Below are 56,677 nucleotides of genomic sequence, written 5' to 3'. Positions count from 1 at the left end.
ACCAAGTTTGCCTGTCGACAATGCATTATCAAACTGATCTTTATATTGCTCAAAAGAAGCAATATCTGAGGCTAAAAAGACACTCTTATTATAGTCAAGAGACTCAATATAACGTTCGAAAACTTTTTCAGATAAGCTATCGTTAAAACGTATTGGTTTATAGTGTGCACGAGTAAATAAGTTTGTCACCCGTTTGCTTGCTGTACTATGCTGACTTTCTTGCTTGAGTACTGGCAAATCATCTTCAGTTAAATTATCTGCAGCGGCCAATAATGAGCCTGAAAACAGGGCAGCGACTAACGGAATGAGCGTAAACTTTTTACTCATACACAACTCCTTTCTTTTTACAGCTATTAAATGATATACAGGCTGTCTGCTTTGGTCTTAACTTGCATCCCTGTTACTAACTCAACATGAACTTCATCTTTGTTCACTTCTGTTATAACAGCATTTACAAGGGCTTGGCCAAGTTTAACTTTCACTTTGCTATTAACCTTGACCTCAGAGGCAGGTAAAGGTTCAACTTTTCCTGAACGTTTAGCAGGTGCAGCTTTTGCAGGCTTATTACCTACTCTAGCGCCTTTATCAGCAGATTTGGCATTTTGAGCAGCGTTCTTTTTGTAAGATTTTGTGTCTGAATCTTTACGAGGGCGTTGCTGCTTTTTACGCTTAGCCATTTTGGCGCGGCTTTCTTCAAGTGCTTTTTGGGCGTGCTCAATGTGTTCTTGTTCCACTTTTTCATCTTGATTACCATCAAGATCGATACGAAACTCAGACTTAGTCACTGCCTCTAAATAGCGCCAATTTGAGGTATACTTTCTAAGTGCTTGACGAACCTGAGTTTTACTTACTTTCTCAGAACCTTCAATGCGCTCAGCGATATCTTTAAAGATACCGACTTTAAGCGGCTGAATGCCGTCTTTTTGTTTAAAACATTGCGGAAATTCTTGGTATAAGAAATCCAGTACTTCATTAATATCTTTTAGCTTGTTTGTGGTTTCCATGTTAGAACCTTTTATTACATCTTTTCATCAAGTGATGAATCGACATAGTGTGTTACCCAGTCGGTCAACTCTTCGAATTCGGCCTCTAAAAGTGCAAGCTCCCCTCGAAGGTGTTCCCAAATACCATTTATAATTTCATCAATCGATTCGCAGTCGAGGTCGTCAGGGAGACGATCCCAAGCAATATGAATCAACTCATTGAGCCTTTCGGCTACAACTTCTTCTTCTCCTTCCCAATCACCAACATCTTGAATGGAAAAAAGGTAATCTTGCACGTTTAGCAGATCTTTCATTACAGGTTTGCCTCAAAGCATTTTACAAGTGCTTCTAGGCCTGTGCGGTCTTCTATATCGAAACGCCCAACACTTGGACTATCAATATCAAGTACAGCAAAAACTTTACCATCTTTGAAAATGGGCACCACAATTTCAGAGTTAGATGCAGCATCACAAGCTATATGACCGGCAAATGCATGAACATCTTCCACTAATTGTGTTTCTTGTGTCTTAGCAGCCGTACCACATACCCCTTTGCCTACAGGAATACGAATACAGGCTGGATTGCCTTGAAACGGACCAAGTACTAACTCATCTGGCGAATCCATTAAATAGAAACCCGCCCAGTTTATATCCTCTAACGAGGTAAATAAAAGCGCACTAATATTTGCCATATTCGCTATAACATTTGACTCACCATTAATTAGCGATTCAGTTTGTTTAACTAACGACTGGTAAAATTTTTGCTTCGACATACCAAACTACTTCTTATTAAACATACAGTAGCTAAAGGTACTCTTTGTGGGCAATAAATGAAACCTTTTAAAGGCAAAAAAAAACATTTTGCCCTCAATTTCAGTCAGCTTGATTAAATATTCTGCTATTGATGGGGAGTTTGAACTGCTAAGCCCTGTCTTAATCCAAATAAGAATAAACCTGCAGCTAATGCAGACATAAGAGCATTCACAATAAATGCCGTGCCAGCGGTGGCACTAAGCAAGTAACTAAAAATAGCACCTCCCAATAAACCCAGAGTTAAAACACCTGAATAGTTCACTTTCGCGTACTTATACATAAGTAAGTAACCGGGTACGACAAAGGCCGCCATTGTTAAGCCAACAATGTGGGCATTGGAGATGGCGCTCACTAAAAGGTTCAGGAAAATACTCAAGCCATTTCCTTCTAAGGTAAACGCATAATACAGGCCTAAGATACAACCAATGATCACAGGCGATAATAAAGATAGTCCTACACTCTTTGCTATACGATGTTTCATTAAATTTCCTACTTTAACAAAGATAATACGAGAAGTAATAAGCATGGACTAACTAGAGAAAATCCGAAATATCGACAATAGTCGTACTAAAGATGAGAAAGGATTAGACACAAAAAAGCCGCTGAAATATTCAGCGGCTTTAATGATGGTGGAGAGATAGGGATTTGAACCCTAGAGGGGCTACAAACCCCTGCCGGTTTTCAAGACCGGTGCATTCGACCACTCTGCCATCTCTCCGAATGCGAAATAGCTACTCGCTAATGCAAGTAACTTAGTAATAATGGTGGAGAGATAGGGATTTGAACCCTAGAGGGGCTACAAACCCCTGCCGGTTTTCAAGACCGGTGCATTCGACCACTCTGCCATCTCTCCGACGGCGTGCATAATAGATAAGCCAATGCGCTTTGTGAAGCTTTTTTTCAAAAAAAATGCTTAAGTGATTAAAAAACAATTAATTTGCTCAGCATTAGTACAGCAACGTTTAGATTATGCACAACATTGAACTTTTCAATTATTTATCGTGTCTATTGAACTACAAAGGTTTGCCCAAATATATAACTCTTGGTAGTCTTAGTTTTAGTTTAATAATTGGAACTAACGAACTAAATAGTTCATTTAAAGGAGCTCTACAATGGCGTTTAATCACTCGTACAATACCGCTAAACCGGTTATGTCGACCATTGAAACTAACAAAGTACTTAAAAATACTTATTTCTTACTGGCCATGACATTAGCATTCAGTGCAGTGACAGCCGGTATTTCAATGGCGATGAATTTACCTTACTTCATGGGTCTGGTATTCAGCCTTATTGCATTTGGTGTACTTTTTGTAGTCAACAAAAAAGCTGACTCAGCCTCTGGTGTCGCTTGGGTATTCGTATTTACAGGGCTTATGGGCGCAGGCCTTGGTCCTATTTTAAATTACTATGCTGCAATGCCAAACGGCCCATTACTTATTATGCAGGCTCTTGGTTCAACCGCGTTGATTTTCTTTGGTCTATCAGCCTATGCACTGACGACTAAAAAAGACTTCTCATTCATGGGTGGCTTTTTAACAGTTGGTCTAATCGTTGTTATCATTGCCAGTTTAGTAAACCTATTCATCGGTAGCTCTGTTACCTTTATGGTTATCAATGCTGCTGTGGTATTAATTATGTCTGGCTTAATCCTCTTTGACACAAGCCGCATTATTAACGGTGGCGAGACTAACTACATTCGCGCAACTGTTGCCCTTTACTTAAATGTATATAACTTATTTACATCACTTCTACACCTACTTGGCGCAAGTGATGACTAAATAGATATTTATCTGATAAAATAGCCCCTTTCTAGGGGCTTTTTTATTGGATGCGTTTTGGCACAATTTGTACTATCTCTTCATACCGCACCGACTGATCATGATACAACACAGCGCTTAATTAAGTTTGCTGAAGCTTGTATTGCAGGCGGCCACACCATTTCAGCTATTTTCTTATATCAAGCAGGGATTTTCCATGCGAGCAATCATTTAGAGCTTGCCAGCGATGAACTACCTGTAAAGCAACTTTGGCAAGAGTTATCGGCAAAAGAAATTCCTCTATTGTTATGCGTTACAGCAGCCGAAAAACGCGGTTTAGACACACAAGACACGGGTGTTTTTACCGTTGCGGGGCTTGCTGAGTTTGCAATGCTAGCCAGTGAAGCAGATAAATGGGTGCAATTTAAATGAAAAATGTTTTAGTTATAAGTCAACATGCTCCATTTGACGACCAACACATTCGGGAATCGCTCGACATGGCACTTATCTTCGCCGCTATTGATCAGAATATCAGTTGGCTATTGAGTGCGGATGCTGTGCTGGCACTTAAAAAAAACCAACAACCTGAACTGTTAGGTATTAAAAATTATTTTAAAATGATAAAAACGCTTGAATTATATGATGTTGAAAACATATATGTGTGCGAGAAGTCGCTTATGGATTTTAATTTAACTAAGGAAAATCTCATTATTGACGTTAAAGTTGCTAACTTTGAACAGCAGCGTGCTCTAATAGCTCAACAGCATCAAGTGGTGACTCTATGAGTACCTTACATATTTTTTCAAAACCTTTATCGCATTACTGCATTAATACACTTGAGAATTTGATTGATAGCAACCACGCTGTACTTTTGGTTGGTGATGCTTGTTATAACATCAACCAATTTAAACAATTTTCTGCTACCCTGCACTTATTGGAAGAAGATGCCATTGCACGCGCCATCTCACTAAACGAAAGTGATATTCACATTAGCTATGCTGAATTTGTAGGACTCACATTATCAGCTCAAAACACGATTACTTGGTAAATCATGCTTGAATTTAATAACAAACAAATAGAAACGGATAAACAAGGTTATTTGCTTGATACAAATGATTGGAGCGAAGAACTTGCGCCTATTATTGCCGAGCAAGAAAACATTACTTTAAGTGAACAGCACTGGGAAGTGGTGCATTTTGTGCGTGATTTTTATCTGGAATACAACACCAGCCCCGCTATTCGTATGCTGGTAAAAGCAATGGCTCAAAAGCTAGGTGAAGAAAAAGGTAACAGTATGTATTTATACAAACTGTTTCCAAAAGGCCCTGCAAAGCAAGCAACTAAAATTGCAGGTTTACCTAAACCGGCTAGGTGCATTTAATGGTAAATAAACCAAAAAATAAACCGCGTCGCAGCAGTGGCCGAACATACTCGAGACCTACACAAAAACGAGAAGTAAAAAAAGCAATTAGCCCAGAGCAACGCAAAGTGGTGCTGTTTAACAAACCATTTGATGTACTTTGCCAATTTACTGATGACCAAAACCGCAAAACACTTGCCGACTTTATTAATATTAAAGACGTGTATGCAGCAGGACGCCTAGACAGAGACAGCGAAGGACTCTTACTTCTTACTAACTGCGGTAAGTTACAACACACACTTACTGAACCCAATAAAAAAACAGCTAAAACATATTGGGTGCAAGTAGAAGGTGATGTGAGTGATGAGGCACTCTTTGCCCTTAACAAAGGCGTAGAACTTAAAGATGGCATGACCAAGCCCGCCAAGGTCAAACGTATTGACGAGCCGTCAATTTGGCCGCGTACACCACCCGTTCGCGAGCGCAAAAATATTCCAACCAGTTGGTTAGAAATCTCTATCACTGAAGGACGTAATCGCCAAGTTCGCCGGATGACTGCGCATGTTGGCTTCCCCACTTTGCGATTAATTCGTTACAGCATAGGTAAATATACCCTTGATAATTTAGATACGGGCCAGTTTAAAGTAGTGAACAACCCTGATGCATAAACCAAATGTCACTGTTGCGGCTATCGTGACTTACCAAGACAAATTTTTACTTGTTAAAGAACGTGATAAATACACCGGCCAAATTTGTTATAACCAACCTGCTGGTCATTTAGAGGCTAATGAAACCCTAGCTGAAGCTGCTCGTCGTGAACTTATTGAAGAAACGGGCATTAAGGTTAATGCCAGCCACCTTGTTGGCATTTATAATTTACATGCCGCTAATGGCGTTCACTATATGCGTTTTAGCTTTGCTTTTATTTGCCCAGAGCTATTTGTACCCTCCCCCCAAGATGATGACATCATCAGCGCAGATTGGTTTAGCATTGAACAAATTAAAAGCCTACCGCTTAGAAGCCCGCTTGTTTTAAAATGCATAGAAGATCATTTAGCTGGCAACGCCTACCCACTGAGTTTGATTTACCAATAACGGCTGTGATTTTGGCTGGTTTGGGCGTCTAAAAGCATGCTATAATGCCGGCCTTTCCATAGCAGTTAAAAAATGACAGCGAATATTATGAGCGAAAATAGTCACATTAAAGTCATCGTGGGTATGTCCGGCGGTGTGGATTCTTCTGTATCAGCATATTTATTAAAGCAACAAGGCTATCAAGTTGAAGGCCTGTTCATGAAAAACTGGGAAGAAGACGATAATGATGAATATTGCGCTGCGGCTGAAGACCTTAAAGACGCACAAGCTGTGTGCGACAAGCTTGATATTGAGCTTCACACTGTAAATTTTGCAGCCGAATACTGGGATAATGTATTTGAGTACTTTTTAGCAGAGTATAAAGCAGGCCGTACGCCAAACCCAGACATCATGTGTAATAAAGAAATCAAATTCAAAGCTTTCTTAGAATTTGCAGCAGAGGCTTTGGGTGCTGATTACATTGCCACAGGTCACTATGTACGCCGCGAAAAACGTGACGATAAATATGTCATGTGTCGTGGTCTTGATGACAACAAAGATCAAAGTTATTTCTTATACACGTTAAGCCATGAACATATTGCGCAAACACTGTTCCCTGTTGGCGATATTGCCAAACCTGAAGTTCGCCGCATAGCTGAAGAACAAGATTTAATTACGCACGATAAAAAAGACAGTACCGGTATTTGTTTTATCGGTGAGCGTAAGTTTAAAGACTTCTTACAAAAATTCTTACCAGCACAGCCAGGTAAAATTGAAGATACCGATGGCAATGAAGTGGGTGATCACGAAGGCTTGATGTACCACACCCTTGGTCAACGTAAAGGTCTATTAATTGGCGGCATGAAAGAAGGTTCGGGTGAACCTTGGTACGTGGTTGATAAAGACGTTGATCGTAACGTATTAGTGGTTGGTCAAGGTAAAGACCACCCTCGCCTATACAGCAATGGCTTAAATGCAAATCAACTTCACTGGGTCGACCGCGAAGGCCCTAAAGGCACCACACGCTGTACTGTTAAAACCCGTTATCGCCAAGAAGACATCAACTGTACTTTACTCGTTGGTGAAGATGGTATGGCACGCGTATTATTTGATGAGCCACAAAAAGCAGTTACACCAGGTCAATCAGCCGTATTTTACGCTGACGAGGTCTGTTTAGGTGGTGGTATCATTGATTCGGTGATCAAATAATGACAGAACACCAAGTCATGGCTTTAGCCGCCATGTGCCAAGTTGCCAAACAAGTACAAAAAGTTGCGCAATATGGCCAAGGCAGTGATCACGAATTAGAAAAATTACTAAACTGTATTGTTGAGACATCACCTAATAGCCCTGAAGATGTATATCAGGGTAAACATAATTTACGTGACGGTTACCGTGTTTTAATCGCCCAGCTTTCAGCTGGCTCTGACAAAGACGTTGAAATCGTAAAATATGTGGGTGGCTTAATGCAGTTAGAGCGCGCATTAAGTTCAAAACAAAACAGTTTAAATGAATTAGGTCGTCGCATTGATGATGTTAAGCGTCGCCTCGACCATTTTGCTATCACAGATGATACTGTGGTCGCAGCGCTTGCCGATATTTACTCATCGGTGCTAAGCCCCCTTGGGCATCGTATTCAAGTGTACGGCAAGCCAGAGTTATTAAAGCAGCAACTCACGCAAAACAAAATCCGCGCTTTACTTTTAGCCGGAATTCGTAGTGCCGTGTTATGGCGACAAATGGGCGGTAAACGCCGTCACTTTTTCTTTTCGAAGAGAAAAATTCTCGCTATTGCTAAACAGTATATTTAATTATCGTTCAAACTAAACAATTTAGGAGTCATTATGGAGCTTTCAGCGTTAACCGCTATCTCTCCGGTAGATGGTCGCTACGGCAGCAAGACCACGGAACTACGCAGCATTTTCAGCGAATTTGGTTTAATCAAATACCGTGTAACTGTTGAAGTTCGTTGGTTACAAGCTTTATCTGCAGCTAGCGCAATCAAAGAAGTACCGGCATTTAGCGACGAGGCTAATGCTTTACTTAATGCCATTGTTGATAACTTTAGTGAAGCTGATGCAGCACGCGTTAAAGAGATCGAGCGCACAACGAACCATGACGTAAAAGCGATTGAATACCTACTTAAAGAAAAAGTAGCAGACAACGCAGAGCTTAACGCAGTAAACGAATTCATTCACTTTGCATGTACTTCAGAAGATATCAATAACCTGTCTCACGGTTTAATGCTGACAGAAGCGCGTGACAAAGTATTACTTCCATACTGTGACCAACTTCTAAATGCACTAAAAGAAAAAGCGGTTGAATACAAGTCAGTTGCAATGATGACTCGCACACATGGTCAGCCAGCTACTCCTTCTACAATGGGTAAAGAGTTTGCAAACGTCTACATGCGCTTAAAGCGTCAACGTGACCAAATTGCTAATGTAGAAATGTTAGGTAAAATCAACGGTGCTGTAGGTAACTACAACGCTCACCTTAGCGCGTACCCAGATTACGATTGGCACAGCCACGCTGAGCAATTCGTAACAAGCCTAGGTTTAACATTTAACCCGTTCACAACACAAATCGAGCCACACGATTACATTGCAGAGTTATTCGATGCAGTTGCACGTTTTAATACTGTATTACTTGATTTTGACCGTGACGTTTGGGGCTATATTGCACTTAACCACTTCAAACAAAAAACAATCGCAGGTGAGATTGGTTCATCAACCATGCCTCACAAAGTAAACCCGATTGATTTTGAAAACTCTGAAGGTAACTTAGGTATTGCTAACGCTATCTTTACTCATCTTGCGCAAAAACTACCGGTATCTCGCTGGCAGCGTGACTTAACTGACTCAACAGTGTTACGTAACCTAGGTGTGGGTATGGGCTACACACTTATCGCTTACCAAGCGACATTAAAAGGTGTGAGCAAGCTTGAAGTAAACGAAGCGCGTTTACTAGAAGAGCTAGATCAAAACTGGGAATTACTCGCAGAGCCTATCCAAACGGTAATGCGTAAATATGGTATCGAAAAGCCATATGAAAAACTTAAAGATCTTACTCGTGGTAAACGCGTAAACCAAGAAATCATGGCTGATTTCATCGATGGTCTTGAGTTACCTGAAGAAGCAAAAGTAGAAATGAAAAAATTAACACCGGCTAATTACATTGGTCGTGCTGTTGAGTTCATCGACAACTTAGCTTAAATTCAAATTAAGAGTTAAAAAAGCGAAAGGCCTTCCTTTCGCTTTTTTTATATCAATTCGCTTAGGTCATGTTATGTATCAATTAACCATCAATTCATTAACCCAAGAGCAATTTTTAGCTGAGTATTGGCAAAAAAAACCATTACTTATTAAGCAAGGCTTCAAAGATTTTGCTGATCCTATAGAGCCCGAAGAATTGGCCGGTCTAGCCATGGAAGAAAGCATTGAATCACGTATTGTGACCAATCACTCAGATGATTGGCAAGCATATCATGGCCCATTCGAAGACTTTAGCTTGCTAACTGAAAAGCACTCAACATTACTCGTGCAAGCAGTTGACCACTGGCATAACGATGCTGCGCAGCTACTGGAACCATTTCGCTTTATTCCAAATTGGCGTATCGATGACTTGATGATCAGCTACTCAACCCCAGGTGGTGGTGTAGGCCCACATTTAGATCAATACGATGTGTTTATTATACAGGGTGAAGGTAAACGCCACTGGCGAGTTGGTATGCCTGATGCGAATTTAAAACAATTTGCGCAAAATAAAAGTCTGTTGCAAGTTGAGCAATTTCCTGCGGTTATCGATTGCGTGTTAGAGCCCGGTGATATTCTGTATATCCCGCCGGGTTGCCCACATGAAGGCTATGCAGTTGATAATGCACTTAATTACTCTGTTGGTTTTAGAGCACCTAATCAGCGTGATTTATTATCACAATTTGCTGATCACTTGATTGACACTGAACTTGGCAATCAACGATACGGTGATGCAGAGCTTAAATTACGCTCATCAAAAGGTGAACTTGACCAAACTGAAGCTGAAAAAGTAAAGCAATTAATGATTGCTGCGATTAATGATGACGCAGTATTTAAGACCTGGCTTGGCAACAGTATGAGCCAGCCAAAGCATGAAATGGATTTAGCACCATTAGAGGAGCCTTATACATTAGATGATGTACTTACGCTTCTAAGTGATGACGACGTTATTTTTGAGCGTTTAGGCGGCACTCGTGCAATTTACCAAATAATTGATGAACAAGTTCTATTAAGCATCAATGGTGTTAACTATATGCATGATATAGAAGAACTTGAACTTATCAAAAAGCTTACCGATCACACTTGCCTGACAGCTACTGACATAAATAGTTCAAAAAATAATCACATTTTCTTGAAAACCTTTACTACACTTTTAAATGAGGGTATTTGGTTTTGTTAGGAGCGTGTGTTTATGGGCTATCATATCGATGAAGTTGAATGGAGTATCGACAAGGAACTCTTACAACAAATCAGGGAACGTGTGTTTGTATATGAATTACACATTCCGAAACACATAGAGTTTGATCATCTTGATCAAACAGCACACCACGTATTGGTTACAAAAGATGGTAAATGCCCTGTTGCTACAGGGCGTTTATGTAACGATGGTCTCATAGGCCGTATTGCTGTCTTGCCTGAGCATCGTAATCGTTCTGTCTATAAATCACTATTAACTTACTTAGTTAAAATGGCTGAAAAACAAGGGTGCGACTGTGTCAGTATCAATTGCATTTTGAACGAAGTAGACAGGTTTAAACAAAATGGTTTTGCTGCAGATGGCTTAGTGTTCATGGAAGCTGGTATTCCAAGACAGCGAATGCTTTGCCCTATCAAACAATTTGATACGCGGCCATTCACCTTGGTGCATTAACGATACAAAATAAAAAGCTGAATAATTATATTCAGCTTTTTACAGTAAACTCAGTTTATGCTGGCTCATTTTGCCACATATCATCTTTTTCAAATAATTCATACAAACCGTGTGCACGATTTATCAACAGGTTTGCAAAATCAACTTTTGTTTTATCAACTGCGCCTGATTGCATAAGTTGGTCTGCTTTAAGCTGCCATTGCATCGAAAAAAAGCGTAAAGCTTCACGTGCATCTTTCGCTGCGCTCGCTTCGGCGTGATCCGTTGGTAAACGACCCGTCACCACCCAGTAGCTTTTACCATTTTGAGCTTTGAATTTCCAAACAGCAACTAGTGGCGCAATAAAGCGGCTTTCTTTTTCAATGACTGTTTGCGGGATCACACCTTTTTCAGCTAAATGCTTTTGCGCGTTCTGGAAACATTCTCGTTGCCACATAATACTTTGCTTGTGTGCTTGTGCTTGCTCTTCTTCTGTCAGTGGCTTAGCTTGTTTTTGTTCCATATTGGTTACTCTTTTACTACATTTAGGACACTTTAAGGCTTAATATACTGGGGTGCAAGTGTTTGCGAGCATTTAAGCTTGATTCACACTTTTAGTTACCTAACACCTTTGCAGGGTCAATTCTCGTTGCCTGCCATGCTGGATAAAGTGTTGCTAGTATAGCCAAAATAAAAGTAACAAAAACTGTAACAACAATATCTTGCCAAACTAACTTACTCGGTAGAAACTCAACAAAATAAACACCTTGTAACGGGTTATCATCTGCTAGGTTGCTTAACCAAGTAAACAGCTCACTTATATTAAGGGCCACCATAACACCAATAACAGTACCTAACAGCACTCCAATTAAGGCTTGAGTAAAGCCTTGCATAACAAAAGTGGCCAAAATTGTACTATCTTGTGCCCCCATGGTTTTCAAGATAGCAATGTTTGCCTGTTTCTCGCGTACTTCCATCACCAAAGATGAAACAATATTAAAGCTGGCAACAGCAATAATTAGAAACACCACGATATAAACAATCGTGCGGACCATTTGAATATCCTGATACAAACTGCCTTGGGTTCTAAACCAACTAGACACATACACATAGTCGGGGATAACTTGCCCGACCCGCATCGCCGTTTGATGTGCTGCAAAAACATCATCCACTTTTAACCTGAGCCCCGTTACTTGGTTTTTAGTAAAACCCAGCACAGCTTGTGCTTTATCTAATCTTATATAAGCAGCTGTTTCATCAATAGGCCCGTCCATGTTAACAATACCCACGAGCTTTAAACTCACCCGCTTTGGTGAGAGTAACTTACTCGTTTGTTGATTTATTTGTGGGATCAATAACGTGACGGGGTCGCCAATTTCTAGACCAAGCTTATTGACGATTTGTTGACCTAAGATGACATCTTCTTGCTGTAGTTGGCTTACTAAACGGCCATGAGTAAACTGATTAAGCGCAGAAACTTGGTTCTCTAAATCGGCTTCAACGCCGCGTACCTCAACCGCTTTCAGTTCATTTTTAAACTGTGCCATACCACTTACACTAATAAAAGGCGCTGCGCCAGCAACGCCATTTTGTTCATGTAGTAATTTGACCTTATTTTGCCAATCATTGATCGGTTTATTAGGAGCAACATATTCAACTTGTGGCACAACAGACAACAATCTGTGCACTAATTGCTGCTCAAAGCCATTAATAACCGATAGCGCAACAATAAGCACAGCAACACCTAATAGAATACCTATAGTCGAAGCCTTTGCTATGAAACTTACAAAACCATTTTGGCCATCCTTTCGACCACTGTGTGCGCGAAAACGTTTTGAAATAAAGGCACTAAGCAACATAATGAGACTCTTTAATTGCAAGCTTACCATCATCTAAATAAGCAATTTTTCCGAGTTTATCTGCAAGCTCTAAATCATGAGTTACCACGACAAAGCTTGTTTTGAGACTGCTATTTAACTCTTTAATTAAGTCGTAAATCTTAATTGCATTTTGTTTGTCTAAGTTACCCGTTGGTTCATCAGCAAGTACCAAAGCAGGCTCAGTAACTAAGGCTCTTGCAATGGCAACACGTTGACGCTCACCGCCTGATAACGCTGAAGGTTTATGTTCACTGCGGTGAGAAAGGCCTACTTTATCAAGCATAATTAATGCTTTTTTGTTCGCTTCAACTGCACTTAAGCCTTTTATAAGCAATGGCATAGCAACATTTTCAATCGCAGTGAATTCCATTAGCAAATGATGGAATTGGTAAATAAAGCCAAGATTTTCGTTGCGAAAGTTAGCTTGTTGTTTACGGTTTAGCTTTCCAACTTGCTTTCCTTTAATTTCGACTGTGCCGTTTGTTGCATTATCGAGGGTTCCTAAAATGTGCAATAAAGTACTTTTACCAGAGCCAGAGCTGCCAACAATGGCCAACATTTCACCCTGTTTAAGCGCCAGCTCAACCCCTTTTAATACCTCGACTTGGTTATCGCCATCTTGATAAACTTTGTTCAGCTGCTGACAATTGATGACTAAATCACTCATAACGTAATACCTCTGCTGGATTCACTTTTGCAGCTTTTCGGGCAGGATACAAAGTGGCTAAAAAGCTCATCGCAATACTCCCTGCGGCAATTAGGCTCAAACTCATAACATCAAATTTAACGGGTAAGCTTACACCGGCTAATAAATTGATGCCTAACATATTCAATAACTCATTGATATTGCTACTTAACAACACCCCAAGTAAAGCACCGATACTGGTACCGATAAAACCGTTATACAAGCCTTGTATCATAAATACATGTTGTACTTGCTTGGGCGTTAAACCGAGTGTTTGTAAAATTGCGACTTCACTTTGCTTTTCGCTCACCATCATGGTCAACGCTGAGACAATATTAAATACGGCAACTAAAACAATCAGTCCCAATAGCATTGACATGATTCTTTTTTCCATTGCAACAGCGGCAAAAAGGGTTCCTTGCGTGTCTCGCCAATCTGAATACTTAAACCCAGCTAACATCTGACCGTGTGATTGTAAAACATCCTCAACAGCAAAAGGCTCATACAAGGATACACTTAAATTAGGTGCTGCTGATGATGCTATTTTTAAAACTCGTTGTAATGAGTAACCACTGGTGAAGGCTAAAGAGGTATCTATTTCAGATTGCGTTTCGTATAAAGCTGCGACCGTAAATAAGCGTTGACTTGGCACCCTGCCCAAGGGGGTATACGCGCTTGCATTTGGCATAATAACTCGTACTTTATCACCAATGGAGATACCCAGCTTGCGACTTAAATAACGACTTATAGCAATATGGTACTGTTTATCCATCACCAATGACCAATCACCCACGACAATTTTATCTTTAATCTGATAAAGTGAGTTTCCATCATCATAAAGCCCTTGTAACAACACACCATGTAAGTCTTTATTTGTTTGTAAAATGGCTTCACCATGACGGTATAGGTTGACTTGTTTTACATCTTGAGAGTTTGTTAGCTGAGTTTTAAGGGTCGCCATTGCCTCTTTTGAATGCGAATCCCCTTCGACTTCAATATGAGGAATTAGCCCTAGCATATTGGTTTTTAGATTATTCTCGAAACCATTCATTACCGAGCTAACGGTAAAAAGAGCCATCAGGCCAATAGCGATGCCTGCAATAGAAAAAAATGAAATAAATGAGATAAAGGCATTACCCTTTGAAGAGCGACTATATCTCAGCCCTATAAAAAGGCTAACAGGTTGAAACATAATAATTTATGGGTAATCCATGGGCTAAATATGCGCTCATGTTAGCATATATTTAGCCATGATGGGATGCGAGAAATTGTAAAAAATAATTATAAATCCGATACTTGAACACTCTCAACAAGATGATCAAGTAATGCTTTTACATTCGTTGCAATAAACTGTCTTGGTGGATACACCCCCCATACACCTTCAGGTGCAGGCGCAACATTCGATAACACAGCAACGAGGTTCCCCGTATTTAAGTGCTCATTTACATAATAGTCTGGCAGTTGCACAATACCTAACCCTTTAATTGCAGCATCGACCAATGCCCAACCACTGTTACATTGTAAGCGCCCTGCTACTTTTATGTGTTTATCTTGGTTTTGTTCTTTTACCCGCCAATAGCTGTTATTACCAATTAAACAATGATGATGATGTAACTCACTCACACTGTGTGGTTGCCCATAGTTGTTTATATATTCAGGGCTACAGCAAATAACTAGCCTGCGCTGATTAATGCGCCTTGCTTTTAGTGATGAATCTTTTAAATGACCAAGCCGAATAGCGAGATCATACCCCTCTTCGAGTAGATTCACTTGCTCATTACTTAAATGGCTGATCACTTCAATATCAGGGTGCTTTTGCATAAACGAATGCACCGCAGGCATAATATAGCTTTCTCCATACATTACAGGAGCAGTGAGCTTTATAGTGCCTTTAGGTGTCAATTGCTGCTCAGCAAGCAGTGCCGTTGCATCATCCATTGCATGCTGAAGCTGTTTTGTTTGGTGAGCAAATATTTCACCTTCTTTGGTTAACACAACTTTGCGGGTCGTTCTCGTCAACAGCTGTGTATTTAAACGCTCCTCTAATTGACTTACATACCGACTCACGTGTGCTACCGACATACCGAGCATTTTACTTGCCCTAGTAAAACTACCCGTTTCTGCTACCGCTAAAAACTCATCGATTCCATGCCAACGATTCATTATTACCATATTGTAAAAGTGTTTTAATAAAACTGAGATTATCATTCATTGTGAAATAAATAAAATAGACTAGGTTTATTACTTACTTCCAACAACTATAAGGGAACGTTATGACTGATTTTATTAAATCAAAAGCGGCTATCGCTTGGGGTCCAAATCAACCACTATCAATCGAAGAAGTGGATGTAATGATGCCAAAAAAAGGCGAAGTGCTTGTAAAAATTGTTGCTACTGGTGTTTGCCACACAGATGCATTTACTTTATCTGGTGAAGACCCTGAAGGTATTTTCCCAGCAATCCTTGGCCATGAAGGTGGCGGTATTGTTGAAGCTGTGGGTGAAGGTGTGACACATGTAGAAGTAGGCGATCACGTAATTCCTCTTTACACTGCCGAGTGTGGTGAATGTAAGATGTGTAAATCAGGTAAAACCAACCTATGCTCTGCAGTGCGTGAAACACAAGGTAAAGGTTTAATGCCAGACGGCACCACTCGTTTCTATAAAGATGGTCAACCGATTTATCATTATATGGGTTGCTCTACCTTCTCTGAGTACACAGTATTACCTGAGATTTCACTTGCTAAAGTAAGCAAAGAAGCGCCACTTGAAGAGATTTGTTTACTTGGCTGTGGTGTTACCACAGGCATGGGTGCTGTAACGAAAACAGCTAAAGTACAAAAAGGCGACACTGTGGCTATTTTTGGCCTAGGTGGTATTGGTTTATCAGCGATTATTGGTGCGAAAATGGCAGGCGCAAGCCGTATTATTGGTATCGATATCAATACTAGCAAATTTGATTTGGCAACAAAACTGGGGGCAACAGACCTAGTAAACCCGAAAGATTTCGACAAACCAATTCAAGAAGTCATTGTTGAAATGACTGACGGTGGTGTTGATTTCTCATTTGAGTGTATTGGTAACGTTGATGTTATGCGTTCTGCACTTGAATGTTGTCACAAAGGCTGGGGCGAATCAGTCATCATTGGTGTAGCTGGTGCTGGCCAAGAAATCTCAACGCGTCCATTCCAACTTGTAACAGGCCGTGTATGGCGTGGTAGTGCATTTGGGGGCGTTAAAGGCCGTTCTGAGTTACCTGAAATTGTTGAGCGTTATATGAATGGTGAGTTTGCGTTAAACGACTTCATCACTCACACCATGAAACTTGAAGATATCAATGAAGCCTTTGACTTAATGCACGAAGGTAAGAGCATCCGCTCAGTCATTCATTATTAATCTATAAACCTGACGCTTGGTTAACCTCAAGCGTCTTCGTTTCAAGGATGTGGTTATGCTAGAAAACATAAGCTCAACAAAAGTCAGCGGTGGCTGGCATAAACAATACACACACCAAGCAAGCAGTACCCATTGTGCTATGCGTTTTGCAATATTTTTACCGCCTGGTGCCAGTGAAACTAACAAAGTACCCGTCATGTATTGGTTATCAGGTTTAACCTGTACTGATGAAAACTTTATGCAAAAAGCAGGTGCCTTCAAAAAAGCGGCTGAGCTAGGTATTGCAATCGTTGCACCAGATACGAGCCCTCGTGGTGATAATGTGCCTGATGATGAAAACTACGACTTTGGCCAAGGCGCAGGTTTTTATGTGAACGCTACAGAGGCCCCTTATAACGTGCATTACAATATGTACGATTATGTTGTTTCTGAGTTACCAGCACTTATTGAGGCGCACTTCCCCGTCAGTGATAAAAAAGCCATTGCAGGTCACTCAATGGGTGGTCACGGCGCATTGATGATTGCCCTTAGAAACCCTGAGCAATATGTGAGTGCCAGTGCCTTTAGCCCAATCGTAAACCCTGTTAACTGCCCATGGGGTGAAAAGGCGTTTACTAACTATTTAGGTAGTAACAAAAGCAGTTGGCTTAAATACGATACCTGTGAACTAATGAAGCAGGCAGAAGCTGATAATTACCTTCCAATACGCGTTGATCAAGGCGAAGCTGATAACTTTTTAACAGAGCAGCTTAAAACAGAAAACTTATTTGCAGTAGTGAATGAAAGAGATTACCCCGCTGAGATAAATATGCACGCAGGCTATGATCACAGTTACTTTTTTATTAGTAGCTTTATCGATGAGCACTTAGTGTTCCATAAGCAATATCTTTAATTGCTCTTTGGTGAGTGTGGGGATTCAATTTCCTCACACTCTTTAATAGTCCTTGTTATTTGTCTGCATTTTAGCTTAGGCTTTTTCTCTGCAGTATCAATAATAAAATTTATAATTGATTTATCTATTTGCTCGCCAAGTTCTCCAAAAGATTTTGCCTCTGAATCTTTAACAAACACACCTGAACCGGCCGTATTTTTAGTACCGTTTGAGCGAGAATTATTAGCTTGACCATCCAATATTACCCCTGCAAGGGTGCAACCTGTGAGTTGAAAAATTAACACAATCAGAACTATGTATGTTATTCGACTAACCATTATTACGGCTCTCCCTTTCAATAGATTGGACTTTAGGTGTTACCGTTAGCTCCACGTACTCTTCCACAACTCGACTTATTTTGCGACATTCAAGTTTAACTTTTTTATCTTTACTTCCTTTTTCAAGTGCCCCTATAATCGCCTTATCTATTTCATAGCCTAACATAGTCATTGTTAAACCATAGTTCACGCGATGATTTGACCTAACCTCGGAATAAGCACTTGCCGATTGTGCTTGATTATTTCTACCTGCAACACCATCCGCAACAAAGCCGATCGCTGTACAGCCGCTAAGCACTACGATGGCTAAAATTAATGTAATAAGTTTAGACATCCTTTTCTTCTCACTCATAATGATGCTTTAAGTATATTGCTCTGCTTATATTTTACTGTAAAAAAATGTTCAAATTATGCACACAAGTCACGAACAAACTCTTTTAAAAACCCTGCTAATTGCAAAATAAATACAGCTAAAAATGGCAAAGCCCCTAAAATCGCTATACTTCGATTTAAAGGCTCATCTTGTTGTAAAAGCAATGCAAAACTGCACATAAATAACGCCAAACACCATGCATATAGTGTGCTCTCATTTTTAAACTGATTTTGAACAAGCTGCCTAATCACTAAAATAGCGGAGTCCGCCGAGGTCGCAACAAACACCAAAAGCAATAACAAGCTACTCCATATCAAAACGCCTCCTTGCCAGCCTAACTGATTAAAAAATACAAACAGCCCTTGAGTGTAGTCATACTTAATCGCTGATAAAATGCCGGCTTGGTTTAGTTTGTCCCACTCAATTGCAGCACCAGAGAATACAGAAAACCATATAATCGTGACACATGTAGGAATACCGACAACCGCCAAAATAAATTGCCATACCTTTCTACCTTGACTAATGTTGGCTAGAAATACGCCTACAAATGGCCCCCAAGCTAACCACCAAAAATAATAGTTATATGTCCAGTGCGTTGCCCAAGTGGATGTGTTTAATTGACTATCAAACTGCCATGTTCCTGTAGCTAGTAATTGTAAATAATAACCAGTTCCATCTAGTGCAATCTTCACAATAGGTGCGACAGGCACGATAAATAACAGCCAAATCAATAATGAAAATGCTAAAAGGACATTAAAGATACTTAACGATTGCACCCCTCTTCTGAGGCCTAGCCTCGCTGATAAAGTATAAATAACAAATAATACACTTACGATTACTGTGCCTATCAATAAAGGTGATGTAATACCCAGTTCAACCTCAACGCCCTTACTAATAAGTAACGTTGAGTTTGCTATTGTTCCAACAACGCCGAAGAACACAGCAAAAACAGCAATTAGTTTAATCGCAAAAGCCATTGCTCGTTTTTTATGCAGGCTAAGTTTATTTCCGAACGCACTCATAACAGGTGCACATATATCTCCAGAGTTACCACTGTATTGCGTCAACCCACCTAGCACTAAGCCAAAAACGGCATACAAGGCCCAAGCATGAGCTCCCCAATTAACAAGGGTTAATGCAAGGCTACTTGCTAACCTGTCAGGGTATAGACTTTGCTTTAAAGGAGGGTTCATAAAATGCATTGCAGGCTCTGCAACTCCCCAAAAGATCAGCCCTGACCCCATTCCGGCTGCGAATAACATGGCAAACCAGCCAAAGTTGGAATATTCAATTTTTGCATGCTCACCGCCTATTTTTCGGCCCCCCAAGGGGCTAAATGAAAGAATGATAACGGCAAATAATAAGAAGTTCACGAACAGGAAAAAGCCACTTCCTAGAACGCAGAGGACGTCTTGAACCATAGGCTGTATATGTAACGTCATCAGCTCAGGCTGTGCCGCAGCAATGAGTGCGATAAAAATACAAATAGTCAGTGCTGTTTTTTCTAGCATGGTGATTGAATGTTTCAAATTATAGCCTACATATTAAACACTTTTAAAAGTGCATGACGGTGTACAAATAAACTCAGTCTGAAAATTTGACACGTTACTGGGTAAAATTCGCAAAATTATAGCAATTAAGATCCGCTAAAACTCGGCTAGATGTCCTAATTACCTTATTTTTCTATAAATATTGACTAGGTATTAAACTTGCTATGTAAACAGAGTGTATATTTAAGGAATTGATAAATGGACTTTAATTTAGACTGGCAAGAAGTCATTGATAATTTAATTCACCTAGGTATTGCCTATTTACTTGCCTTACCTATGGCCTTTGATCGAGAAAAGACCAGTAACGGAGCTGGCTTAAGAACTTTTCCACTGGTTGCAGTGGCATCCTGTGGCTATGCATTAGTTGGCATGTCAGTTTTAACAAGCTCAGAGGCTGAATCAAAAGTACTTGAAGGAATTATCACCGGTATAGGCTTTATTGGTGGTGGCGCAATTCTAAAGAATAAAAATTCAACCTATGGTACGGCTACTGCAGCCAGTATTTGGAACATGGGTTTAATTGGCATTGCCGTTGCGTTTAGCCGCTATGAAATAGCTTTTTTAATGGCGTTGATCAATTTTGTAACCTTACGATATGTTAAACGCTTTAAATAAGAAAAAAGGCGCTATAGAAGCGCCTTGCTGTCAAGAATGTGCTTAAACATGTCTTGATCTTAAAACATATCCTGATACGGGTTCGATTTTGATAACGCAATTGATTTATCAAAACCTGGGATTGTCATTGAGTCAGCACTCATTACAATCTCGTTTTCATCAATCAAACCATCACCAAAACGGTAAATTAGCTCATAATGACCTAAATCAGCTTGTTGTTGATAGTCAGCTTGTGCTTGTGCAACCTGAGTATGACGGTCTTGATATTGTGCCATGGCCGCATCACCATGACGCTTTGCTAACATTTTTAATGTAACCGCAGGTGAAAGCACTGTCGCTGTCGCATTATTACCACCAAACCCTTTTGAGTTAATAAAGGCGACATCCATTGCACCACACTGGTAATGCTCAGTGCGGATATCTAAATGATCGCTATACACATCATCAGCGACTTTATCAATTGTCGTGATACCTGGCATAATATTGTGACTAAACACGCCCAATGCCATAGCCAACTGGTCACCACTAGCAGGAGCAATCGTATGGCCAACATAGGCTTTAGGCGCAGCAACCTTCCAGTTATCTATTGCGAAAGTCTCTGCGACCTTATGATAGATAAGTGATTCTGTAACTCGGTTTTGTGGCGTACTTGAGCCATGCGCCAAAATAAAGCTACGTTTTTGCACCGCTTCTTGGCCAACAATACTACTAGCCAGCGCGACGGATTTAGCCATCGTAATATAATTACCAGGACCTGGTGCGGTGATTGATTTTTTAATACCATCTGCATTAACAAATACATCAGCAACGGAACCTTGAATGTCTGCACCGAGTTCTAAAGCAAGGGCATCATCCATCAAAATAACAACCTGTGCTCCCTCACCAATTGTGAAGCCACAGTTCTCGCCAAATGGACGGCTTGTACGGCGGTGATCAACCACCTCTGTGTTATCTAAACGCTTGAGTCCTTCTTCATTAGCAAGCGCACTCATATTGCCAAAACCTTCAACAATTTCAGGTGTAATTGCACACTCAACCGATGCCACAATCGCGACACGAGTACGACCCGCTTGAATATCATTTACCGCAGCACGTAGGTTATATAAAAATGTCGCACACGCACCTGATGTGGTAAACGTTGTACCGACATTACCCGTCACATACGCGTTAATGAAGTCAGTCGACATAGTATTTAAGCCAAGTGCTAATTGCTTAGTACTTACACGGTCGCCCTGCTGACGTGAGCGGATTAAACCACCTAACCCTTCGTCATCTACTTGTCCAACAACAGAGGCTGAATAAGTGCCAATTTGATCAGGTTCAACGCTATTCATAACATGCCGCCAATCAAGCCCTGTTGAGCGAATTGCATCTGTTGCGGCAAAAATAGTTGCTTGAAGGCCTCTAGGTTGATAACGACTGTTGTACATATTTGCAGGTTCAAAACCTGTTGGTAACTGGCCAGCTGCTTTAATAGGATTATCACGTGTGCTGTCATGTTTGACTGCAATATCAGCACTAATTGTTACTTTTACTTTTTTATCGCTGAGATCTTCTACCTGCCAACTTGCAGGCACTGGCGTTGGTAAATCACGACGACGAGTTTCAAACACAATTTGCTGCTCATCTGATGCGGTTAGCGTCATTTTTTGTTGCCAAGGTGTGGCGTCAACGTCAAAATGATTTTTTTCAATTTTACGAATAAGCGTACCAGCTAAAACCTGCTCACCGAATCGAGCTTCAATATCAGCTTCATTAACAGTGTTTCCATCTACATCTTTTAAAACACCGTCAGTCAGCGTGACTAAATTCATGAGTGTCGCTAAACCTAAAAATGTTTCTTGGCGGGCTTTAGCGTCCAAGCTGTCTAACACGATACGACGATAACCTTGATGAAAAGAAGTGCGGCCAGCGGCATTAATACCACCCATACCAACAATAACGGGTAATGCTGTCATAATTAACCTTGAGAAAACGTGTTACGAGAATTAAGTCAAGTTTAAATGGATTAACCCGCACAGTTTATGCTTAAATAGCCAAATAACCTGCATAATGAGCCAAAATCAACTGGTCGGAGCAATTTGAGTGACGAGTCTTCAACAAGCAAAAGCGATAGAAATTAGTATATTGGTTTATCCTCACTTGCTAATAACCAGTTTAACTCTGCCTATCGAAATGCTCAGAGCGGGCGAAGCTTTTGCTAAAAGCCATTCGCAATCAGAAGAATTCAGGCCGTTAAACATTAACTTGGTAGCAAGTAACTTAAATGCCATCCCCAATCGTACAGGCCTTGCTATTGTGCCTGACTGCGAAGCTGTCACAGCCCCCACCAGTGACTTGATTATTGTGCCTGGTATTTGGCGTAACCCGCGTCCAGTAGTGAGCAAACAACAGAAATTAATACACTGGCTTAGTGATTCTTGGCAGCAAGGAAGCCATATTGTTGGTGTGGGGACCGGCAACTGCTTAGTTGCTGAGGCTGGGTTATTGGACGGTCATCCTGCGACGACTCATTGGCATTATGCAGAACAATTTAAGCGGGATTACCCAAATGTGCAGCTTAAACCTGACTTTTTCATCACACAATCTGAGCGCATGTATACAGTTGCTAGTTTAAATGCCCTTGCAGACGTGATAGTTCATATTATCAGCCAATATTATGGCCGAGAAGCGGCACAACATGTTGAGCGCAACTTTTCCCATGAAATTCGTAAGCCCTATGAAGATCAACGTTATCTAGAAGGCGCAGTTGATAAACACCCTGATGAACTTATCGCGCAGATCCAGTTTTGGTTAAAAAACAATTTAACCTCTGAGCTAACTCTGCATGAAGTTGCGGCACAATTTAGCTTAAGTTATCGCACCTTCACTCGGCGATTTCGCCAAGCCACCAGCCAAACGCCCGTTGAGTATTGGCAGCAGCTACGCGTACAAGCAGCTAAAGAATTACTTGCTTCATCAAACTTATCGATTCAAGAAGTGGCACTGGAAGTTGGCTATAATGACCAAGGTCATTTAACCCGAGTTTTTAAAAAAGTGTTATCACAAACGCCCAGTGAGTACCGTACTGTGGTGAGACGAAAACTCTTTGGCTAAAGTGCCTGTGTTAATTAATTGAAAAACTAACACCAATACTGCCTTTTTAAGTTGCTGATTTAGAAATTATTACTAAGCTTTTAAATAGTTGTATCTCACTATTTTGAGCCAATAAATGTATCAACCTGATTATGATGAGTTAGTGCAGAGTTGGAATAAAACGCTTGAAGTTTTAGCCCTGTTTGCCAATGTTCCTGTTGCGTTAGTAATGAAAGTCGAAAACAACATTATTAGCGTATTTTCGAAAAATGACTATCAAGAAAATCCCTATAAGATTGGTGACAGCGAAGAATTAGAAGATTCAGGCCTTTATTGCGAACATGTTATAAAGACCCAAACACTGCTTAATATTCCAAATGCACTGATTGATGATGACTGGAAGGAAAATCCTGACATAAAACTTAATATGATTTCGTATTTAGGCTTGCCAATTAGTGCTGGAGATACGACTCCATTTGGCACTATTTGTATTCTCGATAGCAAACCGCACGAATATAACGAGCCTGTGATCAAGCTTCTTGAAACAATAAAGCAAAGTTTTGAAACACAGCTCAAGTTGCTGTATCAGCAAAAACAAGCGTTTGCACAACAGCAATTTGCAGAACTTGCTACCTTAATTAGAGGGATTGCTCATGAAGTTAATACCCCACTTGGTAATTGCATCACTGCAGTAGACGTAACAGAGCTGGCTGTAAAAGAGACTCAAACCAAACTGCTGCATAAAAGATTAAGTGAACTCGCATTACAAAACACATTAAGCACAATAATAAACACCAGTGAATTGTTAAATCGAAACTTATCAACGTGTGCGTACAAAATCCGCATTTTGCAGGACTTGCTTTACCCTAATCCACAATCAAACAAAGCGATTATGTCCTTAGCTGAACTCGCTGAATCACTCACTGAGCATTTAGAAGAAAAAATAAAGCATCAGAATATTAAACTTACAGTGAAATATCAGGATCCACATAGCGAATGTGAAGTAGCGACTGATTTACTTAAACAAATACTGTTTATATTGCTGCAAAACTCCATTGAACATGCATTTAGCACAATCGATAACCCAGCAATTGAGATTGATATTTTTGATTTTGATGAAGTATTAAAAATTCACTATATAGATAACGGCATCGGCATTAACAGCAGCGAAAAACACTCCATTTTTACCCCGTTTTATAAAGGCAAAAATAATCAATCGGGTATGGGACTTGGTCTGAGCATCGCGAAAAAAATAGTGAGCCAACAATTGCAAGGTGATATTTGTGTACAAGAAAGTGATGTAGGTGCACATTTTGTAATTAGCTTGCCAAAATAACTTAATTAGATGCAATCTCTTTGCTAAATAAAGTTTTACTAATGTGCGGGTTACCCTTCTGTTCATAACCCGCAATGATATAGCCGTTTTTTATCAGCATACTTAGCATTGCAGGAAAACGGTTCATTAATTTCACATTAATAGCATCATAATCATGTTCTTTACCTCACGCTTCTTGCGCTTTCAATAATGCCTGTGCAATCCCCTTCCCTAGCAATTTTGGCACCACTGCACCAAGCCAGCTATAGAAATTTTATTCTCTAATCTGTAACCAAGCTTATAGGCCACAGGCTTATTATTTGTAGGCACCTAACTAAGGTGTTCACAATTAACTAACTGTGCTTGTAATTTATCGAAGCTATTCCGGCTATCAAACTCAGGAATTTGGTAATCAACCAGCAATAAACCTTGTAAACTTTATTGCGTAACAAGGTGCCATTAATTTTATTTCCCATTTAGTGTTGTTTTATGGCTAACTTTTGATCATTTTTCTTTACGATAATACAACTTTGAATAGCGTTTTACCTGTGCGTGCACGCCACGCCCTAAGCTTTTAAACTTGGCTTCAAGCACATCAACACCATATAAAATAACAACGACTAACACTGAGAGCTTTATCGCGGCGAGTAAGTTATCAGTGGCAATCACAACGCCAATAGATGCCAGTACCCAAATGGTCGCCGCAGACGTAACACCAACCACTGCGCCATCTTTCGCTAACATAACACCGGCACCTAGAAAGCCAATGCCGGTAATTATTTGCCCAACCACACGGGAATGATCAATCACATCACCATGTAACATAAAAGCCGTTGCTAAAAACAAATAAGTCCCTAATACAATTAATGCGGAGGTTCGAATACCCACCGGCTTACCGCGTAATTGACGCTCCATACCAATAATTGCGCCGCAAAATGCGGCACTACCAATTGCTGACCAAGAATAAGGGGCAATATCAAATAAACTACTCAGTGTCACTGTATTTCCAAATCAAATTAACAATTCAAATTATAAATAAAAGGCCATCGCAGTGCTGAGTCTTGATGAACCAAAGCTGGCCATTTTAGTAAAATCAGCTTTCGCTATCGGTACATGCTGACAATCAATTGCCAATTGCTTTTCATTTTCACAAAACGGGTCGTGCACATATAAACAATGCTCATCAATATGGGTTACACACACCCAATGCGGTGACTTTTTACCATCAAATCGATAGGTGCTGATCAATAACACCACCGCTTTACCCTCAGCAAGCCAATCTTCAATAGATGCCAAGGTTAACTCTTGATACCGCACCGGCAGTTTTGCAGCTATTGCTTCAGCCACGAACTGATTGTGTACTGTATGCAAAATTGCTTTCTTCTTTTCGCTTCTTACGCCATCGATAAACAACGAATCTCGAGTATTTAAAACAACATCAGCTTTAAAACCACGTTTCATTGCCGCTAGTGCCAGACCTAATGGATGGCAGCCACCATGCCCTGATGTCATAAAAATAGTGGTCGCTTCCCGCCAAATATCCAGCTCTTTTAGTTGGCTCATAGGTGTGTCGTTTAATGACGACATCGCCATTAATAATGCCGCGGGGCCACAGGTAAACTCGGTTGTTTGCTGGTACCAAGGTGTGTGCTTATCGGCATTAAATTCGGTATTACGACGAATATTTTTTTGCATTCGATGTGCATCACTATGGTCGTCATAATAGTCACTATAATGACCAAACACCTGGTAACCTTGCTTCTCATACAAGCGAATTGCCGATTGGTTATTCACCGCAACTTCTAATCGCATGTATAAACGGCCGCGTTTCGCCGTTTCATTTTCAAGCGCAAGCAGTAGCTTTGAAGCAATACCTTTGCCTTGCAGAGATTGCAAAACTGCCAGTGAATATAGCCGAGCAAGGCGTGTACCTTTGTGACACCACACTAAACCATAACCCACTAGTTGATTATCTACCTCAGCCACCATCAGTAAGCCGTGCGCTGCGCTGATCCAACGCTTTAAACTACGGCTACTTAACCTATCTTGGCTAAAGCTTTGCTCTTCAATGGCGACAAGGGCCGCCAAATCCGTGGCCTGTGCAAAACGGATTTGACAAACAGATGCATTCATTAACCACGGCCTCGCGCTTCAAGGCGTTGTTTGAACTCATCCATAATGATCATATAAAGCTCATCACCTAAATAGGCATCTTCGACTTTATGGTCAATACTAGGGTTGTCATTCACTTCTAACACGTATGCCTTGCCTTGGTGTTCTTTAACATCAACACCATACAAACCTTTACCCACCGTCTTACAGGCTTTTAACGCGGCATCAAGTACCACTTTTGGTAGTTCAAATGTTGGCAAGGTTTCAAAGCCACCTGAGAAGAAACGTTTTGCATCATGGTTGTAAATTTGCCAGTGATTACGCGCCATTAAATAACGACACGCGTAAATTGCACGGCCATTCAACACCCCTACTCGCCAATCGTATTCGGTGTACATGTACTCTTGTGCAAGCACAAGCGCACTGAACTCAAACAGCTCAGTTAACTTAGCAACTAATTCATCTCGGTTAGCGACTTTAAATACGCCTTTCGAAAAAGACCCTTCTGGCATTTTTAATACCAGTGGGTAGCTGAAGTTTGCTTCTAAACTTTCAATTGTCTCTTCACTTGTATCAGCCACAACGTGAGTTTTTAAACTCGGCACTTTTTGATAATTAAAGGCATCGTGCAAATACACTTTATTACAACAGCGCAGTATTGATTCTGCATCATCAATTACCACTAAGCCTAAACTTTGTGCTTTACTTGCTAAGCGATAGGTTGGATGGTCGATAGCCGTTGTTTGGCGAATAAATAACGCATCAAACTGTGCGATGCTGGTAATTTCATCAAATGTCAGTGCTTGGGCATAAATACCATGTTTAGCAGCTGCTTTAATAAATTTAGCAATAGCATCTTTATCACTTGGCGGCACTTTTTCTTGGTGATCAACCAAAATAGCCATATCCCAACGATAACGACGTTTTTTATCGTTTATACGCCACACGGATTCTGTAAAGCTACTGAGTTGTTCCACAAACTCTGTAAAGGCGGTGTCGTTTAATGAGGCAATCGTACCTTGCTTTACAACCCCTTGCTCATCGCACACTAAAATAGGCGCAGGGTATTGCGAGAATAGCGCTTTGGTTGCTTTGCTTTGCTGCTCTTGATCTGTGTGACCAAAAAATACTGTGCCACCAGCAAGCTCTTTATGACGCGTGCTGTGCTCATCGCTACGCAGCGCATTAATTGTTTTTACACTCGGTAATACCTGATGCTTTCTTGCTTCAGCAAGTAAAGAGCAATAATAACCTTTACTTAAATACTGCCCTGTATCACACAAGTTTAAAATGCGTGTTTTTGGCTCATTATGTTTTGGGTAATCACGTAAGTAAGTGTCAAAGGTAATGACATTTTCGAAATTTTGAGCAATACGTTGCTCATTGTTATCAACCACAATCAAGGTTTTAAACACGACTTTTCCTAAATTAAGCCATAGATAAAATGAAAAACACCCAACCAATTAAGTGAACACATGAGGCTAAACTTCACTTAACTAGATGGGTGCTTATAAGCATTATGCTTGAAGTGATTTATAGAGGTTTTTTTGCTTTGTTACCAACGAGATATTTTTTACCTTAAGATGAAATTTATTGATTAATAAATTTTCTACATCAAACTATTTCTGTAATGCTGTAACACTGTGTATTTCCTGCAATAGTCAGTGTTAATTCATCATCAATTTGCTTGCCAATCAGTTGTTTACCTAACGGTGCTTCTCGGGTTACAACAAAAATAGGTTGCTCTTTTATGGTCACAACTAAGCCACCTGCACTTGGGCCCATAAAAAACCACTTTGAATTATTTTGCTCATCGATAAGACACACTAATGCACCTTCACGAACCTTATTAAATTCGCTTTCTTTAAACACCGTATTGAATGCTTGAATGTCACGGTAGCACTCGTTAACTCGCTCAGCTTGCCCTTGAGCTAAGTACGCTGCTTCTAAACCCAACGTATCGTATTGGGTTTCAGCAACACTCTCTTCGTGAGTTGCCGCATCATGGGCCGCTTTTGCCGCTTCTTTGGCATTTTGCAGTTGTGCCTCGAGCGCAAAGCGTAAATGTTCAATTACATGTGTTTTATTCATAGTTTAATAGCAGCAAGAAAAATATGCATTTTACCCTGATTTGCTATGTTTGTAACTGAACTGGCGATAGTGATTCATAGATTGTCCCTGCTGCTTCACAAAAGCTTTGCGAAGAGCGCTTTCATCTACAAATTGTAATTGACTACTTATTTCAATGATTGATAAATCTGTATGTACTAATAACCAACAAGCCTTTTCTATACGAACTAAATTAATATATTGCTTCGGTGAGAGGCCAAGTGAATGTTTGAACCGTCGATTAAGGGTTCTTTCAGTTACAGCGCACTCATCAGCCAATAACTTTACGGTAAAAACGGGATTTTTCTGCTGAGTAACTAACAATTTGGCTTTATCGACGACTCTATCTGGCTGAGAAATCATTTCTGAAGAGTGCATAAAGCGCCCTTGAGAGTTCTGTTGATAATCAACAGTCATACAACGAGCAATACGCGCAGCAAATTCATAACTAAATATGTTTTCAATAATTGTCAGTGCCACCAGCAGGCTTGAGTTTGTAGCAGCGCTAGTGATGAACTTACTTGACTGACATAACAGCCGATTTACTTGGACATTGACTTCCAGAAAGTGAGTTTTCATAAATCGGTTAAGCCACCAACTTGTGGTCGCAATATGGCCATCAAGTTGCCCCGTACTCGCTAGCAAACTGACGCCTGTACACTGCGCCCCCACATATTTGGCGTGGTTGCATAGTTCATTAAGTACATCATTTTGCTTATTTTTATTAAGTGTTACCAACAGTTTTTTATCATTTTGATAATGCTGTGCCGCAAAATATAAGCAATCGAGAGACTCCATTATTTGATTGAGTTTTTGAGTCTCAAAACTCACTCCTTGACTACTTACTTGTGGGCCGCCTTCCAATGACACAAGCTGCCAGTCAAAATGCAATGCTTCATCCACGCCTTGATAAGTCAAAAATTGGTTTGCTATAGCTAAAGTGTCTAAAAAGCCTGTAACACTACTTGCTAACGGATTCTCTGGAACGAAGACCATCACATGAATCATGTCTTGTTTTTACTCTTATTTGTCTTTTAAGACACTCTAACAAGCTCCTTAAATAAAATAAACTGCTTGTTATGCAAACAATATAACGAAGGATTACCATGACACCATTCATTTATAGCCTACCAAGTGCTGTACTTATTGTGCTGATCTTTATTTTGTTATTCAGTACATTTTATTGCCGTTTTAAGCTTGTTAGAACCCGTCAAATCACTATTGCACAGCTTGTGAATAAGGATTTTAGCAATGCTTCACATTATGTAACTTTACTTGGCTATAGCTACGATAACCAATTTCAACAACCTGTTTTGTTTATGCTTCTCAATGCATTGGTTTTAATGTTTGGTTTAGAAAGTTACGCTTCATTGATATTGAGTTGGATGTTTGTTGCTGCTCGTTATTGGCATAGCTATGAGCATGTAATCAACAAAAGTATATTACGGCGTACTATTGCGTTTGGCCTAGGCTCTATAACTCACTTGATGATTTGGGGATTGTTTTTTAATGAACTAGCTCAATTTTAGGCTGGTGCAGGGTTAAGCTTATTAACCCTGCACCATTCATTTACGGCATATCCATATAGGCTTTGGTTTTATCATCCAGTGTTTGGGTGTAATTTTCTGAACTTAACCCCAATAACTGCGGCAAGGTGGCGGCGATACAAATCGATGAGAAGGTTCCCACCACAATGCCAGCAAATAACGCGATGGCAAAGCCCGTTAATGCAGCCCCTGCAAGTAGCCAAATACAGGCAATGGTGGCAAGTGTTGTGCCCGAGGTGATCAATGTACGCGTTAGGGTAGAACCAATTGCATCGTTAATCACAACATGGGTGTTAATGCGTTGATTATCTGGCTGAATACGTAAAAGCTCTCTGACTCTGTCGCCAACAATAATTGAGTCATTTAATGAATAACCAATAATCGCCAATAAACTTGCCAGCACGGTTAAATTAAATTCAAGCCCTAATAAAGAAAACAAGCCAAGCACTAAAATTAAATCATGTAATAGTGCAACCACTGAACCTACTGCGAGTCGCCATTCAAAGCGCACAGCTAAATAAACCATAATGGCAATCAGCGCCGCAAATAAAGCTAAACAACCTTGTTCAAAAAGCTCATCACCCACTTGTGAGCCTAAAAATGAGCTCGAAAGTACTGTATATTCTACGCCTTGCTCATTCAGCTCTGCTTGCCAAGTACTGGCTTTGCTCACCTCTGGCGCTTCTCTTAAAACAAAGTGATATTCGCCCGCTTTACTGATGGTTAATTTGCTTGCAACCTCAGGGCTTAACTTTGCTTTTAAATCAGAGATTGCCGTGACTGACGTTGTGTTAATTTCAGTGATGTAGCCACCTGTAAAATCAAGGCCAAAGTTTAGCCCTTTGACAGATAAAACAGCTAAGCTTGCAATGACTAACACACAACTTAGCAATAACCCTAAAACGCGCGCTTTACTCGCCGCAGTTAATGTTGACCAACTCATGCTTTAGCCCCCGTTAGATTGGTTAGTTTAATGTAGAGTGTTTGGCTAAGCGCTTTTGAAATATAAACGCCAGTAAAGACACTGGTTAATAGCCCAAGCGCTAACGTGATTGCAAAGCCTTTCACCGGCCCATAACCAATGGCGTATAAAATAATTGCCGTGATCATCGTAGTCACATTAGCATCAAAAATGGTCGTAAATGCTTGGTTATAACCTTGTTCAATTGCTTGATAAGTAGGCCGTCCTTTACGCTTCTCTTCTTTTATTCGCTCAAAGATAATCACATTTGTATCAACGGCCATACCTATTGTCAGTACTAACCCTGCAATACCCGGTAAGGTCAGCACAACACCCGGTAATAGCGACATTAAACCAACTAAAGCCGTTAAATTAAGCAGTAAAGCAATATTGGCAATCAGTCCTAAGCGACGATACCAAAGCGCCATAAAGGCAAGGGTAATACCGATACCCAGCATTAACGCAGCTAAGCCATGTTCAATATTTTCACTGCCTAAGCTTGGGCCTATGGTTTGTTCTTGAACGATTGTCACTGGCGCTGTGAGCGACCCTGCGCGCAGTAAAAGCGCTAAATCGTAGGCTGCTTGTGGGCTTTTCATATTAGTAATGCTAAAACGTGAGCTTAAGTGCTGTGCAATGTTTGCAACATTGATCACTTCGCTTTTTTTCACAACTTCGCCATTTGCATCCCGTGAGTATTCAGAATACACCGTGGCCATTGGCTTACCTATGTTGTGCTTCGAAAAAGCAGACATCGCATCACCACCTTGCGAATCTAAACTAAGCTGAACTAAAGGCTTGCCCCATTCATCTTTACCAACACTGGCGTTATTAATGTGATCACCTGAAAAAATCGCAACAGGGTTTAAATTAACAACGCCACCGCCTTGCACATTAAACGCTTTACCACCTACTTCGACAACTTGATAAAAATCAAGGGTCGCAGTTGCACCAATAATGCGTTTAGCTTCTGATGGGTCTTGCACACCAGGTAACTCGATGCGAATGCGCTGTTTACCTTGTCTTTGCGTTACCGCTTCTGTAATACCAAGCTCTTCAATACGACCGCGCAGGGTTGTTAAGCTTTGCGCCATGACTTGTTTATTGAATTCGCTTTGGCTTTGCTCATTAAAATGCAGTAATACCGTGGTTAAGTTATTAGTCGTTGATTTAGTTTGCAGCAGGCCTTTGAATTGACCTTGTAACGTTGAAATGAGTCCTGCAAGTTGCTCTTCACCGCTTGGTAATATTTGTAGCTCAACCCCTTCTTTTACAACACTTGCCCGAATACCACGAATTTTATCTTTACGAAGCGTCAATTTAGTTTGTTGATACACACTGTTTAAGTGCTCTTGCATTGCTTTATCTAGGTCAACATCAAGCACAAATAGCACCCCACCATTTAAGTCGAGCCCCAACTTAATCGGTGAAAGGCCAAGCTGCTGAAGCCACTGCGGGCTTGTTGCATGCTCAACAATTTTAGCTTCCAGCTGTGGGTATTGTGTTTTGATAAAGCTCAGTGCATTAGCACTTTGAGTCGACTCAGTTAATAAAATAGCCAGTTGATCTTGGCTATCTTTGGCTTCAGTCACTTCAAAACCATGTTGATTGAGTGAAGATGTCACACTTTGCAGCGTCACAGTTTGATCTGGCAAGCTAATGTGCAACCAAGACTTATTAGGGTAAAGGTTAGGTAGTGCGCTAACCGCTAATAAAATACACGCCGCTATCATAGCGACATAACTCATTTTTAGACGACGCCATAGCGCCGGCTTTGATTTATGTGACATACATGACTTCCTTCCGGCATTGTCGGCCGGTAAAAATTAATTCCAAATATAAAAAAGTAACGAAGGAAGTCGTTTAGCTATGGTAGGTCGTATTCGCTTTGTACAAGAGATTAGCGTCTTTCCAGCCACTAATGCGGGATTTACGTTGAGTGGCTAACGCAAACCATGGGATCTCACGCACAGCACCTGGCGGCGCTAAAAAGTGCTCTTTCCCCCAATCTTCAGCAAAGAATTCAATTAATAGCTCGTAATCAGGATCAACCTGACTATGATAAAGAAACAATGATGAATTACTGGCAGTTAAACGCGGCACGAGGGTATCAAACCCCGATGGTTTTACCGGCTTAGGATGTTCGACTGCATGAGTTTGGGAAATAACTGGGAGTTTAGTCAACTCAACTTGGAACAATTTAGTCGCAGCAAAGTGTGACTGAGTGTCAGGCATAGCCATGCTCTGTGCACTAAAGAACACAGTAAATAGCAAGATAATGACTGAGAAAAACCGTAACAAAAACTGACCAATAAATTAAGCGGATAACATGACTATAATGAGGGTAAAAAAATAAAACACAAGGCATTACTTAAACAAATAGTGACAAAATAAAAGTAACTAAAATAAAGCGAGCCTAATTAGACCCGCTGATTAATTTAACTTTGTTAGACGAGTTAAACTTCTAATGATGACATGTCGATAACAAAGCGTGAGGCCATATCACCTTGCTTTAATTTATCGAAAGCGTCATTAATCTCTTCCATTTTGATCATTTCAACTTCAGGCAAAATATTATGTAACGCACAGAAATCGAGAATCTCTTGGGTTTGCGCAATACCGCCAATCAATGAGCCAGCAACACGGCGACGCCCCATTAATAACGGCACTGAGTTAGACTCAGCAAGCTCACCTACTTGACCAACTAATACTTGAGTTCCATCAATATCTAAAAGCGGAATATACGGCGTAAAGTCGTGTTTTACCGGAATAGTGTTAATGATCACATCAAATTGATTAGCATGCGCTTGCATGGCTGCTTCATCGCTCGATACCAATAAATCTTTTGCGCCATAAGATAAAACCTGCTGCTTTTTCTTATCACTACGGCTAATTGCCGTAACATGTGCGCCCATTGCAGCTGCGATTTTAATCGCCATATGACCTAAACCACCTAAACCAATCACACCAACACGGCTACCAGGCCCCACATTCCATGTCCGTAATGGCGAATATGTTGTGATACCCGCACATAGAATTGGCGCACATTTAGCAAGGTCTAAACCTTCTGGTACGCTTAATACAAACTCTTCACGCACCACAATGTGTTTTGAATAACCACCTTGAGTGAGTTCACCACTGATACGGTCTTGGCCTGAATAGGTCCCTACCATGCCTTCGCGACAAAACTGTTCTTCACCGAGATGACATTGGTCACAGCTTAAACAGCTATCAACCATACACCCTACTGCAACATTATCGCCCACTTTGTATTTAGTAACGCCGCTGCCGACTTCAAGAACGCGGCCAACAATTTCATGGCCAGGCACCACTGGGTATTGAGTCCAGCCCCAATCGTTTTCTGCTGTGTGTAAGTCTGAATGGCACACACCGCAATAAAGAATTTCAATGGATACATCTTCATCACGAAGTGCACGGCGTTCAAAATGATACGGCTCTAATGGTTTTTCAGAATCATGTGCTGCATAACCGACAGTTTTCATGCTTACTCCTTAATTTTCTTCGTGTTTAACTTATACATTAACTAATTTGCTAATGCATTGGTGTATAATGCATTCAGTATAGAGGTAAATCTGCAAACTACACTTGCCTAAAACACGAAAGCTTTTGCCTATTTTTATCAAATTGATTTTAAGAGACCCCCATGCGTGGAATGAGCCGCAAAGAACAGGTGACGAAGTCGCCTGATGCAATGAACCTATCACAAAGCATCAAAACACTCTGGCCCTATTTAATGACCTTTAAAGGCCGCGTTATTTTAGCCGTACTGGCGCTTATTGCAGCAAAAGGCGCCACATTGCTGATGCCTTGGGCATTAAAGGAAATAATTGACGCGGTTGATGCGAGTATCAACCCGCTATTAAGCGTTCCTATTGCCTTGCTCATCGCGTATGGTTTACTGCGCTTTGCCAGTGTGTTTTTTGGTGAAGTTCGCGATGCATTATTTGGCCGTGTCACAGAGCATGCGATGCGCCATATTGGCTTAAAAGTATTTAAACACTTACATAGTTTAGAACTTGCCTTTCACCTTGATAGGCAAACAGGTGGAATTAGTCGCGATATAGAGCGTGGTACAAGTGGTCTTAGTTTTTTAATGCGCTTTTTGATGTTTAACATCGTGCCTACTCTATTTGAAATAATCACAGTAGCTATTATTTTTGCGACCTTGTTTTCACCTTGGTTTGCACTCGTCACCGTTATCGCGGTCGCTATTTACATTGCTTTTACTGTAATTATAACTCAGTGGCGTAACCGATTTATTCGTGAAGCAAATGCTGCCGATAACAACTCTAACACCCGTGCTATCGACAGCTTACTAAATTACGAAACCGTTAAATACTTTAATAATGAACACTATGAAGCGAGCACTTACGACGGCTTTTTAGCTAAGTGGGAACAAGCGAGGCTAAAAAATCGTTTATCATTACTGGCGCTTAATTCTGGGCAAGCACTTATTATCGCCGCGGCTATTACAGCACTAATGTGGCTAGGTGCCAGTTCCGTGGTCAATAAAGAGCTGACCATAGGTGAGCTTGTGATGATCAATGCTTACATGATCCAGCTATTTTTGCCGCTTAACTTTTTAGGCTTTGTTTATCGTGAGATACGCCGTGCACTGACTGATCTAGAAAATATGCTGGGGCTGTTAAATCGAAAAGCCGCCATTAGTGATGACAAAGATGCAAAACCATTAAATACAACAAAAGCAGCCATTCGATTTGAAAATGTGTCGTTTAGTTACGACAAACAAAGGCCAATTATAAATAACTTAAGCTTTGAGGTTACTTCAGGCAGCAAAGTGGCGATTGTGGGTGCCAGTGGTGCAGGTAAAAGCACCCTTAGCCGCCTGCTCTACCGATTTTATGATGTCGATACGGGTACAATTTATATCGATGAGCAAGCAATCAACACTGTGACACTTGAAAGTTTGCGCCAAGCAATTGCCATCGTACCGCAAGATACCGTGCTATTTAATACCAGCATTCGCGAAAACATAGCCTACGGAAACCCAACAGCAAGCGAAGATGAAATTGATAAAGCCATAAGCCTTGCCCACTTAGATGGATTTATTGCAAGCCTAGATAAAGGCGATAAAACCCTTGTTGGTGAGCGTGGTTTAAAAGTATCGGGTGGTGAAAAACAGCGCATTGCAATTGCCAGAGCCATTTTAAAAGGTTCACCGATTTTATTATTTGATGAGGCAACGTCGGCACTAGATTCGCATTCAGAGCAAGCTATTTTAAGTGCGATGCGTGAAGTCGCACAAAAGCACACCAGCATAGTCATTGCCCATCGTTTATCAACAATTACTGACGCAGACAAAATTATTGTGATGAAACAAGGACAGGTTGTTGAACAAGGTCAGCATCAGCAACTACTTGCAGCGAATGGTGAATACGCACGAATGTGGCAGTTACAGCAAAGCGATGAATAAACACTGTTAACTAGTAGGTTAAATGATTAGAATAACCGCTTTATTTTTATCTATAACAAAAAGGCAACACGCAGATGGGCAGAGCTTATCAAAACAAAAAAGACTCAATGGCAAAAACTGCGGGTGCAAAAACCAAAGTTTATTCAAAGTACGGAAAAGAAATTTATATCTGCGCTAAGAATGGTGGTGTTGATCCCGATGGCAACTTAGCGCTTCGTCGCTTAATTGAGCGTGCTAAGAAAGACCAAGTACCTACGCATGTAATCGAGCGTGCAATCGATAAAGCCAAAGGGGGTGGCGGCGAAGATTACGTAGCAACTCGCTACGAAGGTTACGGCCCGGGCAACTGTATGATCATTGTTGACTGCTTAACCGACAACAACAAACGTACCTTCGCTGACGTAAGAGTTTGTTTTACTAAAGCAAATGCAAAAATTGGCGCGCAAAACTCAGTATCACACTTATTTGATCACCTCGCTATTTTTGTATTTGATGGTGATGATGACGAAGCTGTTTTAGAAGCCCTAATGATGGCTGATGTTGATGTAACCGATGTAGAAGTTGAAGACGGTAAAGTCACTGTATTCGCGCCACACACTGAATACAACAACACCCGTACAGCACTTGAAGAAATGGGCATTACTGATTTCCACGAAGATCTAATTGCTTTTGTGCCGCAAGTAGAAGCACCAATTGAAGGTGAAGACGTTGAAGTCATGGAACGCTTTTTAGCCATGCTAGAAGATTGTGACGACGTACAAAACGTTTACCACAACGCACAATTTTAATGTCATATTTTTTAACGGCTAATAGTTTAGCCGTTAAATAACCTAGCGATTACTTTTGTTTTTTAAAAGGAAATAGCTGCTGCTTAAGCATGCCTTCAGGCATGTAGTCACCAACCACCCCGTACTTATCGGGCCATTCAGCTTGGCCTTTTACAGCGCTACCTAACAAATAATCTAAAAACGAAAAGTGCGCGGCATAGTTTCTGTCGATGGCTGCTTTATCTGAAGAATGGTGCCAATGATGAAATTGTGGCGTAACAATCACATACTTTAACCAGCCAAATTTCACTCTTACATTAGCATGGTTAAACACAGCCTGAAAGCCAACAATAATCACATAAAGGCTAATCACTTCGGATGGAAAACCTAACACAAAAATCGGCGTGAGCACTAAACTTCGGGTGACTAAAATTTCTAAAATATGCTGTCGAGAGCCTGCTAACCAATCCATTTCTTTTGCACTATGATGTACAGCATGAAAACGCCAAAGCAGTGGCACTTCATGATAAGCCCGATGCACAAAATACTGCATTAAATCGGCTACTAAAATAATCAAAAACAGTTGTAAAAGAAACGGCATTTGTACAATAAAGCCTTGCACTGTATCTGATACCGCCCAACCAAATGCATGATGCACAAACTGGTTAGTGGCAAGCAGTACAAAACCGATAATTAAATGATTTACAAAAAAATGGTTCAAATCACCTTGCCACTCAGCGCGGAGGATCTTTTGCTCCTTACGATGCGGTAAAAGCTTTTCTATTAAGATAAAAATGAGTGTAGAGCCAAGTAAATCAAGAATAAACCAATCAAGCCCTAAATACGGCGTGTTATCTCTAAAGTCGCCAACTTCAACATTCGGCCCGCCAAATGCAATTGCCACAACTATAAACACCCAAGCTGTTGCACCGAGCCGTTTATTTGTATTACGAACAAAATTCAAAAGCCCTAAACTGCCCGAAATAATAAGTGCTACAAACATTAGCTGGCGTAAAAACTCAACACTGTAGTTTTGTCTTAGCTCTGGCGTCGTTAAGTACTCTGGAAAATGAAAGGCTAATACCCCCAAACAGGATAAAATAGCCAAAAAGCACGCAATATAGCCACTAATATTACCTTCACCGATCTGAAATTGTTCGGCGCGAAACACTCGTTGCGAAAGACGAGACATAACACAAAAATCCATTTTAAAATTTATCGCAGCATAATAGCACAGAAGCTTTTAGGAAAAAAATATCAGCTAAGCAAGCGTAATTATGTGCATACAACTCATTGATATTAATATCATAAAGCCTAAAAAGTTGGCTTTTGAGTAAGACAATACTTAATCAATTAACCTAATTTAAAATCTAACTGCACTTGAAGATTTTTTTGCATTACTGCAACACCGTTTTCAACTTTAGGCGCATATTTCCAGTTAGATAGGGCCTTAATCGCTGCTTTATCAAAGATGTGCTCAGGCACAGATTTTAAAACGTGAATATTAACTGGTTCACCATGTTCACTAATATCGAAACTCATTTGAACATAGCCTTCAATTCTATTACGTACAGCATGAATTGGATAAGTTGGATTTGCTGTTTTTTGCAGAACTGCATGAGGCCTTTCTGGCTGTGGTGTTGATGAACACCCCATAAATAAAACGAATGATAGTGACGTTAAAATTGAATATTTCATTAAAATCCTTTTGTATAGCTGACGACTGCGCTAATCAATAACTTTGATTTAATACTATCCCCCAGAGCAAACTTGATTTCAACTTAAAAGTGCCATAGCAGAATGACTTTTAAAAAACTTTTTATGGTGAATCTTCACCTGACCTTTTTTCTTTTTTAAAGCTGTTTGGTGAAAGGCCTTCTTTGCTTATTTTATCTAACTCAGCTCTTTTATTTGAGTCATCACCGTTCTCATGTAGATCCAATCTTCTTTCTTCAGCCTTCGCTAGGTTTTTTAGCGAAGGCTGAAACATTGACATTATTTCTATGCCCACAATATACCTCCATGCATTAATCGCAGTTGTAATTATTACTATAGATATAAGGGCAATGGGATAAATTCCAAGTTACTCAAACGTTAACCATTGCTAATCTGCTTGAGTTGTTTGTTATGTGCACTTGTTTATTTCAGCGAGCTCGAAAACAATATAACCATACTCTTTTTTAGATATATATTTGGATTGGAAATGTTGCTTTGCTAGCTCATGAGTCCAAGCCTCACCACAAGGCGCAGCAGGAATCGTAGTATCAATTTTTAAAAGGTGACTTTCCTTAATCCTGCCACCTTTTTTGACAATGCTTTTAGCACAAAGGCTTAAAGCATATTCAACGGCAAATATATCGACACTTGGCATACCAATAAATTCTACGTCACAACCAAGCCTTTCATTACCCTCTGTATCAACATAATAAAGCTGACCAGACGTTGTACACGCTGAACAAATAACGATTAAACTGAACAAAAAGATATGCCTAATGTTCAACGGAACTCCCTGTAGACAAAACATTTTAATATTTATGCGACATAGCTTGTGTTGCATTATCGCTTATTGGACTGAGCCGCTACCTGCTCGGTTTGTCAGAGTTGGTGCTGTGCTTGGGGTTTACTTATAAAAAGCTTTTTTCGTCTCATCCCAAACCATATGTCATATGGCATTACTCAACGAACTCAATTGTTGCATTTGCCAATTTAAGGTCACTAAGCAAGCCAATTACGTTGTTAGCATTACATAAGTCGAACTCAACAACTCCATTTTTTAAAAGCTCATCAGTAATTAACTTTGAGGCTTTTAAATCAAGTGAGGTGTTTAAGTTAAAGGCTCTGTCCATAGAAATTTTTTTAAGGTTTTCGAAGCCTGTAATTCTTATTTTTAACATATACACTTTCTCAATAACATACCAACGCCATAAAAAGAGAAGTATTAATGTTAGCTAAAATCGATTAGTAACGAACATCTGTCCAACATTTAGACGCCCTTATCCTTTATCATCTTGATAGGTAAACATTAGCCGTGATGTCGGCGAATGTGTTTAATTAAGCCTAATTGATCAAACTCAAGTGAAACAATATTGGTTTTATTGTACTCGATAGTTTTGTCTAAATGAGCAGGCTTAACTTTACCTAATTCAGTCATTTTTACAAAAACGACATTAGCGCCAACCATTACCTCATTTATTTCTATTGAACTAAAGATAACTTCATCATTTAACTTACTAACCATATCCTCTCGGAGTTTTGATTTATCTGTATAAACAAATTTGAATTTGACGTGTTCATCAATAAAATCATCGGCTAGCAACGAGATAAAGTAGTCTATTTCTTTAATTGTCGTGTTGGGCTGTTGACGCGCATTTTTTGCTTCTACAAATGTTTTAGCTTTCTCAATTAATTGCTCTGAGGTGAATTTATCTTTTGCACTACCAGAAAATGACAGAAGAAAACAAATTAACACCAATATAGATTTTTTCACGAAACTCTCCTTGTATGTTTAGACAAAATAGCTCTCAGATGGTATTAGCCTCAGCTTTTTTATACGTTAGCTTAGTACGAAGCCAGACACAAAACTATCACAATACGACTCTTAAAAATTAAATTACACATAACTTTAAGGAATCACAATTGTTTAGACTACCTAGAACCGAGAACACATAAGTAAAAAGTATCGCCGCTGTAATGAGTAAAGCTACTCACAAGATATTCTTCATTGTATTTCCTTTGCCATTGAAATTAGCCATAAAATTCCACTTCAGTTTGTACACCGAATGGTAAAATAAATTCTCTAAATTCTGGGTCGCCTTTTTGTGCCTTTGGATACTTAAGCTGGTACATATTCTTTTTAAACATATTTAAGAATTGCTTGTTTTGTAATTTGTTATCCAACACGCTGACTTTCACAACATCACCCGCTTGATTAACCATCATCATGAATAAGATTTTATTATCTGACCGTCTAAATTCGTCTTTTGCTTGTGATATCACGTCTTTGGGAATAGTAAAGTTTGGTAAGTTACTTTGTTCTGTTGATGAGCAGGCCACTAAAAATAAGCATACGAGTATTAAAAATTTATTCATTATCTGTCCCTAAAAAATTTAAGAGGCAAGATACTGTAAATAAAAACTTTTTAGTAAAAACCAAAAGGCTAAGAAAACTATAAATCTAAAGAAGTTATACCTTCATGGTAGATACGATTGACTTTAAAAAAGGAACTACGTAATCTTATCAACGACTTTATAAACAATTTTTAAAGGAATAAAAATGTCAACTTTCTCAATAAATAACCTTCCTTACACCCTGCCAAGTAACTCAGCTGAACAACTTAGGGCGCTGGCAACAATAATTGAAATACCATATGCATTAGTTAAAGATGGAGGTAACAATGAAGTCGAAGCTATTTGTGGAGCAATACTTTATCGCCACTTAGATCGGTATCAAAGAGTCGAAGTTATGACTCTAATCAGAAGCTTACCTAATAGAGCTCTAACTGGGAAGCTAATATCAGTTGCAGTAGAGCCTACACTAATTAACAAAGATTGGGGGGTGTGGTCACTAACAAGGGAAGAATTACTTGCGGAACAATCCTTCCACTCTCAAATTGATAATATCGCGTCTTTTACAGGTGTAGGTGCATCTCTTATGAGCGGGAAAGACTTTATTAAAAAGTTATGGAAAGAGAGAAAACTAACTAAAGGTGGTTTGGTTACTATTGTTGTATGGGGGACCGTTTTTTTTAACAAGTCAGAACTTAACGAAGTAAACTCAGAAATTAAGAGACGCTCTTCAATTAACACTATAAATACACCAAATTAATAATGAATTATATTGTTAGGATGATAGCTGGGGTATTCTTAATTGAGCTTTTAGCCTTATTAGGCTGGTATTACTCTTCTACGGAAATGCAAAAAGGTATCGTCTTTTTTTCAACTGTAGTAATTTGTATTATCTACTTAAACTACTTATCTTTTAAAATAGAAAAGAATGTAAAAAATGATTAGAACGATGATTTTTCTTTCCCTTTGTTGCATTAACTTTACCGTTCACGGGCAATCTAAGGTGAAATGTAACACAGCTTCCGAAAGGCTTCCTATTTACTCTGAACAAATATCTTCTAACTCAATTGAGGCAAGCCTTAATGTATGGAAGTTAACTAAAGATAACCTCAAAAAAAGGGAAATATCTTCAACAACACCAGTGGAGAAGATTTATAATACTTTTTTAAATGCATACCAAAAAGAGAACTTAGAAGAACACCTTTTTTATAATACTAAAATCATTCAAGACATAACAAATCCATTTAGCCATAATAGAATTATTCAAGCTAAATTTCCTAATAGCCATGACTTTGATTTATTTTTTATAGAAGTAAAAAATGATAATAATGAATTTTTTATGAAAACGATTATAGTGCCAAGAATTGAACAAAATAGTGTTCAAGAAGCAGTAGCATTCATAAATGACCTTTCAACAAAAACTGTAAATAAATGTCAAAACAATGAGTAAAGCGCTTAACTTAACAATCTATTTTATAATTTTTTCAGCCATAACATATCACTGGCTCTCATCACCTTCGGATACTAGGCAATCTATGTTTTATGCCGTTGTTACTGTCTTTCCCCTCTTAGCATTTAACATTATTTTTAAAATTTACAGAAAAAATAAATAGCTTAATATTTATATCAATCCATAGTAAGGAAGTAACTAAGCACTAAGACCAAAAAAGCCACGATGAACGTGGCTTTGTTGGATAAAGCTTAAACTTTTACTGATCTATCATAAGAACCTAATCTTATAAGAACTGACCTAGCGCTTTAACTTGGTCTAACATGCGGTTTGAGAAACCCCACTCGTTATCGTACCAAGCCATTACTTTAACAAGCTTACCATCTACTTTAGTTTGTGTAGAATCGAAGATTGAAGACGCTGGGTTGTGGTTAAAGTCGATAGAAACAAGCGGCAGTTCGTTGTATTCAAGAATACCTTGCATTGCACCTTCAGATGCTGCTTTAACGACTTCGTTGATTTCTGCTGCCGTTGTTTCACGCTTAGCAACGAACGTTAAGTCTACTAAAGAAACATTGATTGTTGGTACACGTACTGCCATGCCGTCAAGTTTACCTGCAAGTTCAGGAAGCACTAGACCAACGGCTTTAGCAGCACCTGTTTTGGTTGGGATCATTGACTGAGTTGCGCTACGTGCACGGTATAAGTCTGGGTGATAAACGTCAGATAAGTTTTGATCGTTTGTGTAAGCATGAATTGTCGTCATGCTACCTTGCTCAATACCTACTGTGTCGTTGATTGCTTTTGCAATCGGCGCTAAACAGTTTGTTGTACACGATGCGTTCGAAATGATGTTGCTGTCAGCGTTTAATACGTCGCTGTTAACACCATGAACAACGGTTGCATCCATGTCAGTACCAGGCGCAGAAACGATTACTTTTTTAGCACCTGCTTCAATGTGTTTAGCCGCTGCGTCACGTGAAGTGAATAAACCTGTACATTCTAAAACGATATCTACGTTTAATGCTTTCCAAGGCAGGTTTGCAGGATCACGCTCTTGCGTAAGGGTAATTTCATCATTACCAATTAGCATGGTGTTTTCAGCAAGTGTTACTTTTTGAGAAAATTGACCGTGTACTGAGTCAAATTGAGTTAAATGCGCGTTAACATTTGCTGGTGCTAAATCGTTGATTGCAACGATTTTGATTTCGTTGTTTTGAGCTGACTCGTAAAGAGCACGTAATACGTTACGACCGATACGTCCATAGCCATTAATTGCAACATTAATCATTCTAATATCTCCCGTTAATTATTTTACTTCACTTGCTTGGCGAGCAAGCGCTTCAATGGCTTGCCAGTCTTTGTTTTCAATAAGTTGTTTATCTAACATCCAAGTACCACCTACGCAGATAACGTTTTTAAGTGCGAGGTAGTTAGGCGCTGTTTCAAGGCTAATGCCACCTGTTGGGCAAAAAGTTACTTGTGGTAAAGGACCACCAATTGATTTAAGCATTGCCGTGCCACCTGCCGCTTCTGCAGGGAAGAACTTTAAGAACTTAAAACCATGGCTTGCTAATTTCATTACTTCACTTGGTGTAGCTGCACCTGGTAAAAATGGAATATCAGTGTCTTTAGCCAGTGCTAATAATTCGTCGTTTACACCTGGGCTAACCATGAAGTCAGCGCCGGCTTCAACAGATGCATTAAATGTCGCTTTATCAACAACGGTACCTGTGCCAACGTATGCTTCTGGTACGGCTTCTTTCATTAGCTTTACAGCTTCTGCCGCAATCGGCGTACGTAAAGTAATTTCTAATGCTTTTAAGCCACCGTTATAAAGCGCACGTGCAAGGGGTGCTGCATCTTCAAGTTTTTCGATAACAACAACCGGTACCACAGGTGCCGATGATAAAATTTTCTCAATGCTCATTGTATGTTCCTCATAGCCCAGTAACGGCGTATTATTATTCTAAACCAAAGGCGCTCGCGCCAAGGTCTGCACTACTTACTATATTTCTGAAACCTGCAAATAACTCTCGGCCTGTACCGTATGTTTGGCTTGGCTGGCTAAGTTGTAATTCACGTTTTGCTAATTCTTCATCGCTTACATGTACTTTTAATACACCCGCTGGTGCATCAAGGGTCACTAAATCACCTTCGTGAATTTTTGCGATTACACCACCTTCAACCGCTTCTGGTGCTAAGTGGATAGCAGCAGGCACTTTACCTGATGCGCCCGACATACGACCGTCTGTAACAATCGCCACTTTGTAGCCTTGGTCTTGCAGTGTTGCCATTACTGGCGTTAATTTGTGAAGCTCAGGCATACCTTTCGCTTTTGGACCTTGCTCTTTAATTACAGCAATAAAGTCTGTGTTTAATTCACCGCGGCTATACGCTTCTTGTAACTCACCTTGTGAGCTAAATACTTTAGCCGGTGCAGATACAATTTGATGTGACTCAGCCACCGCAGAAACCTTAATAACGGCTTTGCCAAGGTTACCTGTTAGAAGCTGTAAACCACCCTGCTTGCTAAACGGGTTATCAATTGGGCGTAATACATCTTCGTCGTGAGACTTTTCAGGGCACGCCACCCATTTAACTTTGCTTGGGCCTGTGCTGTTTGTCATGATCACTGATGAGTCTTTATCTAACATTGGCTCTGTGGTGTATGCTTCTAGGCCATCACCCACAATGGTTTTCACATCGTTATGTAAATAACCTTTGCTAAGCAGTTGCTTCATTAAGAAGCCCATACCGCCGGCAGCTTGGAAGTGGTTCACATCTGCTGAGCCATTCGGGTAGATACGCGTAAGAAGTGGCACAACTTCTGATAAGTCAGCCATGTCTTTCCATGTAAGGATTACACCCGCTGCTTTCGCAATTGCTACTAAGTGGATTGCGTGGTTCGTTGAGCCGCCTGTTGATAACAAGCCAACTAAACCATTAATAATTGTTTTCTCACTCACTACATCAGCAAGGCAATTAGCGTCTTGTGTATCGATTAACTGCTTTAACATGGTTTCGACAGCATGACCTGTTAAACCATCACGTAGTTCTGTGTATGGGTTAATGAAAGAGCTACCTGGTAAATGTAGACCCATGATTTCCATTAACATTTGATTCGAGTTTGCCGTGCCGTAGAAAGTACAAGTACCAGCACTGTGGTAAGACGCGCTTTCTGCTTCTAACAGCTCTTCACGACTTACTAAGCCTTGTGCAAATTTTTGACGAACACGGGCTTTTTCTTTATTTGGAATACCCGATTGCATTGGACCTGCAGGTAAGAAATACGTTGGTAAATGACCAAATGATAAGGCACCAATTAACAGTCCAGGGACAATCTTGTCGCATACGCCTAAACAGAAAACACCGTCGAACACGTCATGCGATAAAGAAACCGCTGTAGACATTGCAATCACATCACGTGAGAACAATGAAAGCTCCATACCGTCACGGCCTTGAGTAACACCGTCACACATTGCAGGCACGCCACCGGCAACTTGTGCTGTTGCATCGTACTTGGTAGCAATAGTTTTTATTAAATCAGGATATTCTTTGTAAGGCACATGCGCAGAAAGCATATCGTTGTAAGCATTAATAATCGCTAAATTTGGTTGCTCATCTGCTTTTAAACGAGCTTTGTCATCGCTGCTACAAGCAGCCATAACGTGTGCAATATTACCGCAACCTAAGCCGGCACGTACTCTTGTTTGTTTTTTTGCGTGCGCGATACGATCTAAATAAGCTTGGCGGGTCTCTTTACTACGTTCAATAACGCGTTCGGTGACTTCTTGGATACGAGGATGCAACATATAAATTCGACTCATCTCTATAGTTAGAGGATAAAGGCTCAGTGACAATTACAGACTCCACGAAAATAATTGCACTGAGCATCTTTGATTTACCCGTTCAAAGGTACGCTGACAGGCTGTCTCTCACAACCAACCTGACACCGGTGTCACTGTATTAACTCATGACTGTGACACCGGTGTCAACCTTATCTGTTAAATTTAGTTTAATTTTTTTAAATGACCAAATAATGAACAACATTATTTTAGCTAACTATGAGTAAAATTCATGCTCAAGTTATGTTTAAAGTTCCACTTTAACTTTGAGAAACAGCAATGTAGCTCTTTAAATTCAGGTGGTTATATAAAAACAACCAAGGAAGGAATTTACATAAAAAAAGCCCGAGAAAGCGTCACTCAATCTCGGGCTACTGTGAAAAAAACAAATTGAATTTTATTTAATTGCAGCTGTTGACTCGCGAGTAATTAGTTTTGCTTCAAGCGTTACCTGATAAGGTGTTTCTTGTGGCTCACTAATATGACTAATTAGTTGTGTTACCGCTTGGTGGGTCATTTCTTCAACTGGTTGCGCAATAGTTGTTAGTCCAGGCCAAATATGACGTGCAATGGGTGCATTATCAAAACCGGCAATTGAGATATCATCAGGCACTTTTAATTGCATTTGTGTTGCTAGTTTAAGTACTGCAGCCGCCATATAATCGTTTGATGCAAAGACTGCCGTTGGGCGCGGCTCTAAATCAAGAATTGTACGAGCACTATCAACACCAGAGTGATAACTAAAGTTACCCTCTTCTACTAAACGTTCATTAAATTCAATACCATTAGAAGCAAGCGCACGGCGATAACCTTTAAAGCGCTGCTCTGTCGCACTGTGATCTGGATGACCTTTAATGAAAGCGATTTCTTTATGACCTAATTTAATTAAATGCTCTGTTATTTCAAACGCACCTTGCTCATCATTGCTGCGCACAGAAATAGAATCATCTTCAAGAACTGCAGATGCAACGCGCGCATAAGGGATTTTTTTCGATTTTAAAAAAGTGACAAGCTCTGGAAAATCAGAAAATGGCGGCGTTAATACAATGCCATCTAAGCGCGATGTTTGAAGAAGTTGTTCAATATTGTTAATTAGGTCTTGCCCACGAAGTTCACATGGGTGGATCAATAAATTGTAATTATGGTCATGGCATGCTGCTAGCGCACCAGTTTGTACGCGAGTGATATAGCTTTTACTTGGGTTATCATACAAGCAACCAATAATAAAACTGCGGTTTTGCGCTAAGCCACGGGCGATTGGGTTTGGTGTGTAATCTAGCTCTTTAAATACTTTTAGTACTTTTTCTCGGGTAGCATCACTCACGTTAGGCTCATTGTTGAGCACGCGAGACACTGTTTTTTTAGATACACCGGCGTAGCTTGCGACGCTATTAATGGTTACTTTTTTCATACGATAATCATCCAGTCCGCTCCAATTAAGCTCGACTACTAACGTGTAAACACGCAGCAGCACCAACTAGCGGAATATTATCTTGTGTTACCAAGGTTACAGGTATCTGTGAAGTATATTGCGACATAATGCCTTTGTCTGCAAAGCGCTCAACAAATCGGCTAGATAGTAAGCGTTGTTGCATACGAGGTAAAATACCACCGCCAATAAATACACCACCTAGAGCACCAAATGTAAGGGATAAATCACCTGCAACACTGCCAATCCAATCACAAAATTGATTAAGGGTTGCATCGCAGATATCACATTGTCCTGTCGTTGCAAGCTCACTGATTTGTGCCGCATCAAGGTTTTTTGCTGCAACGCCTTTAACGGCTGCCATCGCTTTATATAAATGCGCTATACCTGGGCCCGAAAAAACAGTTTCTACTGACACATGATTTAATTGCTTTTTAAGCTCGGTGATTAACTGGCGATCTAACTCTGTAACCGCTGCAAGGGTAATATGCCCCGCCTCACAACTAAGTACTGCGCTGCCTTGCGAAGTACGCACCAAGCATGCAGCACCAAAGCCTGTGCCAGGCCCCATCACGGCAATATTGGCATTGTTGTCTGCTTGCCCTGCTTTAACAGCTACGTTTTGTGAATCATCCAAATAAGGCGCTGCATAGGCAAATGCAGCAAAATCATTGATAACTTCTAGCTGAGTGAATGCAAATTTAGTTTTTAGGTTTTCAACGCTAAAATGCCAACCTAAATTAGTTAAATGGACTTGGCCTGCTTTAATTGGGCCTGCAACGGCTAAGCACGCTCTGTTAGGCTTTGCATATGATATTTGACTGAAATAGTGCTCAATGGCACTTTCTAGGGAACCAAAATCTGCACTTGGAAATTTAAGGTTATGCTCAATGACAAATTGATTTGTATGTTCATTAAAATCAATGATTAAAGCAAAGCGCGCATTTGTGCCGCCAATATCGGCAACAAGGATAGGATCAAAATCGGTGTTAGACTGTGTGTTCATTATGTTTTCTCTATGTGTCTAAGCTGTTTGCCGCTTATTTTTATAGTTTTCAATGGCAAAGCCACTGTTCAAGATAACCTTTGAGTTATTAACTCAAAGCAACTATCTTTAGTATTAAAAAAATGCTGCCCAAATGAATGGGCAGCCAAATACGTTTTGACAACAAAATGATAAAACATCGACATTATGACACCGGTGTCAGCATTGAATCAATAAAAATTTTAAATATTTGCCTTTGCATACGTATTTTACAACGAAGTACTTGCTTATTGAGCCCGTTTAACGTTGTGATGCTACGTCAAAAAATGACTCTGTAACTTGATCATTTACAGATAAAAACGACTTATCACAAATAGCTTGAAAAAAATATTAAATAGCCGAAAATGGCCGTTACAAATCATCACTATTGCTTTGGAATTAATACCCTATGAAAGGTAAAGCGACATCTTTTGACATCGCACATTATGCAGGTGTTTCTCAGTCAACTGTGTCACGAGCACTTCGAAATAGCCCTTTGGTTAATGAAGAAACGCGCCGACGTGTTCATGAAGTCGCCAAACAACTTAATTACAAAGTAGATAAAAACGCTAGTAACCTCAGAACACAGCAAAGTAGTACCCTCGCGCTTTTGTTATTTGAAGACCCTACATCAGACGAATCACAAATAAACCCATTCTTTTTAGCAATGCTTGGTAGTATTACCCGGGCCTGTGCAAAAGAAGGCTATGATTTGCTTGTGTCTTTTCAATCAAGTAGCTCAGATTGGCAAGCTGACTACGAAGATAGCCACCGTGCAGATGGTCTGATCTTATTAGGCTATGGTGACTACTTAGATTACCAGCCTAAGTTCAGAACCCTTATTGAACAAAATACTAAGTTCGTATGCTGGGGTGCCAGTGTTGATAACCGCCCAGACTTAACTGTGAGCTGTGATAATTATGGTGGCGGTAAACTTGCCGCAGAGCATCTGCTTGCAACAGGCAGAACCGATTGTGCGTTTATCGGTGATGCCTCTGATCACAGCCCTGAATTTTTTGCTCGCTACCAAGGTTTCAAAGATGCTTTTATGGATAAAGGTATCAAGCTAAACGAACGAAAAATGGCGAATGCTATTTCTACAGAAGAATCTGGCTATCATGCTACCCGTTCACTTATAGCAAATAACATTCGCTTTAACTCACTATTTGCCGCCAGTGACCTGATTGCCATTGGTGCTATTCGCGCTTTAAAAGAAGCAAAAATTAAAGTGCCTGATGATGTTCACGTGGTTGGCTTTGATAACATTTCCATCGCTAATTTCGTCAATCCTCCGTTGACCACAATTCAGCAAGATACGACCTTAGCAGGGCAAATGTTAGTTGATAACTTGCTTAAATTAATTCGCGGAGAACAAGTGGAGAGCACCCTACTCCCACCAAGATTAATCATTCGTGGCTCGAGTGTATAAGTTAGTATGTAGCGATAGCTCCTCTGCATTTACACCCTAAATTGCAGCTTTTAAAAGCAATAAACTAATAAAATGGCTTTTTTTTCGATTTACCCAAGACTATTACTTCGAAAAAGCAGATAATTGCACCTATTATGATGAAAACGCAGTGCAAGGCCGTTTACGGCTTTTGCCTGCAACGCGCACAAAGGTGGAATTTTTTAATGGAAATTAAAGTTAATTTTCTCGACAACCTCAGACTTGAAGCCAAGTTTGATGACTTCTCTGTCATTGCAGACCAACCTATTCGCTACAAAGGTGATGGCTCAGCGCCAAGCCCATTTGATTATTTCTTAGCGTCTTCTGCGTTGTGTGCGGCTTACTTTATTAAAGTGTATTGTAATTCACGTGATATCCCGACTGATGGTATTCGCGTTGCACAAAATAACATTGTTGACCCTGAAGACCGCTATAACCAAATTTTTCAAATTCAGGTTGAATTACCAGAAAGCTTATCGGAGAAAGATCGTACGGGTATTTTACGCTCAGTAGAACGCTGTACAGTAAAACGCGTCATTCAAACAGGCCCTGAGTTTAAGATCGATACCGTTGAAAGCATTGAAGCTGACGCGCAAGCGATGCTGATGGCAAAACCAGATGATGAAAACAATACCTTTATTTTAGGTAAAGATTTACCACTTGAAAAAACCATCGCTAATATGACGGCTATCCTTGAAGAGTTAGGGATGAAAATCGAGATCTCTTCTTGGCGAAATATTGTACCAAATGTATGGTCATTACATATCCGCGATGCAGCGTCACCAATGTGTTTTACCAATGGTAAAGGTGCAACGAAAGAAAGCGCGCTATGTTCCGCTTTAGGCGAATTTATTGAGCGCTTAAACTGTAACTTCTTCTATAACGATCAGTTCTTAGGCGAAGACATTGCCAATAGTGAGTTTGTTCATTACCCAAATGAAAAATGGTTTGCACTGACTGATGATGACTCTTTACCTGAGGGCATTTTAGACGATTATACCCGTGAAATTTACAATCCAGAGGGTGAGCTTTGTGGCTCGCACCTAATCGATACCAACTCTGGTAATAAAGAGCGTGGTATTTGTTCGATTCCTTATGTACGCCAGTCAGACGGTGAAACGGTTTATTTCCCTTCAAACCTTATCGAAAACTTATTCTTAAGTAATGGGATGAGTGCAGGTAACAACTTTGCCGAGGCAAAAGTACAATGTTTATCTGAAATTTTTGAACGTGCCGTTAAGCGCCAAATTATCGAGCAAGAAATTGTTTTACCAGATGTACCTGAAGCGGTATTAAACAAGTACCCAAGCATTGTAGCGGGTATTAGAGGGCTTGAAGAGCAAGGCTTCCCTATTGTTGTAAAAGATGCCTCGCTAGGTGGTCAGTTCCCTGTGATGTGCGTAACACTCATGAACCCTAAAACAGGCGGTGTATTTGCCTCTTTTGGTGCGCACCCAAGTTTTGAAGTTGCCTTAGAGCGCAGCTTAACTGAACTGTTGCAAGGCAGAAGCTTTGAAGGTTTAAACGATGTACCTAAGCCAACGTTCAATAGCATGGCGGTCTCTGAGCCTGAAAACTTTGTAGAGCACTTTATTGATTCAACAGGTGTTATCTCATGGCGCTTTTTCAGCGCTAAACACGATTATGATTTTGTTGAATGGGATTTCTCTGGCAGCAATGAAGAAGAAACAGCTAGCTTATTCGGTATCTTAGAAAGCTTAGGCAAAGAAGCTTACATTGCTGAGTTCTCAGATCTTGGTACTGCGTGTCGCATTTTAGTGCCTGATTACTCAGAAGTGTACCCTGTAGAAGACTTAATCTGGGACAATACTAATAAAGCGCTTAACTTCCGCGAAGATATTTTAAATCTGCATCGCTTATCAGAAGATCAACTTGCTAATCTCGTTGAGCGTCTAGAACAAAGTGAGCTTGATAACTACATTGATATCATCACCTTAATCGGTATTGAATTTGATGAAAACACAGTGTGGGGCCAATTAACAATCCTTGAGCTAAAACTACTTATATACCTAGCACTTGGTGATTTAGAAGCAGCGATGGAGCTAGTTGAAGCCTTCTTACAATACAACGACAACACCATTGTTGAACGTGGTTTATTCTATCAAGCAATGCACGCCACATTAGAAGTAGCACTAAGCGATGATCTAGAGATTGAAGATTACATTCACAGCTTCACTCGTATGTTTGGTCAAGACACCATGGATGCTGTGGTCGGTTCTATTAACGGCGATGTAGTGTTTTATGGCTTAACAGAAACCAGCATGAAGCTTGAAGGCTTAGATAGACATCAGCGTTTAATTGATAGTTATAAAAAGCTACACGCTGCCCGCGCTAAAAAAGCGGGGCTGTAAGTAAATATCAAAGCCGCACGTTTTCGTAACCTGCGGCTTTTCTGCTTTACTTAAAAACGTTACTTAACGAAAATGCACACCTGTAATGTCGTATTCAGCGATAAAGCGACCACCATAAGTATCCACAAACATAAACTCCATCTCTATTTTTTCTCGTCGGCCTTTATGTTCAAGCAATTCAATAATAAAGTATTTATTCGAATTAAGATCAAAAGAACGGCCTTGTGTTTCTCGTGTAATGTTAAACTTTGTAGGATTACCGATTCTATCAAAGTACTCAAACAGCACGTTTAAACCACGCGCATAAATTCCCGAGTCTCGCTGTGAAGAATTAGGTCTTTGTTGAGCCAACAACCAGGTTTTGTCCTTTTGATTTACAGCTTTAATAAACTCAGTCATTAATTGTTGATGTTCAACCAAAGGCGGCATTTTTACTTCTTTGAGTGCTTGTGTGAGTTTATCTCCCGCTATACCTGTTCTTGCTATGTAATTATCAAAACCTGCCTCTATCGACATATAATTGAGATAGTCAGCAAGGCCACCTTTGTACACCTGTTCAAATGTGCCATATTCTTGCGACAGAATACGTTCAAGGCGATTATAAAAAGAAAAAGCATGCGCTGAGTCTAATTTTTTCAGTTTCGACGTATCTATCAATTGACCAAAAAGTAGTGCATTTAAGTCAATTACATTCGTTTTTTCATCAAACGTAACGATTTCCTTAGCCCACTCTCTATCGGCTGTGGCAAGTTGCAAATAGTAACGTTGAAAAGGCGCACCATGCTCATCAGCGATTGTTATTTTATTTGTCGAAAAGTCATAAATTTTGGCGTTTTTTGTAGGGCCAGTTCTAACACTTACCTTAAAGCCGTTTGACAGTTCAGTAAATTTATCAGACTTCTCAATCACAACTTCCTGTGAAGCAAAAGCAGTCGTCGTAAAGAGCACTAAAAAGCTGGCAATGAATATACTAACAGTTTTCATATAAATCCCTTTGAAGTTAAAATTAGACCTACCTATTACAGGTCCAAACAGTTACCTTAAATGTATATTAAAATTGTAAGTAATTGAAGCCCAGTGTAAATGTTAGGGTTTAAGATTTATAACGGTTAAGGTTTATAACGATAATGCCCTGTTATTTTATAACTAAATAACATATCTTCGAGTACAGGCCCTGCCCCTATGTTGTGCACAATCAGTGGCCTTTTTTTATCTCTTGACAGTTCATCAGTCACTATTCCAATATGAGGTAAGTTGCCAGGCAGCATCCAAGTGACAATATCTCCCCCCCTATAATTGCTCGCGTCTTCACTTATATTCAAACTATGCCCATGTCGTTTAAAGAAATGCTGTAAGTTAGGAACACGCCGGTGATCAATATTTGAATCAGGCTTTGTTAAACCCCATATTCTGTTTGATGGATATAAAGTAAAGTTATCACGCATATCCTCATGAACGAGTACTTGTAAATCGGTTCCGAGTGCCCTATAACTGCGAATTATGACATCAGTACACACACCAATAGTGGCAGGTACATCACCATTTGGATAAGCAATTCTTTTATAGCTTCCGTCATAAATAACGGAGTGATTTGTTCGCTCCTTAGCGGCTTGAACAAGTTGACTATAAAAGTCATCTGCTTTGACGTTAAATACAAGTAATGTAGGTAATAACAATGCTGTTCTAATCATTTATTTAATCCCTTAAAAGTTCGAGCATAGTTAATTTGGGAGTTCTTTAGCTAAATCAATACTAGACAGAGTAGTAATAATCAAGTTACCAAGAATATATAATGCCCCCCTTAGAGGTTAACAATGTTAAAAAACAAAAGCCACGGCGAGTGCCGTGGCTTTTGTGTTACTGCGTTAGTAAAACTTACTTCAATGCGTCTTCGACAACTGGGTAATGATCCCATACTTGTTTGTCGCTCACTGAGCGAAGTAACTTGATGTATTCAGCATGAGTCCAAGCAAGCGGTGTGGCTGAGTTTGTACCCTCACCTAGCTGATAGCCTGCTTTATTGTTACCTACCCCATCCCAAACTTGTTCAGGTAACATCATCCCTTCATTAGCAAATGCTTCCATGCCTTTTACATAGGTGTCTTTAATTGCTTGTTGTTTCATTGCATCAAGGCTATTAGTTGCGTTTGCCGCAGCGATTTCATAGTGACCACGCTCACCTGTGAAAAACGGCCATACACGACCACGTTGACCAGGGGTGTTGTTACCACCTTCGGCATAGTTGTTACCTGTCACTTCATCTTCACCGTAACCATCGTTACCATAGCGGCGGTAGCCTGGGTATGAACCTGACCCATCAGCAAAATTAAAGGTGTAACGTACTTGCAGGTTATCAACTAAGGTTTCGTCATCATACTCTGGTAATGTTTTTACAATACTAGGCGCAAGTGCATCACGAACACCATAACGTACAAGCTCTAAGAAACCACCATCAAGGATTTGCTTTTTATCAAAGCCTTCACGACCATTATTAGCGTTAAGTGTAGTTGATGAGTTTGGATCTTTGTCTTGACCAATACGAATGAAATATTCGCCATCGCTGTTTTCAGACTTAAGGTTACCTTGAGTCGTAAACATCGTGCTTTCAATTTCACTGTTGTAGGTTTTAGCCGTTGCTAGGTAACGCTCTGCATTTTTGGTGTCGCCTGCTTTTTTAGCAATATCAGCAGCTGTCACTAAGCCTGCAACAACCGCAGCAGTTGTTGAAGGTGAGAAGCCATTTTGTTCTTCCCAACGCTCTTGTTGTGTTGCGGGTGGTGTAACTTGCGTGTTGTTCCAAAGAATTTTCGCAAGGCCACCATCAACCAAGAAATCAGCAGCTGGCTTTAACATTTTGCCATACCAATCTGTCAGCTCTTGATCGTTAAGTACGCCTGCTTGATGTAGTTTCCATGCAAGCATAATTGGCATTGCTGTTTGGTCAAGCTGTACACCTACCCACTCAAGCTCACCATCAACGTGCGTCTTTTGTAAGAACCACCCAGTGTCACCACCATTACCTGGTGTATTATCTGTTACTTGTACTTTTTCTAGATATTCAAACGCTGTCTTGGCGGTACGTGTATCACCCATGGCCATAAATGCCATTGCTACTTGATAGAAA

General features: G+C 40.1%; 63 protein-coding genes and 2 tRNA genes (2 of these 65 only partly in view). 24 read left to right on the top strand and 41 right to left on the bottom strand.

The window, feature by feature from the left end; translation table 11 throughout:
- The 7 genes from prc to PAARA_RS10430 all read right to left on the bottom strand — a co-directional run.
- Positions 1–327 carry the 5' portion of a carboxy terminal-processing peptidase gene (gene prc, locus PAARA_RS10460; RefSeq protein ID WP_062568981.1) on the bottom strand. Its footprint begins 1,698 nt before the window's first position, so the window shows 327 of its 2,025 coding nt (coding positions 1–327); the start codon lies at positions 325–327; the stop codon falls past the left edge of the window.
- Between the two features lie 26 nt (positions 328–353).
- Complete coding sequence (gene proQ, locus PAARA_RS10455) at positions 354–1,004, bottom strand: RNA chaperone ProQ (protein ID WP_062568980.1); 651 nt, start codon at positions 1,002–1,004, stop codon at positions 354–356.
- A gap of 14 nt (positions 1,005–1,018) precedes the next feature.
- A complete protein-coding gene (locus PAARA_RS10450) occupies positions 1,019–1,297 on the bottom strand; it encodes a hypothetical protein (RefSeq protein WP_062568979.1) in 279 nt (92 codons plus the stop codon).
- Positions 1,297–1,755, bottom strand: a complete 459-nt coding sequence (locus PAARA_RS10445; protein WP_062568978.1) for a GAF domain-containing protein — start codon at positions 1,753–1,755, stop codon at positions 1,297–1,299. The genes PAARA_RS10450 and PAARA_RS10445 overlap by 1 nt, the downstream gene beginning before the upstream one ends.
- Positions 1,756–1,880: 125 nt before the next feature.
- The gene (locus tag PAARA_RS10440) at positions 1,881–2,276 is read right to left on the bottom strand and encodes a hypothetical protein (protein ID WP_062568977.1); all 396 of its coding nucleotides are present in this window, start codon (positions 2,274–2,276) and stop codon (positions 1,881–1,883) included.
- A gap of 146 nt (positions 2,277–2,422) precedes the next feature.
- Positions 2,423–2,513, bottom strand: a tRNA-Ser gene (locus PAARA_RS10435).
- A 44-nt stretch (positions 2,514–2,557) separates the two neighbouring features.
- A tRNA-Ser gene (locus PAARA_RS10430) sits at positions 2,558–2,648 on the bottom strand.
- 259 nt (positions 2,649–2,907) lie between these two features.
- Between PAARA_RS10430 and PAARA_RS10425 the strand changes: the two genes are divergently transcribed.
- From PAARA_RS10425 to PAARA_RS10370, 12 genes are all read left to right on the top strand, one after another.
- Positions 2,908–3,573, top strand: a complete 666-nt coding sequence (locus tag PAARA_RS10425) for a Bax inhibitor-1/YccA family protein (RefSeq protein ID WP_062568976.1) — start codon at positions 2,908–2,910, stop codon at positions 3,571–3,573.
- A gap of 57 nt (positions 3,574–3,630) precedes the next feature.
- Complete coding sequence (gene tusD, locus PAARA_RS10420; protein WP_062568975.1) at positions 3,631–3,984, top strand: sulfurtransferase complex subunit TusD; 354 nt, start codon at positions 3,631–3,633, stop codon at positions 3,982–3,984.
- The gene (tusC, locus tag PAARA_RS10415; protein WP_062568974.1) at positions 3,981–4,337 is read left to right on the top strand and encodes a sulfurtransferase complex subunit TusC; all 357 of its coding nucleotides are present in this window, start codon (positions 3,981–3,983) and stop codon (positions 4,335–4,337) included. The genes tusD and tusC overlap by 4 nt, the downstream gene beginning before the upstream one ends.
- Positions 4,334–4,600, top strand: coding sequence for a DsrH/TusB family sulfur relay protein (locus PAARA_RS10410; RefSeq protein WP_062568973.1), 267 nt, complete (start codon positions 4,334–4,336; stop codon positions 4,598–4,600). The genes tusC and PAARA_RS10410 overlap by 4 nt, the downstream gene beginning before the upstream one ends.
- 3 nt (positions 4,601–4,603) lie before the next feature.
- Complete coding sequence (tusE, locus tag PAARA_RS10405; RefSeq protein WP_062568972.1) at positions 4,604–4,933, top strand: sulfurtransferase TusE; 330 nt, start codon at positions 4,604–4,606, stop codon at positions 4,931–4,933.
- Positions 4,933–5,580: an rRNA large subunit pseudouridine synthase E gene (locus tag PAARA_RS10400; protein ID WP_062568971.1), complete on the top strand. Its 648-nt coding sequence runs from the start codon at positions 4,933–4,935 to the stop codon at positions 5,578–5,580. The genes tusE and PAARA_RS10400 overlap by 1 nt, the downstream gene beginning before the upstream one ends.
- On the top strand, positions 5,573–6,007 hold the full coding sequence (locus PAARA_RS10395) for an NUDIX hydrolase (protein WP_062568970.1): 435 nt from the start codon (positions 5,573–5,575) through the stop codon (positions 6,005–6,007). Before PAARA_RS10400 ends, PAARA_RS10395 begins: the two co-directional genes overlap by 8 nt.
- An 87-nt stretch (positions 6,008–6,094) precedes the next feature.
- Positions 6,095–7,195, top strand: a complete 1,101-nt coding sequence (gene mnmA / locus PAARA_RS10390) for a tRNA 2-thiouridine(34) synthase MnmA (RefSeq protein WP_062569399.1) — start codon at positions 6,095–6,097, stop codon at positions 7,193–7,195.
- Positions 7,195–7,797: a high frequency lysogenization protein HflD gene (gene hflD, locus PAARA_RS10385; protein ID WP_062568969.1), complete on the top strand. Its 603-nt coding sequence runs from the start codon at positions 7,195–7,197 to the stop codon at positions 7,795–7,797. The genes mnmA and hflD overlap by 1 nt, the downstream gene beginning before the upstream one ends.
- A gap of 33 nt (positions 7,798–7,830) precedes the next feature.
- Positions 7,831–9,201 carry an adenylosuccinate lyase gene (gene purB, locus PAARA_RS10380; RefSeq protein WP_062568968.1) on the top strand — a complete coding sequence of 457 codons (1,371 nt, stop codon included), beginning with the start codon at positions 7,831–7,833 and terminating at the stop codon, positions 9,199–9,201.
- Positions 9,202–9,274: 73 nt separating this feature from the next.
- On the top strand, positions 9,275–10,420 hold the full coding sequence (locus tag PAARA_RS10375) for a cupin domain-containing protein (RefSeq protein WP_062568967.1): 1,146 nt from the start codon (positions 9,275–9,277) through the stop codon (positions 10,418–10,420).
- Positions 10,421–10,432: 12 nt separating this feature from the next.
- Positions 10,433–10,891: a GNAT family N-acetyltransferase gene (locus PAARA_RS10370; RefSeq protein ID WP_062568966.1), complete on the top strand. Its 459-nt coding sequence runs from the start codon at positions 10,433–10,435 to the stop codon at positions 10,889–10,891.
- Between the two features lie 55 nt (positions 10,892–10,946).
- Here the strand turns inward: PAARA_RS10370 and PAARA_RS10365 are convergent, their stop codons facing one another.
- From PAARA_RS10365 to PAARA_RS10345, 5 genes are all read right to left on the bottom strand, one after another.
- The gene (locus tag PAARA_RS10365; protein WP_062568965.1) at positions 10,947–11,393 is read right to left on the bottom strand and encodes a DUF4826 family protein; all 447 of its coding nucleotides are present in this window, start codon (positions 11,391–11,393) and stop codon (positions 10,947–10,949) included.
- Positions 11,394–11,484: 91 nt separating this feature from the next.
- Entirely contained in the window at positions 11,485–12,729 is a 1,245-nt protein-coding gene (locus PAARA_RS10360; RefSeq protein WP_062568964.1) for a lipoprotein-releasing ABC transporter permease subunit, read from the bottom strand.
- Positions 12,719–13,417 carry a lipoprotein-releasing ABC transporter ATP-binding protein LolD gene (gene lolD, locus PAARA_RS10355; protein WP_062568963.1) on the bottom strand — a complete coding sequence of 233 codons (699 nt, stop codon included), beginning with the start codon at positions 13,415–13,417 and terminating at the stop codon, positions 12,719–12,721. Before lolD ends, PAARA_RS10360 begins: the two co-directional genes overlap by 11 nt.
- Entirely contained in the window at positions 13,410–14,627 is a 1,218-nt protein-coding gene (locus tag PAARA_RS10350; RefSeq protein ID WP_062568962.1) for a lipoprotein-releasing ABC transporter permease subunit, read from the bottom strand. The genes lolD and PAARA_RS10350 overlap by 8 nt, the downstream gene beginning before the upstream one ends.
- An 89-nt stretch (positions 14,628–14,716) precedes the next feature.
- Positions 14,717–15,598, bottom strand: coding sequence for a LysR family transcriptional regulator (locus tag PAARA_RS10345; protein WP_083515300.1), 882 nt, complete (start codon positions 15,596–15,598; stop codon positions 14,717–14,719).
- Positions 15,599–15,708: 110 nt separating this feature from the next.
- Here PAARA_RS10345 and PAARA_RS10340 point away from each other — a divergent pair, with 110 nt between their 5' ends.
- Positions 15,709–16,830, top strand: a complete 1,122-nt coding sequence (locus PAARA_RS10340) for an S-(hydroxymethyl)glutathione dehydrogenase/class III alcohol dehydrogenase (RefSeq protein WP_062568960.1) — start codon at positions 15,709–15,711, stop codon at positions 16,828–16,830.
- A gap of 55 nt (positions 16,831–16,885) precedes the next feature.
- Complete coding sequence (gene fghA / locus PAARA_RS10335) at positions 16,886–17,722, top strand: S-formylglutathione hydrolase (RefSeq protein WP_062568959.1); 837 nt, start codon at positions 16,886–16,888, stop codon at positions 17,720–17,722.
- Here fghA and PAARA_RS10330 read toward each other — a convergent pair.
- The 3 genes from PAARA_RS10330 to PAARA_RS10320 all read right to left on the bottom strand — a co-directional run bounded on the left by PAARA_RS10330 (position 17,719) and on the right by PAARA_RS10320 (position 19,941).
- Positions 17,719–17,961 carry a hypothetical protein gene (locus tag PAARA_RS10330; protein WP_157066192.1) on the bottom strand — a complete coding sequence of 81 codons (243 nt, stop codon included), beginning with the start codon at positions 17,959–17,961 and terminating at the stop codon, positions 17,719–17,721. The genes fghA and PAARA_RS10330 overlap by 4 nt on opposite strands.
- A gap of 70 nt (positions 17,962–18,031) precedes the next feature.
- The gene (locus PAARA_RS10325; RefSeq protein ID WP_157066191.1) at positions 18,032–18,391 is read right to left on the bottom strand and encodes a hypothetical protein; all 360 of its coding nucleotides are present in this window, start codon (positions 18,389–18,391) and stop codon (positions 18,032–18,034) included.
- A 56-nt stretch (positions 18,392–18,447) separates the two neighbouring features.
- Positions 18,448–19,941: a BCCT family transporter gene (locus PAARA_RS10320; protein ID WP_237115172.1), complete on the bottom strand. Its 1,494-nt coding sequence runs from the start codon at positions 19,939–19,941 to the stop codon at positions 18,448–18,450.
- 219 nt (positions 19,942–20,160) lie between these two features.
- On the opposite strand from PAARA_RS10320, the gene PAARA_RS10315 reads away from it, so the two are divergent.
- Positions 20,161–20,577, top strand: a complete 417-nt coding sequence (locus PAARA_RS10315; RefSeq protein WP_062568955.1) for an MgtC/SapB family protein — start codon at positions 20,161–20,163, stop codon at positions 20,575–20,577.
- Positions 20,578–20,636: 59 nt separating this feature from the next.
- On the opposite strand, the gene PAARA_RS10310 is transcribed toward PAARA_RS10315, so the two are convergent.
- On the bottom strand, positions 20,637–22,535 hold the full coding sequence (locus PAARA_RS10310) for a beta-ketoacyl synthase (RefSeq protein ID WP_062568954.1): 1,899 nt from the start codon (positions 22,533–22,535) through the stop codon (positions 20,637–20,639).
- 127 nt (positions 22,536–22,662) lie between these two features.
- On the opposite strand from PAARA_RS10310, the gene PAARA_RS10305 reads away from it, so the two are divergent.
- The gene (locus tag PAARA_RS10305) at positions 22,663–23,673 is read left to right on the top strand and encodes a GlxA family transcriptional regulator (protein WP_062568953.1); all 1,011 of its coding nucleotides are present in this window, start codon (positions 22,663–22,665) and stop codon (positions 23,671–23,673) included.
- Between the two features lie 115 nt (positions 23,674–23,788).
- A complete protein-coding gene (locus PAARA_RS10300) occupies positions 23,789–24,988 on the top strand; it encodes a GAF domain-containing sensor histidine kinase (protein WP_062568952.1) in 1,200 nt (399 codons plus the stop codon).
- Position 24,989: 1 nt separating this feature from the next.
- Here the strand turns inward: PAARA_RS10300 and PAARA_RS20900 are convergent, their stop codons facing one another.
- The 6 genes from PAARA_RS20900 to PAARA_RS10275 form a co-directional block, all read right to left on the bottom strand.
- Positions 24,990–25,115 carry a hypothetical protein gene (locus tag PAARA_RS20900; RefSeq protein WP_267135624.1) on the bottom strand — a complete coding sequence of 42 codons (126 nt, stop codon included), beginning with the start codon at positions 25,113–25,115 and terminating at the stop codon, positions 24,990–24,992.
- 356 nt (positions 25,116–25,471) lie between these two features.
- A complete protein-coding gene (locus PAARA_RS10295; RefSeq protein WP_062568951.1) occupies positions 25,472–25,966 on the bottom strand; it encodes an MgtC/SapB family protein in 495 nt (164 codons plus the stop codon).
- Between the two features lie 30 nt (positions 25,967–25,996).
- A complete protein-coding gene (locus PAARA_RS10290; protein ID WP_062568950.1) occupies positions 25,997–27,100 on the bottom strand; it encodes a GNAT family N-acetyltransferase/peptidase C39 family protein in 1,104 nt (367 codons plus the stop codon).
- A complete protein-coding gene (locus tag PAARA_RS10285; protein ID WP_062568949.1) occupies positions 27,100–28,494 on the bottom strand; it encodes a RimK family protein in 1,395 nt (464 codons plus the stop codon). The genes PAARA_RS10290 and PAARA_RS10285 overlap by 1 nt, the downstream gene beginning before the upstream one ends.
- Positions 28,495–28,693: 199 nt before the next feature.
- Entirely contained in the window at positions 28,694–29,170 is a 477-nt protein-coding gene (locus tag PAARA_RS10280; protein ID WP_062568948.1) for a transcription elongation factor GreAB, read from the bottom strand.
- 30 nt (positions 29,171–29,200) lie between these two features.
- On the bottom strand, positions 29,201–30,196 hold the full coding sequence (locus PAARA_RS10275; RefSeq protein WP_062568947.1) for a GlxA family transcriptional regulator: 996 nt from the start codon (positions 30,194–30,196) through the stop codon (positions 29,201–29,203).
- Between the two features lie 98 nt (positions 30,197–30,294).
- Here PAARA_RS10275 and PAARA_RS10270 point away from each other — a divergent pair, with 98 nt between their 5' ends.
- Positions 30,295–30,717, top strand: a complete 423-nt coding sequence (locus tag PAARA_RS10270; RefSeq protein WP_062568946.1) for an MAPEG family protein — start codon at positions 30,295–30,297, stop codon at positions 30,715–30,717.
- A 40-nt stretch (positions 30,718–30,757) separates the two neighbouring features.
- Here PAARA_RS10270 and secF read toward each other — a convergent pair whose 3' ends face one another.
- The 4 genes from secF to PAARA_RS10250 all read right to left on the bottom strand — a co-directional run bounded on the left by secF (position 30,758) and on the right by PAARA_RS10250 (position 35,199).
- A complete protein-coding gene (gene secF / locus PAARA_RS10265; protein ID WP_062568945.1) occupies positions 30,758–31,678 on the bottom strand; it encodes a protein translocase subunit SecF in 921 nt (306 codons plus the stop codon).
- Positions 31,675–33,486, bottom strand: coding sequence for a protein translocase subunit SecD (gene secD, locus PAARA_RS10260; RefSeq protein ID WP_062568944.1), 1,812 nt, complete (start codon positions 33,484–33,486; stop codon positions 31,675–31,677). The genes secF and secD overlap by 4 nt, the downstream gene beginning before the upstream one ends.
- Positions 33,487–33,559: 73 nt before the next feature.
- Positions 33,560–33,937, bottom strand: coding sequence for a hypothetical protein (locus PAARA_RS10255; RefSeq protein ID WP_062568943.1), 378 nt, complete (start codon positions 33,935–33,937; stop codon positions 33,560–33,562).
- A gap of 215 nt (positions 33,938–34,152) precedes the next feature.
- Entirely contained in the window at positions 34,153–35,199 is a 1,047-nt protein-coding gene (locus PAARA_RS10250; protein ID WP_062568942.1) for an NAD(P)-dependent alcohol dehydrogenase, read from the bottom strand.
- 209 nt (positions 35,200–35,408) lie between these two features.
- On the opposite strand from PAARA_RS10250, the gene PAARA_RS10245 reads away from it, so the two are divergent.
- Positions 35,409–37,151, top strand: a complete 1,743-nt coding sequence (locus tag PAARA_RS10245; RefSeq protein ID WP_062569398.1) for an ABCB family ABC transporter ATP-binding protein/permease — start codon at positions 35,409–35,411, stop codon at positions 37,149–37,151.
- Between the two features lie 74 nt (positions 37,152–37,225).
- Positions 37,226–37,939 carry a YebC/PmpR family DNA-binding transcriptional regulator gene (locus PAARA_RS10240; RefSeq protein WP_054561631.1) on the top strand — a complete coding sequence of 238 codons (714 nt, stop codon included), beginning with the start codon at positions 37,226–37,228 and terminating at the stop codon, positions 37,937–37,939.
- Positions 37,940–37,988: 49 nt separating this feature from the next.
- Here PAARA_RS10240 and PAARA_RS10235 read toward each other — a convergent pair whose 3' ends face one another.
- From PAARA_RS10235 to PAARA_RS10210, 7 genes are all read right to left on the bottom strand, one after another.
- Positions 37,989–39,110, bottom strand: a complete 1,122-nt coding sequence (locus PAARA_RS10235) for a sterol desaturase family protein (protein WP_062568941.1) — start codon at positions 39,108–39,110, stop codon at positions 37,989–37,991.
- Between the two features lie 161 nt (positions 39,111–39,271).
- Entirely contained in the window at positions 39,272–39,616 is a 345-nt protein-coding gene (locus PAARA_RS10230) for an energy transducer TonB (protein WP_062568940.1), read from the bottom strand.
- A 121-nt stretch (positions 39,617–39,737) separates the two neighbouring features.
- Positions 39,738–39,929 (bottom strand): hypothetical protein, encoded by a 192-nt coding sequence (locus PAARA_RS20535; RefSeq protein ID WP_157066189.1) that lies wholly within the window; start codon positions 39,927–39,929, stop codon positions 39,738–39,740.
- 114 nt (positions 39,930–40,043) lie between these two features.
- On the bottom strand, positions 40,044–40,418 hold the full coding sequence (locus tag PAARA_RS10225) for a hypothetical protein (protein ID WP_062569397.1): 375 nt from the start codon (positions 40,416–40,418) through the stop codon (positions 40,044–40,046).
- Between the two features lie 172 nt (positions 40,419–40,590).
- Complete coding sequence (locus PAARA_RS10220; RefSeq protein ID WP_062568939.1) at positions 40,591–40,812, bottom strand: hypothetical protein; 222 nt, start codon at positions 40,810–40,812, stop codon at positions 40,591–40,593.
- Positions 40,813–40,940: 128 nt separating this feature from the next.
- Positions 40,941–41,405, bottom strand: coding sequence for a hypothetical protein (locus PAARA_RS10215; RefSeq protein ID WP_062568938.1), 465 nt, complete (start codon positions 41,403–41,405; stop codon positions 40,941–40,943).
- A 257-nt stretch (positions 41,406–41,662) separates the two neighbouring features.
- Entirely contained in the window at positions 41,663–42,007 is a 345-nt protein-coding gene (locus PAARA_RS10210; RefSeq protein ID WP_062568937.1) for a hypothetical protein, read from the bottom strand.
- A gap of 184 nt (positions 42,008–42,191) precedes the next feature.
- Here PAARA_RS10210 and PAARA_RS10205 point away from each other — a divergent pair, with 184 nt between their 5' ends.
- Both PAARA_RS10205 and PAARA_RS10200 read left to right on the top strand, forming a co-directional pair.
- Positions 42,192–42,743, top strand: coding sequence for a hypothetical protein (locus PAARA_RS10205; RefSeq protein WP_062568936.1), 552 nt, complete (start codon positions 42,192–42,194; stop codon positions 42,741–42,743).
- 177 nt (positions 42,744–42,920) lie between these two features.
- A complete protein-coding gene (locus PAARA_RS10200; RefSeq protein WP_062568935.1) occupies positions 42,921–43,433 on the top strand; it encodes a hypothetical protein in 513 nt (170 codons plus the stop codon).
- Between the two features lie 286 nt (positions 43,434–43,719).
- Here the strand turns inward: PAARA_RS10200 and gap are convergent, their stop codons facing one another.
- From gap to glk, 5 genes are all read right to left on the bottom strand, one after another.
- Entirely contained in the window at positions 43,720–44,724 is a 1,005-nt protein-coding gene (gap, locus tag PAARA_RS10195) for a type I glyceraldehyde-3-phosphate dehydrogenase (RefSeq protein WP_062568934.1), read from the bottom strand.
- Positions 44,725–44,742: 18 nt separating this feature from the next.
- Positions 44,743–45,363, bottom strand: a complete 621-nt coding sequence (locus PAARA_RS10190) for a bifunctional 4-hydroxy-2-oxoglutarate aldolase/2-dehydro-3-deoxy-phosphogluconate aldolase (protein ID WP_054551439.1) — start codon at positions 45,361–45,363, stop codon at positions 44,743–44,745.
- 34 nt (positions 45,364–45,397) lie between these two features.
- Positions 45,398–47,248: a phosphogluconate dehydratase gene (edd, locus tag PAARA_RS10185; protein ID WP_062568933.1), complete on the bottom strand. Its 1,851-nt coding sequence runs from the start codon at positions 47,246–47,248 to the stop codon at positions 45,398–45,400.
- Positions 47,249–47,678: 430 nt separating this feature from the next.
- The gene (locus tag PAARA_RS10180; protein WP_062568932.1) at positions 47,679–48,692 is read right to left on the bottom strand and encodes a LacI family DNA-binding transcriptional regulator; all 1,014 of its coding nucleotides are present in this window, start codon (positions 48,690–48,692) and stop codon (positions 47,679–47,681) included.
- A 25-nt stretch (positions 48,693–48,717) separates the two neighbouring features.
- Positions 48,718–49,716 carry a glucokinase gene (gene glk, locus PAARA_RS10175; RefSeq protein WP_062568931.1) on the bottom strand — a complete coding sequence of 333 codons (999 nt, stop codon included), beginning with the start codon at positions 49,714–49,716 and terminating at the stop codon, positions 48,718–48,720.
- A gap of 427 nt (positions 49,717–50,143) precedes the next feature.
- Here glk and PAARA_RS10170 point away from each other — a divergent pair, with 427 nt between their 5' ends.
- Entirely contained in the window at positions 50,144–51,163 is a 1,020-nt protein-coding gene (locus PAARA_RS10170; RefSeq protein WP_062568930.1) for a LacI family DNA-binding transcriptional regulator, read from the top strand.
- Positions 51,164–51,366: 203 nt separating this feature from the next.
- On the top strand, positions 51,367–53,553 hold the full coding sequence (locus PAARA_RS10165) for an OsmC domain/YcaO domain-containing protein (protein ID WP_062568929.1): 2,187 nt from the start codon (positions 51,367–51,369) through the stop codon (positions 53,551–53,553).
- A gap of 63 nt (positions 53,554–53,616) precedes the next feature.
- Here the strand turns inward: PAARA_RS10165 and PAARA_RS10160 are convergent, their stop codons facing one another.
- The 3 genes from PAARA_RS10160 to PAARA_RS10150 form a co-directional block, all read right to left on the bottom strand.
- On the bottom strand, positions 53,617–54,537 hold the full coding sequence (locus tag PAARA_RS10160; RefSeq protein WP_062568928.1) for a hypothetical protein: 921 nt from the start codon (positions 54,535–54,537) through the stop codon (positions 53,617–53,619).
- 125 nt (positions 54,538–54,662) lie between these two features.
- Positions 54,663–55,244, bottom strand: a complete 582-nt coding sequence (locus tag PAARA_RS10155; protein ID WP_062568927.1) for a DUF1287 domain-containing protein — start codon at positions 55,242–55,244, stop codon at positions 54,663–54,665.
- Positions 55,245–55,428: 184 nt separating this feature from the next.
- On the bottom strand, positions 55,429–56,677 hold the 3' portion of the coding sequence (locus PAARA_RS10150) for a glucan 1,4-alpha-glucosidase (RefSeq protein ID WP_062568926.1). The gene runs 1,151 nt beyond the window's last position; only the last 1,249 of its 2,400 coding nucleotides appear in the window; its start codon lies off the right edge, out of view; it ends in the stop codon at positions 55,429–55,431.

The sequence above is a fragment of the Pseudoalteromonas arabiensis genome, from assembly GCF_001550155.1.
Lineage (GTDB): Bacteria > Pseudomonadota > Gammaproteobacteria > Enterobacterales > Alteromonadaceae > Pseudoalteromonas > Pseudoalteromonas arabiensis.
This window is presented reverse-complemented; position numbering and strand designations above follow the sequence as displayed.

Excerpts from the sequence above, each read along its gene's own strand:
- PAARA_RS10360 (WP_062568964.1), bottom strand. The coding sequence starts at position 12,729 with ATGTTGCTTAGTGCCTTTATTTCAAAACGTTTTCGCGCACACAGTGGT.
- PAARA_RS10375 (WP_062568967.1), top strand. The coding sequence starts at position 9,275 with ATGTATCAATTAACCATCAATTCATTAACCCAAGAGCAATTTTTAGCT.
- PAARA_RS10275 (WP_062568947.1), bottom strand. The coding sequence starts at position 30,196 with ATGATTCATGTGATGGTCTTCGTTCCAGAGAATCCGTTAGCAAGTAGT.
- PAARA_RS10400 (WP_062568971.1), top strand. The coding sequence starts at position 4,933 with ATGGTAAATAAACCAAAAAATAAACCGCGTCGCAGCAGTGGCCGAACA.
- lolD (WP_062568963.1), bottom strand. The coding sequence starts at position 13,417 with ATGAGTGATTTAGTCATCAATTGTCAGCAGCTGAACAAAGTTTATCAA.
- mnmA (WP_062569399.1), top strand. The coding sequence starts at position 6,095 with ATGAGCGAAAATAGTCACATTAAAGTCATCGTGGGTATGTCCGGCGGT.
- PAARA_RS10270 (WP_062568946.1), top strand. The coding sequence starts at position 30,295 with ATGACACCATTCATTTATAGCCTACCAAGTGCTGTACTTATTGTGCTG.
- PAARA_RS10445 (WP_062568978.1), bottom strand. The coding sequence starts at position 1,755 with ATGTCGAAGCAAAAATTTTACCAGTCGTTAGTTAAACAAACTGAATCG.
- PAARA_RS10310 (WP_062568954.1), bottom strand. The coding sequence starts at position 22,535 with ATGACAGCATTACCCGTTATTGTTGGTATGGGTGGTATTAATGCCGCT.
- PAARA_RS10155 (WP_062568927.1), bottom strand. The coding sequence starts at position 55,244 with ATGATTAGAACAGCATTGTTATTACCTACATTACTTGTATTTAACGTC.
- PAARA_RS10250 (WP_062568942.1), bottom strand. The coding sequence starts at position 35,199 with ATGAAAACTGTCGGTTATGCAGCACATGATTCTGAAAAACCATTAGAG.
- proQ (WP_062568980.1), bottom strand. The coding sequence starts at position 1,004 with ATGGAAACCACAAACAAGCTAAAAGATATTAATGAAGTACTGGATTTC.
- edd (WP_062568933.1), bottom strand. The coding sequence starts at position 47,248 with ATGTTGCATCCTCGTATCCAAGAAGTCACCGAACGCGTTATTGAACGT.
- PAARA_RS10235 (WP_062568941.1), bottom strand. The coding sequence starts at position 39,110 with ATGTCTCGTCTTTCGCAACGAGTGTTTCGCGCCGAACAATTTCAGATC.
- PAARA_RS10210 (WP_062568937.1), bottom strand. The coding sequence starts at position 42,007 with ATGAATAAATTTTTAATACTCGTATGCTTATTTTTAGTGGCCTGCTCA.
- PAARA_RS10345 (WP_083515300.1), bottom strand. The coding sequence starts at position 15,598 with ATGAATCGTTGGCATGGAATCGATGAGTTTTTAGCGGTAGCAGAAACG.
- secF (WP_062568945.1), bottom strand. The coding sequence starts at position 31,678 with ATGAGTTGGTCAACATTAACTGCGGCGAGTAAAGCGCGCGTTTTAGGG.
- PAARA_RS20900 (WP_267135624.1), bottom strand. The coding sequence starts at position 25,115 with ATGAACCGTTTTCCTGCAATGCTAAGTATGCTGATAAAAAACGGCTAT.
- PAARA_RS10350 (WP_062568962.1), bottom strand. The coding sequence starts at position 14,627 with ATGTTTCAACCTGTTAGCCTTTTTATAGGGCTGAGATATAGTCGCTCT.
- PAARA_RS10205 (WP_062568936.1), top strand. The coding sequence starts at position 42,192 with ATGTCAACTTTCTCAATAAATAACCTTCCTTACACCCTGCCAAGTAAC.
- PAARA_RS10315 (WP_062568955.1), top strand. The coding sequence starts at position 20,161 with ATGGACTTTAATTTAGACTGGCAAGAAGTCATTGATAATTTAATTCAC.
- PAARA_RS10370 (WP_062568966.1), top strand. The coding sequence starts at position 10,433 with ATGGGCTATCATATCGATGAAGTTGAATGGAGTATCGACAAGGAACTC.
- PAARA_RS10190 (WP_054551439.1), bottom strand. The coding sequence starts at position 45,363 with ATGAGCATTGAGAAAATTTTATCATCGGCACCTGTGGTACCGGTTGTT.
- PAARA_RS10170 (WP_062568930.1), top strand. The coding sequence starts at position 50,144 with ATGAAAGGTAAAGCGACATCTTTTGACATCGCACATTATGCAGGTGTT.
- PAARA_RS10240 (WP_054561631.1), top strand. The coding sequence starts at position 37,226 with ATGGGCAGAGCTTATCAAAACAAAAAAGACTCAATGGCAAAAACTGCG.
- PAARA_RS10450 (WP_062568979.1), bottom strand. The coding sequence starts at position 1,297 with ATGAAAGATCTGCTAAACGTGCAAGATTACCTTTTTTCCATTCAAGAT.
- glk (WP_062568931.1), bottom strand. The coding sequence starts at position 49,716 with ATGAACACACAGTCTAACACCGATTTTGATCCTATCCTTGTTGCCGAT.
- PAARA_RS10290 (WP_062568950.1), bottom strand. The coding sequence starts at position 27,100 with ATGAATGCATCTGTTTGTCAAATCCGTTTTGCACAGGCCACGGATTTG.
- hflD (WP_062568969.1), top strand. The coding sequence starts at position 7,195 with ATGACAGAACACCAAGTCATGGCTTTAGCCGCCATGTGCCAAGTTGCC.
- PAARA_RS10300 (WP_062568952.1), top strand. The coding sequence starts at position 23,789 with ATGTATCAACCTGATTATGATGAGTTAGTGCAGAGTTGGAATAAAACG.
- PAARA_RS10395 (WP_062568970.1), top strand. The coding sequence starts at position 5,573 with ATGCATAAACCAAATGTCACTGTTGCGGCTATCGTGACTTACCAAGAC.
- PAARA_RS10410 (WP_062568973.1), top strand. The coding sequence starts at position 4,334 with ATGAGTACCTTACATATTTTTTCAAAACCTTTATCGCATTACTGCATT.
- PAARA_RS10425 (WP_062568976.1), top strand. The coding sequence starts at position 2,908 with ATGGCGTTTAATCACTCGTACAATACCGCTAAACCGGTTATGTCGACC.
- PAARA_RS10220 (WP_062568939.1), bottom strand. The coding sequence starts at position 40,812 with ATGTTAAAAATAAGAATTACAGGCTTCGAAAACCTTAAAAAAATTTCT.
- fghA (WP_062568959.1), top strand. The coding sequence starts at position 16,886 with ATGCTAGAAAACATAAGCTCAACAAAAGTCAGCGGTGGCTGGCATAAA.
- PAARA_RS10365 (WP_062568965.1), bottom strand. The coding sequence starts at position 11,393 with ATGGAACAAAAACAAGCTAAGCCACTGACAGAAGAAGAGCAAGCACAA.
- PAARA_RS10180 (WP_062568932.1), bottom strand. The coding sequence starts at position 48,692 with ATGAAAAAAGTAACCATTAATAGCGTCGCAAGCTACGCCGGTGTATCT.
- tusE (WP_062568972.1), top strand. The coding sequence starts at position 4,604 with ATGCTTGAATTTAATAACAAACAAATAGAAACGGATAAACAAGGTTAT.
- PAARA_RS10165 (WP_062568929.1), top strand. The coding sequence starts at position 51,367 with ATGGAAATTAAAGTTAATTTTCTCGACAACCTCAGACTTGAAGCCAAG.
- PAARA_RS10245 (WP_062569398.1), top strand. The coding sequence starts at position 35,409 with ATGAACCTATCACAAAGCATCAAAACACTCTGGCCCTATTTAATGACC.
- PAARA_RS10280 (WP_062568948.1), bottom strand. The coding sequence starts at position 29,170 with ATGAATAAAACACATGTAATTGAACATTTACGCTTTGCGCTCGAGGCA.
- PAARA_RS10440 (WP_062568977.1), bottom strand. The coding sequence starts at position 2,276 with ATGAAACATCGTATAGCAAAGAGTGTAGGACTATCTTTATTATCGCCT.
- tusC (WP_062568974.1), top strand. The coding sequence starts at position 3,981 with ATGAAAAATGTTTTAGTTATAAGTCAACATGCTCCATTTGACGACCAA.
- PAARA_RS10340 (WP_062568960.1), top strand. The coding sequence starts at position 15,709 with ATGACTGATTTTATTAAATCAAAAGCGGCTATCGCTTGGGGTCCAAAT.
- PAARA_RS10200 (WP_062568935.1), top strand. The coding sequence starts at position 42,921 with ATGATTAGAACGATGATTTTTCTTTCCCTTTGTTGCATTAACTTTACC.
- PAARA_RS10230 (WP_062568940.1), bottom strand. The coding sequence starts at position 39,616 with ATGAAATATTCAATTTTAACGTCACTATCATTCGTTTTATTTATGGGG.
- gap (WP_062568934.1), bottom strand. The coding sequence starts at position 44,724 with ATGATTAATGTTGCAATTAATGGCTATGGACGTATCGGTCGTAACGTA.
- PAARA_RS10160 (WP_062568928.1), bottom strand. The coding sequence starts at position 54,537 with ATGAAAACTGTTAGTATATTCATTGCCAGCTTTTTAGTGCTCTTTACG.
- PAARA_RS10255 (WP_062568943.1), bottom strand. The coding sequence starts at position 33,937 with ATGGCTATGCCTGACACTCAGTCACACTTTGCTGCGACTAAATTGTTC.
- secD (WP_062568944.1), bottom strand. The coding sequence starts at position 33,486 with ATGTCACATAAATCAAAGCCGGCGCTATGGCGTCGTCTAAAAATGAGT.
- PAARA_RS10325 (WP_157066191.1), bottom strand. The coding sequence starts at position 18,391 with ATGAGTGAGAAGAAAAGGATGTCTAAACTTATTACATTAATTTTAGCC.
- purB (WP_062568968.1), top strand. The coding sequence starts at position 7,831 with ATGGAGCTTTCAGCGTTAACCGCTATCTCTCCGGTAGATGGTCGCTAC.